The sequence below is a fragment of the Candidatus Buchananbacteria bacterium genome, from assembly GCA_013359225.1.
Classification (GTDB): domain Bacteria; phylum Patescibacteriota; class Patescibacteriia; order Buchananbacterales; family UBA6539; genus JABWCG01.
The window spans coordinates 115343-173013 of sequence record JABWCG010000002.1 but is presented as its reverse complement, the minus strand read 5'-3'; the positions used below and the strand labels follow the sequence as shown (position 1 = coordinate 173013).

General features: G+C 44.5%; 39 protein-coding genes and 4 tRNA genes (2 of these 43 running past the window's edge). 16 read left to right on the top strand and 27 right to left on the bottom strand.

Annotation, left to right across the window (positions count from 1 at the left end; translation table 11 throughout):
- From HUU49_03915 to HUU49_03825, 19 genes are all read right to left on the bottom strand, one after another.
- On the bottom strand, window positions 1-475 hold the 5' portion of the coding sequence (locus tag HUU49_03915) for a hypothetical protein (protein ID NUM25736.1). The gene continues 65 nt to the left of window position 1, outside the view; the window shows 475 of its 540 coding nt (coding positions 1-475); its start codon is at window positions 473-475; its stop codon lies beyond the left edge, outside the window.
- Window positions 476-488: 13 nt separating this feature from the next.
- Window positions 489-920, bottom strand: coding sequence for a DUF4430 domain-containing protein (locus tag HUU49_03910; protein ID NUM25735.1), 432 nt, complete (start codon window positions 918-920; stop codon window positions 489-491).
- A 31-nt stretch (window positions 921-951) separates the two neighbouring features.
- The gene (locus tag HUU49_03905) at window positions 952-1431 is read right to left on the bottom strand and encodes a hypothetical protein (protein NUM25734.1); all 480 of its coding nucleotides are present in this window, start codon (window positions 1429-1431) and stop codon (window positions 952-954) included.
- Between the two features lie 3 nt (window positions 1432-1434).
- Complete coding sequence (locus tag HUU49_03900) at window positions 1435-3231, bottom strand: DUF4430 domain-containing protein (protein NUM25733.1); 1797 nt, start codon at window positions 3229-3231, stop codon at window positions 1435-1437.
- 303 nt (window positions 3232-3534) lie between these two features.
- The gene (cobO, locus tag HUU49_03895; GenBank protein NUM25732.1) at window positions 3535-4056 is read right to left on the bottom strand and encodes a cob(I)yrinic acid a,c-diamide adenosyltransferase; all 522 of its coding nucleotides are present in this window, start codon (window positions 4054-4056) and stop codon (window positions 3535-3537) included.
- A gap of 23 nt (window positions 4057-4079) precedes the next feature.
- Complete coding sequence (locus HUU49_03890; GenBank protein NUM25731.1) at window positions 4080-6458, bottom strand: vitamin B12-dependent ribonucleotide reductase; 2379 nt, start codon at window positions 6456-6458, stop codon at window positions 4080-4082.
- A 160-nt stretch (window positions 6459-6618) separates the two neighbouring features.
- Complete coding sequence (gene ftsZ / locus HUU49_03885) at window positions 6619-7797, bottom strand: cell division protein FtsZ (GenBank protein ID NUM25730.1); 1179 nt, start codon at window positions 7795-7797, stop codon at window positions 6619-6621.
- Between the two features lie 3 nt (window positions 7798-7800).
- A complete protein-coding gene (gene ftsA / locus HUU49_03880) occupies window positions 7801-9054 on the bottom strand; it encodes a cell division protein FtsA (protein ID NUM25729.1) in 1254 nt (417 codons plus the stop codon).
- Window positions 9055-9132: 78 nt separating this feature from the next.
- On the bottom strand, window positions 9133-9564 hold the full coding sequence (ybeY, locus tag HUU49_03875) for an rRNA maturation RNase YbeY (protein NUM25728.1): 432 nt from the start codon (window positions 9562-9564) through the stop codon (window positions 9133-9135).
- A gap of 14 nt (window positions 9565-9578) precedes the next feature.
- Window positions 9579-10565: a hypothetical protein gene (locus tag HUU49_03870; GenBank protein NUM25727.1), complete on the bottom strand. Its 987-nt coding sequence runs from the start codon at window positions 10563-10565 to the stop codon at window positions 9579-9581.
- 31 nt (window positions 10566-10596) lie between these two features.
- Entirely contained in the window at window positions 10597-11301 is a 705-nt protein-coding gene (locus tag HUU49_03865; GenBank protein ID NUM25726.1) for a hypothetical protein, read from the bottom strand.
- A gap of 18 nt (window positions 11302-11319) precedes the next feature.
- Window positions 11320-28590 (bottom strand): VWA domain-containing protein, encoded by a 17271-nt coding sequence (locus tag HUU49_03860; GenBank protein ID NUM25725.1) that lies wholly within the window; start codon window positions 28588-28590, stop codon window positions 11320-11322.
- Between the two features lie 26 nt (window positions 28591-28616).
- Window positions 28617-31493, bottom strand: coding sequence for a TrbC/VirB2 family protein (locus HUU49_03855; GenBank protein NUM25724.1), 2877 nt, complete (start codon window positions 31491-31493; stop codon window positions 28617-28619).
- Between the two features lie 98 nt (window positions 31494-31591).
- Complete coding sequence (locus tag HUU49_03850) at window positions 31592-32047, bottom strand: GatB/YqeY domain-containing protein (GenBank protein NUM25723.1); 456 nt, start codon at window positions 32045-32047, stop codon at window positions 31592-31594.
- Window positions 32048-32052: 5 nt separating this feature from the next.
- Window positions 32053-32295: a 30S ribosomal protein S21 gene (locus tag HUU49_03845; GenBank protein NUM25722.1), complete on the bottom strand. Its 243-nt coding sequence runs from the start codon at window positions 32293-32295 to the stop codon at window positions 32053-32055.
- A gap of 105 nt (window positions 32296-32400) precedes the next feature.
- Complete coding sequence (locus tag HUU49_03840; GenBank protein NUM25721.1) at window positions 32401-33750, bottom strand: histidine--tRNA ligase; 1350 nt, start codon at window positions 33748-33750, stop codon at window positions 32401-32403.
- Between the two features lie 5 nt (window positions 33751-33755).
- Window positions 33756-34370 carry a signal peptidase I gene (gene lepB / locus HUU49_03835; protein NUM25720.1) on the bottom strand — a complete coding sequence of 205 codons (615 nt, stop codon included), beginning with the start codon at window positions 34368-34370 and terminating at the stop codon, window positions 33756-33758.
- Window positions 34367-35092 (bottom strand): glycerophosphodiester phosphodiesterase, encoded by a 726-nt coding sequence (locus tag HUU49_03830; GenBank protein ID NUM25719.1) that lies wholly within the window; start codon window positions 35090-35092, stop codon window positions 34367-34369. The genes lepB and HUU49_03830 overlap by 4 nt, the downstream gene beginning before the upstream one ends.
- Window positions 35093-35109: 17 nt before the next feature.
- Window positions 35110-35186, bottom strand: a tRNA-Val gene (locus tag HUU49_03825).
- 191 nt (window positions 35187-35377) lie between these two features.
- Between HUU49_03825 and HUU49_03820 the strand changes: the two genes are divergently transcribed.
- The 6 genes from HUU49_03820 (at window position 35378) to topA (ending at window position 43902) form a co-directional block, all read left to right on the top strand.
- The gene (locus HUU49_03820; protein ID NUM25718.1) at window positions 35378-36796 is read left to right on the top strand and encodes an LCP family protein; all 1419 of its coding nucleotides are present in this window, start codon (window positions 35378-35380) and stop codon (window positions 36794-36796) included.
- The gene (gene der / locus HUU49_03815; GenBank protein NUM25717.1) at window positions 36793-38193 is read left to right on the top strand and encodes a ribosome biogenesis GTPase Der; all 1401 of its coding nucleotides are present in this window, start codon (window positions 36793-36795) and stop codon (window positions 38191-38193) included. The genes HUU49_03820 and der overlap by 4 nt, the downstream gene beginning before the upstream one ends.
- A gap of 4 nt (window positions 38194-38197) precedes the next feature.
- On the top strand, window positions 38198-38770 hold the full coding sequence (locus tag HUU49_03810; GenBank protein NUM25716.1) for an aminoacyl-tRNA hydrolase: 573 nt from the start codon (window positions 38198-38200) through the stop codon (window positions 38768-38770).
- Between the two features lie 507 nt (window positions 38771-39277).
- Complete coding sequence (gene dprA, locus HUU49_03805; GenBank protein ID NUM25715.1) at window positions 39278-40390, top strand: DNA-protecting protein DprA; 1113 nt, start codon at window positions 39278-39280, stop codon at window positions 40388-40390.
- Window positions 40387-41676: a bifunctional folylpolyglutamate synthase/dihydrofolate synthase gene (locus HUU49_03800; GenBank protein ID NUM25714.1), complete on the top strand. Its 1290-nt coding sequence runs from the start codon at window positions 40387-40389 to the stop codon at window positions 41674-41676. The genes dprA and HUU49_03800 overlap by 4 nt, the downstream gene beginning before the upstream one ends.
- Complete coding sequence (topA, locus tag HUU49_03795; protein NUM25713.1) at window positions 41677-43902, top strand: type I DNA topoisomerase; 2226 nt, start codon at window positions 41677-41679, stop codon at window positions 43900-43902.
- A 65-nt stretch (window positions 43903-43967) separates the two neighbouring features.
- On the opposite strand, the gene HUU49_03790 is transcribed toward topA, so the two are convergent.
- Window positions 43968-44108, bottom strand: coding sequence for a hypothetical protein (locus tag HUU49_03790; GenBank protein ID NUM25712.1), 141 nt, complete (start codon window positions 44106-44108; stop codon window positions 43968-43970).
- Between the two features lie 807 nt (window positions 44109-44915).
- On the opposite strand from HUU49_03790, the gene HUU49_03785 reads away from it, so the two are divergent.
- On the top strand, window positions 44916-45998 hold the full coding sequence (locus HUU49_03785) for a hypothetical protein (GenBank protein ID NUM25711.1): 1083 nt from the start codon (window positions 44916-44918) through the stop codon (window positions 45996-45998).
- A gap of 172 nt (window positions 45999-46170) precedes the next feature.
- Window positions 46171-47082 carry a hypothetical protein gene (locus HUU49_03780; protein NUM25710.1) on the top strand — a complete coding sequence of 304 codons (912 nt, stop codon included), beginning with the start codon at window positions 46171-46173 and terminating at the stop codon, window positions 47080-47082.
- 66 nt (window positions 47083-47148) lie between these two features.
- Here HUU49_03780 and HUU49_03775 read toward each other — a convergent pair whose 3' ends face one another.
- The 3 genes from HUU49_03775 to HUU49_03765 are packed head-to-tail and all read right to left on the bottom strand — an operon-like array spanning window position 47149 to window position 49744.
- Window positions 47149-48024 (bottom strand): hypothetical protein, encoded by an 876-nt coding sequence (locus HUU49_03775; GenBank protein NUM25709.1) that lies wholly within the window; start codon window positions 48022-48024, stop codon window positions 47149-47151.
- Between the two features lie 25 nt (window positions 48025-48049).
- Window positions 48050-48670 (bottom strand): hypothetical protein, encoded by a 621-nt coding sequence (locus tag HUU49_03770; GenBank protein NUM25708.1) that lies wholly within the window; start codon window positions 48668-48670, stop codon window positions 48050-48052.
- Window positions 48671-48685: 15 nt separating this feature from the next.
- The gene (locus tag HUU49_03765; GenBank protein NUM25707.1) at window positions 48686-49744 is read right to left on the bottom strand and encodes an ATP-dependent Clp protease ATP-binding subunit; all 1059 of its coding nucleotides are present in this window, start codon (window positions 49742-49744) and stop codon (window positions 48686-48688) included.
- On the opposite strand from HUU49_03765, the gene HUU49_03760 reads away from it, so the two are divergent.
- On the top strand, window positions 49743-51269 hold the full coding sequence (locus tag HUU49_03760; GenBank protein ID NUM25706.1) for a bifunctional (p)ppGpp synthetase/guanosine-3',5'-bis(diphosphate) 3'-pyrophosphohydrolase: 1527 nt from the start codon (window positions 49743-49745) through the stop codon (window positions 51267-51269). The two genes, HUU49_03765 and HUU49_03760, sit on opposite strands and share 2 nt — an antisense overlap.
- On the opposite strand, the gene HUU49_03755 is transcribed toward HUU49_03760, so the two are convergent.
- Window positions 51266-52132 carry a ParB/RepB/Spo0J family partition protein gene (locus HUU49_03755; protein ID NUM25705.1) on the bottom strand — a complete coding sequence of 289 codons (867 nt, stop codon included), beginning with the start codon at window positions 52130-52132 and terminating at the stop codon, window positions 51266-51268. The genes HUU49_03760 and HUU49_03755 overlap by 4 nt on opposite strands.
- 2 nt (window positions 52133-52134) lie before the next feature.
- Window positions 52135-52908, bottom strand: coding sequence for a ParA family protein (locus HUU49_03750; protein ID NUM25704.1), 774 nt, complete (start codon window positions 52906-52908; stop codon window positions 52135-52137).
- Between the two features lie 75 nt (window positions 52909-52983).
- Between HUU49_03750 and HUU49_03745 the strand changes: the two genes are divergently transcribed.
- From HUU49_03745 to HUU49_03715, 7 genes are all read left to right on the top strand, one after another.
- A tRNA-Leu gene (locus tag HUU49_03745) sits at window positions 52984-53068 on the top strand.
- A gap of 38 nt (window positions 53069-53106) precedes the next feature.
- Window positions 53107-53604 carry an NUDIX domain-containing protein gene (locus HUU49_03740; protein ID NUM25703.1) on the top strand — a complete coding sequence of 166 codons (498 nt, stop codon included), beginning with the start codon at window positions 53107-53109 and terminating at the stop codon, window positions 53602-53604.
- A 258-nt stretch (window positions 53605-53862) separates the two neighbouring features.
- Window positions 53863-54177 carry a septal ring lytic transglycosylase RlpA family protein gene (locus tag HUU49_03735; GenBank protein ID NUM25702.1) on the top strand — a complete coding sequence of 105 codons (315 nt, stop codon included), beginning with the start codon at window positions 53863-53865 and terminating at the stop codon, window positions 54175-54177.
- Window positions 54178-54256: 79 nt separating this feature from the next.
- Window positions 54257-54331, top strand: a tRNA-Met gene (locus HUU49_03730).
- Window positions 54332-54348: 17 nt separating this feature from the next.
- Window positions 54349-54424 (top strand) — tRNA-Met (locus HUU49_03725).
- Window positions 54425-54536: 112 nt separating this feature from the next.
- On the top strand, window positions 54537-55010 hold the full coding sequence (locus HUU49_03720; protein NUM25701.1) for a hypothetical protein: 474 nt from the start codon (window positions 54537-54539) through the stop codon (window positions 55008-55010).
- Window positions 55010-55480, top strand: coding sequence for a hypothetical protein (locus tag HUU49_03715; GenBank protein ID NUM25700.1), 471 nt, complete (start codon window positions 55010-55012; stop codon window positions 55478-55480). Before HUU49_03720 ends, HUU49_03715 begins: the two co-directional genes overlap by 1 nt.
- Before the next feature lie 59 nt (window positions 55481-55539).
- Here HUU49_03715 and HUU49_03710 read toward each other — a convergent pair whose 3' ends face one another.
- Window positions 55540-56808, bottom strand: a complete 1269-nt coding sequence (locus HUU49_03710) for an insulinase family protein (GenBank protein NUM25699.1) — start codon at window positions 56806-56808, stop codon at window positions 55540-55542.
- 1 nt (window position 56809) lies between these two features.
- A protein-coding gene (locus tag HUU49_03705; protein ID NUM25698.1) for a glycine--tRNA ligase crosses the window boundary here: on the bottom strand, window positions 56810-57671 show its 3' portion. It continues 524 nt past the right edge of the window; the window shows 862 of its 1386 coding nt (coding positions 525-1386); its start codon lies off the right edge, out of view; it ends in the stop codon at window positions 56810-56812.

Genomic DNA, 57671 nt, shown 5'->3' with positions numbered 1-57671 from the left:
ACGAGCCAAACAATACCGCCGTATAAAATAAATCACCCAGCAGGGCATTCCTAAAAAACGGCACGGCCAAAACATAAGAGCTAAGTAATCCGTTAACAGACTTTTCGTACCACGGCGAAAATCGCCAGACTGCCCAGTTAGTTACTAAATAAAACAAAACCGACGAACTGATGCTGGCGGCTATAATTGTTTCAACGTTCTTGTATTTTCTAACCATAAAACCAATCATACCGACCACCATAAAACTCAGATACACTGCCAGCATTAATTGCCACTGATAAAACCCAAGAAATAAATCGCTGACGAAAGCGATCACTAACGGCAACACCAAAGCATACCGCCGACCAAAATAAAATCCGGCGAACAAAGCAATGGCAGTTACGGGAACAAAGTTCCACAAATGTGGCAACAAACGACAGGTTACTCCTAAAACAATTAATAGGGCTGCAGTGGCTAATTTAAACTTGGTATTCATAGTATATGAGTTATTAAAATTGATTAGTGACATATTTCCAGGTTATTGAATCACCGGCGTGTATCCGATAGCTGCTTGGCCCAACCTGAGCATAAGAATTGTTAACCCAATACTGCCAAAACCCGTTACTGCTAACGTCATTCTTAACACCGCCGATTGATTCTATCATGACGCCCAGCTCACCGCCAAAATCCTTGTAGCCTAACTCCAGATTGTTTTCATCGGCAATCTTTTTCAATAATTCAAATACCGTTTCATTTTCGGCAATAGAAACTCTTTCATACAGTTTAATCTCTTTGCCGCTATCAATCATGACATTAATCGCTGTTGATTGGTTTTCAGTTTGTTTAACACTGCTGTCAAAAATTGTCTGATATTGATTGCCGACGAAAAATCCCGCAATAAAAATCGCGACAATGATGACGGCCCGAACGATTAACTTCATATGATTATGGCTAAGAATTATTTCTTAAAAATTATTTTTTCTTTTTTAATCTTATCATCAGCAATATTGCCAAGACTAAACAAAAAACCATGATTAAGCCAATCAACGCCATGAGTGAAATTCCACCCACCGTAATGGTAAGCGGAACTTTAACGCCTGAAGCGGCGGCCAGACCGCTGTTCCCAAGCGGTTTAGCGGCAACTGAAATATTGGTTTGAAAAGTTCCTGGACTGACAAACCAAGCTTTAAACTTAACAATTCTGGTTTCCTGAGGCTGCAGCTGAAAATCAGCCGAATCAAATGAAATTATATCACCAAATTGATCCGCTGACACCTGATACAATGCCGGAACTTGATCAACATTCGCCACCAAAAATTCTCCCGCCGCGGCCCGCATCGTTGTTCCCTGCAAAGTAAGCTGCACCGGTTTAACCGCCACGCCAACCGCCGCAGCCGCCGGCCCAACCAGGAAGTGTATCAATAAAAGTAATGCTCCAATTGATCTAAACATAATTTACGGTTGAACAGTTGCCCAAAAAGTTAGCTCTCCCGTTTTGACGCCAGAAGCCAGATAATCACTAGGTACATTTAAAACAACTTTTGTTGATTTACTCTGGCCGGCAACCAGGGTGTCGGCATACTCGGCATGAGCGGCGTCGTTAATCTTTAAACCCTTGGTGAAAACCACGTCACCGCTGACCTGGGTGCCAACACCAAGATTAACTGTTCCCTGATTTGATATGACCACCTCAGCCTCACTGCCGTGTCCCGGAGCCAATGGGCCAAAATCAATATCAGAAGCATCAACCACTAAAGCAATTGCCTCACCGCCGATAACGCCAGCCGTGCCCTGATTAATCTCAACCTGTAAACCAACATTCTGATTAACTGTGTCACCAACCGTCACTGTCACTGTATTACTTCTGACATACCCAGCATGGTCGGCATAAATCCGATAAATACCATTTTCATAAATTTGTAGGGCAAGCGTACCGTTAGTACCCGCTTGCCGGACTTCATCATTCACCTTAATAGTTGCACCGGAAACCGGACGCCAAGAACTGCCATCAAAATATTCAGCCACTACATCAATTGCCTGGCCGGGATCAACTTGAGTTTCACTCACATTCAAGCGCGTCGGCATAACTCCCCACTCACCAAAATACCACAACACTTCATCACCAGACGCTAAATGGTAATCAGCCGCGCCAACGATTGGTGAAGCACTGTTTACAAAGTATAACCACCCATTCAATCCGGAAGCTGTCTCGCCAGCGATTTCTCGCAAATACGGACCAAATGACTCCTGAGTAATCGTATATGAATATCCACATTCCGCCGCGGCATTTTTAACTAAATCAAGCGCTGTAACGCCGGCGACAAACGTATCACAAATAGTATTACTAGCACCTTCAATTCTCAAATGAAATTCACCATCGTTAGCAGCTCCTGATTGATAATACCCAACCGGATAGGTGGCACCGCTTAAAGCGATAACCGCATATGCAGTCATAGCTTTATTGTTCCATTCTGAGGTACCTTCGGTAACCCACCAATAACCGCCATCTTCGTCTTGCAAGGATTCAAGGTGTTGAATCGGACTGATATTGTTCTTCGTCCAGCCACTCGGGTTGACTCCCGCTTTAATTAAGGCTGAAATCGTCCAAGCGTCTGAGCCGGCGTCTGAGCCGTTGCCCGGTTGATAACCAACGCCGCCGTCGCTGTTTTGCGCTGATTTGATATACGCTAACGCCTTAGTAATTACTTCATTATTTGCTCCAACTCCTGCTTCAATTAACGCGATGACTGCAGCAGCGGTATCGTTAGTATCAGAACCAGCTCCCGCTGAATAACTCCAACCGCCGTCGCTGTTTTGTTTTGACAATAAGTAGGTTTTAGTGGCAGTAACTGCCGCTGAAGTTTTTTTGCCAACGCTTGCCAATGCTAATATGCCCCACATGTCATCATTTAACAAATTCACGTCGCCAATTTGTGTGCCGTCAAATGTATCTTCCAACGCAGCGACATAATCAACGTTGCCAAATGTCGAGGGGTCTTTGCCCAGGGCCGCTAAGGCTAAAATCGTTTTAGCATAATCAGTGGCACTTGTTCCGGAAACTTGTTTTAAATGACCGGTTGGGATATTCGTCTGGCCAGAAGCCACGAGTGCCATTGTAATCCAAGGATCATCAACCTGACTTTCCAAATAACTAACAGCGCCCGACAAACTGGCCGAAACAAACACCGGCTGCAGCAGCAGTGAAAAAACAACGATTATTCGAAAAATAGGTAATGCGTTTTTTTTAATCATATCTGTTAGTTATGAATTATTAAATAAAAAAATTCCTCGTAGTTAGAGCAATTTTAAGAGCTGGCTTAAAACCAGCGACACGATGCCTCTCATATCCTCGAAGAGTTACGTGGGTTAATTAAGCTCTTATTTTCTCGACCTGGCTTATTCTTTTTCCACCTAGGGGGTGAAAAAAGACTTCACAGTTGCGGGTCAGCGAAGGAATGTAACCTTACTTCGGAAAATTAAGATGCAACCAAATTTTTAAGTAATTAAATTTTAGAACTACCAGTGAGCCTGTCAAGAATCACGACGGTGGATAACCTAGTTTTCAATGCCTCGTCGGGCCACTACCCCTTTTTTATAAGGGTGTTTTACCTCTTTCATTTCAGTAACATAATCAGCTAAAGCTACTACCGCCGCCGGTGCGCGGCGGCCGGTCAAAATCAACTCAACATTTTTTGGTTTGATTTTAATCAACGAAACTAGATCGGACACTTTCAACATTTTGAAAAAAACCGCCAAAAATATCTCATCCAGAATTACCACGTCAAATTTTTTACTTTTTATCACCCGGCGCGCCCATGCCAACCCCTGCTTTGCCAAAGCGATGTCAGTCGGCTTAGCCTTTTTGATAATAAAACTTTTTTGGCCGAAACGCTTTAAGGTAATTTCTTTAAGCGGTTTTAGACTGGTTAATTCGCTATAGTCTTGGCCTTTTAAAAATTGAACAATATAAACCTGATAGCCAGCACCGATGGCGCGTAAAGCAAGACCAAGCGATGCAGTAGTTTTGCCCTTACCGTCGCCGGTATACACATGAACTTTACCTAAATCACTTTTCATAGCACCCTTCAACATGTTTAGTTTTACCCGCAGCGGGAAAAGCCACAGGATCGACACTTCAAACAACCTTCGGCGATTTCCAAAATATTGCCACAATCAGGACATTCTGGCGCGGTACCAAAATCGGCAATTTCCCGATTACCGTTGCCATTGGAAGGCTTGGCGCTATCTACCGGCAAAGATGAAGCCGGATCATAGGAGGCCGGGGTTTTAGATAACTGTTCTTTGGTCACTTTGCCATTATGAAATTCTAATTCCAGCCGCTGCTGATTTTGACTGAGATGTTTTTCAATAATCTGAGCAATAGCGTCAGGAAGCGACAAAATCATTCCCCCTTCACCCCAAGACGGCATCGGACCACGAATACCTTTAATTTGACTGACTACTTCCTGGGCCGGAATGCCGGCGCGTAACGCCAAGGAAACTAAACGACAAATTGCTTCTGACTTGGCTGAAAAAAATCCGCCAGCCTTACCAATAGTAGCAAACACTTCGAAGGGATTACCCTGTTCGTCGTCATTAATGGTGATATACAAATCACCATACGACGTTTTTACTTTATAAGTTGTGCCGCGCATCATCATCGGGCGCTTGCGCTTATAAAACGGCGCAGCAGGAGTAGTGGTTTCCTTTGGAGCCTCTTCCTTTTTGTGCGATTGACCGGTTGTTAAAACTTGAACATCTCGACTGCCATCCCGATAAATAGTTACTCCTTTGCAATCATTCTCGTACGCCAATAAATACGCTTTGGCGACATCATCACGAGTAGCGGCGTTAGGAAAGTTGATGGTTTTAGAAACGGCATTATCAACATATTTTTGAAAAGCAGTCTGCATTCGAATATGCCATTCCGGCGTAATGTCGTGAGAGGTGACAAATACTCGTTTCACATCGTCTGGCACTTCATCAAGGTGCTGGATCGAGCCAACTTGAGAAATTTTTTCCATTAGTTCTTTGGAATAAAATCCCCGTTCTTTAGCAACTGCTTCAAAATAAGGATTAACCTCTACTAACTCAACCCAGTCATCGCCTTTCTTACCGATGCGCGATTTTCTAACATATGCCAAAGCAAATAGCGGCTCAATCCCGGAAGAACAGTTAGCAATAATACTGATAGTGCCGGTTGGCGCGATAGTGGTTCTGGTGGCATTTCTAATTCCGGTGCTATCTGGCGTGTCATAAATACTGCCTTCAAAATTAGGAAATACTCCTTTTTCTTTAGCTAAAACAACCGACGCCTGATCGGCTGTGTTTTTGATAAATTTCATTACTTTTTCAGCCAAATCAATCGCCTCGTTTGAATTATAGGAAATACCTAAATCAACCAACATGTCAGCCCAACCCATTACCCCTAAACCAATCTTACGATTAGCTCTGGTCATTTGAGAAATCTGCGGGATTGGATACTTATTCATATCAATCACATCATCTAAAAACCTGACTGCTGTTTGTACAACAAAAGCTAAGCGCTGATAATCAATTTCACCTTCTTTAACGAATTTGGCCAAGTTAATTGAACCTAAATTACAAGATTCATAGGGTAACAGCGGCTGTTCTCCACACGGATTGGTGCTTTCAATTTTACCAACATGAGGCGTAGGATTATGTTTGTTGATTTTATCAATAAAAATAACACCAGGGTCCCCGTTTTTCCAGGCGTGATCAATAATTTTGTCCCACACTTCTTTGGCGTTTAACTTACCGATTGCCCTGCCGTCACGGGGGTTGAGCAAATCATATTCTTCACCCTTATCAAGCGCATCCATAAACTTGTCGGTGATTGCCACTGAAATATTAAAATTGTTTAGTCGATTGTTATCTTCCTTAGCGACAATAAATTCCATAATATCCGGATGATCCACCCGCAGAATGCCCATATTAGCTCCACGACGAGTGCCACCCTGTTTCACCGTATCGGTCGCAGCATCAAAAACGGTCATAAAAGAAATTGGACCCGATGCCAAACCGCTAGTGGACTTCACCGGATCTTTGGCCGGCCGAATACGAGAAAATGAAAAACCAGTTCCGCCACCGGATTTGTGGATTAAAGCGGTATTTTTGATCGCTTCAAAAATTTCTTCCATAGAGTCTCCCACCGGCAGCACAAAGCAGGCTGACAACTGCCCTAAAGGCGTACCAGCGCCGGTAAAGGTTGGACTGTTTGGCAAAAATTCAAAATCAACCATCACTTCCAGGAAAGCCTTAGCCAGGTCATCTTTTTCTTCCTGGGTCAAGCCATACTTATCTTCCGCTTTTACAATAAAACCGGCAACGCGCCTAAACATTTCAATCGGCTTTTCAATTACGTTGCCGTCATTATCTTTCAATAAATATCGGCTTTCCAAGACCTTTAAAGCATTCTTGGTAAGCTTTAGTTTTGATTCTCCAACACCAAATATCATATTTTGAGCGATAAAAAATAAGACATTTTTTGCCTTATGTAGTTAAAATTTTAAACCTCCCGAAGCCTGTTTTATTTTGGTTTTAAATTTTTTTGGGGGTACTGTTTATTTTAGTCCTATTTTTTTTTGTTGTCTATGAGGATAACTTGTAAAGACTACTTTACCTCATCTTTTTTCGAATAAATGCGGGGATTTCAAGCTCATCATCTTCAGCAATGATATCCGGTTGGGACGGAATTGTTCTTTTTGTCGGGATTTTGGTTGAAATGCGCCTGACAGCCGAAGCGGTTTTTTCTTCAACCTTATTCTTTGATTCAACAAAAGTGCTTGGCGTGTAATTACTCTCCTTAGAAGCAAACGATTTTTCACTTGCCGCCCTAATCTCACGGTCGGAAAAACCAGTAGCCACAACGGTAACCTTAACCTCATCTTTCATAGAGTCATCAATAACCGCGCCAAAAATGACCTTAGCATTTGGATCGGCTGACTGAGTGATAACTTTAGCGGCTTCATTGACTTCATGCATACCCAAGTCTGGTCCGCCTACCACGGTAAACAATATGCCTTTAGCACCATCAATAGATAGCTCAAGTAATGGGCTAGAAATAGCTGATTTAGCCGCTTCCACGGCCCGATTCTCGCCGGTACCCTGACCAATGCCCATTAATGCTGAACCGGTGTCTTTCATGATGGTTTTGACGTCCGCAAAGTCAACGTTGATTAAACCAGGTATGGTAATTAATTCTGCAATCCCCTGCACGCCCTGCTGCAACACTTCGTCACAAATTTTAAAAGCGTCGAGTAAGGAGGTTTTTTTATCAATAATTTGCAACAGTCGATCGTTAGGAATCGTGACAATAGCGTCAACTTTATTTTTTAGACTGTCGTATCCCTGCTGAGCAATTTGAGCACGCTGAGCGCCTTCAAACGAAAACGGCCTGGTAACAACGGCTACGGTCAATGCACCGGCATCTTTAGCCATGCTGGCAACAACCGGTGCGGCACCGGTTCCGGTACCACCACCCAAACCACAAGTGACAAACACCATATCAGCATCTTTTATCAACTCACGAATATCATTCTGGCTTTCTTCAGCCGCCTTCTCACCAATATCAGGATCCATCCCAGCACCCAGACCGCGGGTGGTTAATTTACCAATATGCAATTTAGTTTTGGCTTGAGAATGATGCAAAGCCTGAACATCGGTATTAATCGCCAAAAAATCGACTCCACGAATTTTAGAGGCGACCATGCGATTGATGGCTGCGCCACCCGAACCGCCAACACCGATAACTTTAATTTTTGCAAATGTTTCAATTTCCGGCTTGATTTCAGCCATACCTTAAGGAATTATTTTTTTAAACCATTTCTTAGCTTGACTGGAAACGCCCTTGAGATTCGGCAAATAATTCATCAACTTACCAAAACCTCCTTGCGAGCGCTGGCTTGCAAGCTGACTGCCCCAAATCACTAAACCGATTGCTGTAGAAAAACTCGGATCATTAACTTTATCAATGGCGCTAGTAATGTTAGTTGGCGTACCAATCACCGCGGGCAAGCGTAAACGTTTTTTTGCCGCTTCAACCAAATCATGAAGCTTGGCACCGCCGCCAGTTATCACGACGCCTGCCGGTAGTTTACCACTTTTATCAATCTTCTTCAACTCAGCGTCAACCTTATCAAAAATTTCTTCAACGCGCGCTTCGGTGATTTCACCAATGTATTTTCGGGAAACAAAATTTGCCTCTTTACCTTCCAATTCACCGATATCAATTTCGTCTCGCTTGCCAATTCCTTCCGACAATGCCGAACCATATTCCAATTTGATCTTTTCTGCCGTATCAATGGAAATTCTTAAACCAATGGCAATGTCAGAGGTAATATGGTCGGAACCAACCGGCAGAATAGTTGTGTGTAAAATGTCGCCTTCTTCAAAAACCGCCAACGACGTAGTAGAACCGCCGATATTAATAACCGCTACTCCCAGCTCTTTTTGTCGATTAGTTAACACCGCTTCAGATGTTGCCAAAATAGAAAGCACCAGGTCCTCAATGTTAACACCGGTGCGATATACCGCCTTTGTTAAATTTTTTATTTGAGCCGTTAAGCCCTGAATGATTTGCGTTTCAACCTCAATTCGAACACCGGTCATACCAAGCGGGTCTTTAATCCCCGACTGGCCGTCAACCGTAAAACTTTTGGGAATGACATGCAAAATTTCATAGTTTGGCGGCGTTGCTACGGTTCGAGCCGCTTCAATTGAACGCTCAATATCATCTTCGGAAATCTCACCATCACTACGCGCAACTGCAACCACACCCTGACTTTCCTGAGAAATAATATGACTGCCAGAAATGCCCACCCAGGCTCTTTGCACCGGCACGCCAATCATGCGTTCCGCCTTTTCTAAACAAGCTGAAATTGAAGAAACAGCGTCTTCAATGCTGGAAATGACTCCTTTGCTAATGCCCTCAGCGGGCACTTCGGCAGAGCCAATAATGTGGATTTGTTCCCCTTTGGCGGAGATTTGACCAATTGCTAAGCGAACTGCACTTGAACCAATATCGAGCCCGGCAATTATTTCTTGTTCAGCCATATTTTTCCCTTTAAATACAATTTTAACAATGAAAAATTATAAAAATATTTTACCATAAAACCCTATTTCCAACAACCTTTAACGCCTAAACCCCAAAATTTTTTCTTCTAAGCCCTCCATCACCTCAGCGTCACTGTCTTTTTCATGGTCATACCCTAACAAGTGCAAAAAACCGTGCGTGAATAAAAGCTGTAATTCCCGATTAAGCGGATGCCCGGCTTTCTTCGCCTGACGCACTGCCTGAGGGTAACAAATAATGATTTCGCCCAGATAGTTTTTATTACCGCCGGCGAGCTGATTGGTTTCGCCAAAACTCAACACATCAGTAACCTTGTCTTTATGACGGTATATCTTATTAAGTTTCTTAATTGCTGCATCCCCGACAATACCAATTGAAATCTCTAACGGTTTTTTGAGCTTCAAAGCCGCCTCAATTGGCTTTAAGTAACTACGCCAGACGCTTGCTGTAATCTTTTTTCCTGCTTGTTGGTTGACTTCAAACCGTACCATAAAAACAACTCCTGTTAATTAAGGCTCTTAACCATCAAATTGAACGTGGTGGCAAAATTAGTCAGCCGGAAATTGCCAACATTATAATTAACCATAAAAATCTTGCTAATGTCGCCGGATTTGGTCAGGAAATAAATCCGATTATCAGGATGGCGGTATCCAGAAAAACTATTTAAGCGGACCGAAACAGCATTGGTAATATCAATATCCGGGTACTGCTTAGCATACCACTCTGCCAAAGGAAGCTTGTCCGGATTTTCCATGATGATAACAGCGACAAATTCGCCCGTACTTGAAATAAACAATGTTTCGCTATTGTCACTTTGCGGCCTCACTTGCCAGCCGGTCGGGTAACTAATTGAATACCCAGCGCCAGTGTGCTTGGTAAAAACTCCTGAGGCCTCAAGCGTCTGGCCGACATGCGTCGGGTCATACCCGTTCAAAAGCTCCGAGCCGTCGGAAAAGCCATCATTGTCAGAATCTAGTAACGACGGGTCGGTGCCGTATAAATTTTCTTCCTCAAGCGTTAGACCATCGTTGTCAGAATCAGGCGCTGAAGGTAAGGGCTTTACTTCTACATCTTTGATATCCGGATCATCAATTGATGTATTGGTATTCACATTAATATTAACTGCCGGATCGGTTGTCGTCGGCACATCAATCGTAGTCGTTGCAGGCATACCAATATTAGCGTTCACGTTGCTATTAATATTCACGTTAGTATTGCCCGTATTTGTAGTAACCGACGCTGAAGTGTTTGTATTACTATTTTGATTGCTGGCCTGATTTTTGCCAAGGCTTAAGTTAAGAAAAATCGCCGCCGCCGCCAGGCCGCCAACCACCAGCACTCCCACAACGATAATAATAACTAGACCGTTATTGCCCTTTTTAGGTGCAACATAAAATTTTCTCGGCATCACATGAACACTTTCAGACCCGCCGGACGTTAACGCCGTATCTGTTTTTGATTCACTGACTTTATTTTTCCCTAACTTAAACATAGCTTGATTATTTTTTCGCTCAAGATATTAATTAATTATTTATTTCCAAGAGTTTGCCGTCCCCTTTCGGGTCGTAGCCGGCGCGAACTTCATTACCGTCCAAGAAGGTGTCCCCATCGCTATCTGGATTATTCGGGTCAGTTTTAAAAACTTTTACCTCATCACGATCAGTTAAACCGTCAAGATCCGTATCAACTCGGTCCGGATTGGTCCCATATAGTTTTTCCTCTTCATCATCAAGACCATCGCTGTCGGAGTCAACTGGCTTTGGATCTACCGGTGTTCCTTCGCCACCGACATTAACATTGCCGGGTTGATTGACGTTTGCAGCGCCGGCATTACCATTCGGCTGATTGGTATTAGCGTTATTCTGATTAGTGGTCGTCGGCTGATTGGTATTGGTTGCAGTTTTATCAGGCCTTAAAAACGTCGTATACGCATACCAGCCACCCCACGCCAAGCCCGCCAACAATAATATGCCGAGAATAACTACAACAAACTTTTTATAATGAAAAGCAAACGGCTCTTTGGTAGTTGCCCTTTCCGCCTTTGGCATTGCTGGTGGCACTGGCATCGCCGGAATAGTCGGCTGAGGCCGGGAAACTGGAGCCGCGGCGGCCGGAGCCTCATCAATAGTATCTAAGATGTCTTCCGGCTCCCGGCTTAATTTTTGGGGAGCAGTCGGCAAATTGGTAGGCGCCATTGGATTTGGCTTGTTTGGTTTATCATCAAACATACGTTTTTACTTGATTAATTATTTAATGAAAGTATAGCGACAGTAAATCTTGCTAGTTGAAGTATAATTACCGCCCGCCCAAACCGCTTTCGGACTGTTGTAGCGCGGACTGGTTACGCTGCTATAGTAGGCTGAACTCCAGAGCCGCTCTTCAATTTCTTGGAACGGATTAGTAATTTGCGCTGAACCGTTTGCGCTATCAGACCAGCCGGATTCGCTAAAACCAACCTTGTTCCAGTTTGTCGGCGCCGGACTAGTAGTATCATTTACCACTAAACATTTCAGCGGCATATCCGGAGTATTCGTACTGCCGGAAACCGGATCGGTCCTTAAAGCCGTGCCGCTTAAACTGGACGCATCACATAAACCACAGCCGGTGGTAGTACAGCTCGGATCAGTCACCTTGGCAAACGCTCCCCTAATCTGACGATATGCCTGAGCGTAATCTGGATATGAACCGCGGGCTTTTTCGACGTAAGCTTCAATTGCAATAACGTTTTCACCGGACGCAATATAATCATCAAGGCTGACAAACACGTTGTCAATCACATCCGCCGGCGGGTTGCCGCTTACATATTGCGGCAAAGATAAATTACCAGTAACCAGTTTACCATTGATATAAATATTTAGGTAGTCTTGAGCGCCAAATACCACCTTGCAGCTATTGATCTCACAGTCGTCCGGCACGCCACCCAAGCCGCCACTGTCCTGATTGCTGCCGCCCTGGCAAGTGTCGCGTAACACATTGGACGCGGCCGCATCACAAATATACCCGTTGGTTAGCGAGCCAAAACGAGACGGGCCACTAAAACAACCAACTGCACACAGACCGTCATTGTCCAAGTCATTATCCGGATCATACGGACAAACATCAATTTCATTACATAAACCGTCATGATCATTATCTTCACAGTTTTGGCAAACGCCGGCAACGCTACATGAGCACGACGTACCGGAGCAGCCAACCGTATCATGACACTGGTTTGCGCCGTCAGTATCTTGATTATTCACCACAGTAACACACGACAATGTTGAGCTGCTACAAGTTGTACAAACTGCCGTACAGGCATTATTGTTTGGTGCACAGCTGAAATTCACGCCGCCACCCTGATCTTGACAGACACCACAATACCCAGCACCGCCACTACAGGCCGAAGCGTTTGATTGGCACTGGAAATTACCAGCTGAAACCTCAACACACAAGCCGCACGCCGTGCCAGTGCCGCCGCAAAAAGCCGCTGGCTGAGCATTACAAATCCAGTCAAACTGTGTCGGTCCGGCGCTAACATTACACGTCGCACCAGCTAAACAGTTGCCGGAACAAACGTTACCCGCCGGACAATCAGTGGTTTCCTGACAGTCAGCAAAACCATCACAATCATTATCTAAATTATCCGTACAAAAACCGACTTCACTGGTTTTCTTTTGGGCCGTACATTCAGTTCGCGGCCAGGCGCCTAAAGCGTTACAGGTAATTGTTGGAGCAGCGCAAACGCCCTTGTAGTTTACTGGATCCAAAGCGCCGCACGAAATTTGTTCTCCCGGAGTGCACTCGTTTATACAACCATTATCAACGATTCCGTTACAATCGTTGTCGACGCTGTCACCGCACACTTCAGTTGAAGGCGGCAAGGGCGTACAAGTATCCGTAATCGTACCGCTCTGGCAAACGAGCTGGCCAGTGGTCTGGCAGGCGCCAACACCACACGTTGGACCGGAAATAACAGCATAATCTTCATCGGTTTGAGCGTCACAGTCATTATTAACACCATTGCAGGCAGTCTCCGGGGCGCCTGGATAGATTTGAGAATTAGAATCATTACAATCAGTGCCTGGTGCGGTCACACAGCCCTGACCGGCCGGCGGACAATTAACAGTGCCCTGCTGGCAGTTAATCGTTACCGAACTGCTGACCGCGCTGTCACCGTCGGTATTACAATAGTAATTTACAAAAACTGGCGGCGGAGCAATACAACGGCCGTTGCTACAGGTATAGCCGGCACCAAGCGTCGTACAGTCAAAAGCTGGCGACGAAGAAACGGCCTGAGTGCCACTGCAAGTCCATTCAGTTAAAGTGGTGCCGCTGGCACATTGATCAGTATGAGTATAGTTTGCACTATCAACTTGTCCGGAAACCGTGCCAATCGTCGTATAGTTAGCGCCGCCGTCAGAGTCGCTGCAGCTATTAACTCCCGCCTGTAAAACACAGGCACCATTGCTACAAATAGTATTTGCAACGCTGGCACAATTATAGGTTGATGAAGTAAAGTTGGCACCGTTACAGCCATATTCCGTTAAAACATTGCCGGAACACGAATCAGTTCTTGGCGCAAATACGGCACCGCCAACGCCGTCACTAACCGTTCCCTGGGTGGTATACACCGTGCTGCCGCCATCCGTATCCTGACATGCGGCGACCGGAGCACAGTCAGTATCATTAGACGCCGTACAACCGGCCGGACAGTACCCGTCCCCATTACTACAAGCCGTAATCGGCGTATGAATACAAGTTGCATTACAAGTCGCCGCACCCTGGCAGACATCAATTGTTGATGCGTTGCTGTCGTTACAATCAATATTAGCATTACAATCCGGAACTTCGCAGCTATACGTCGCCGCGCCACAGCACAACTGTCCCGGCAGACAAGCACATTCATCCGGACAGTTAGAACAGTTCTCCGCTCCGTCGCAAGTGCCATTATCGTTACAAACCGCGCCACAATCAGAATCGGCACTGTCAGTCTGCCCGTCACAATCATTATCCTGACCGTCCGTACAAAGTGATTCAAATCCAGCCTCATATGTTTTGCCGGTTGAGGCGGCATGGTTTACATATGTTTGATAATCACAGCCCGGCCAGACACCCGGCGCCACACAATTTTCCCGCGAACCACTACAAACACCCTGCTGGAATGGGCAAACTTTTGAGGATGGCACCGTACAATCATTGGAAGCGCCCGGATCAACACAACTCATACCAGAACAAACAGTACCAACCGGACATTCAAGCCCGTCGCCATTAGTTCGGGCAACGCAGCTGCCGTTACTACAATATGTACAGGCGCCAGAACACAGACCACCGTTTAATCCGGTATAAGGTACACACCGCTTAGCAGTGGGCGAACAAGTCTGACACGTACCACCACAGTCAAAACTATCAGTACAACAAATGCCGCCATCCGGCGCAGTATGGCCGTCACAATCGTCAACGTCCGCACAATCGGCCAAACCATCACCGTCTTCATCGCCGGCTTGGCTGCAATTTTCAGCTGAAACATTTGGCGAGCAGTATGCTGTTGCCGCCGGACCAGTACAGGCCCAACCGGCCGGACATTCGCGACCGTCACCTGTTTCGCGATTAACACAAGTACCATTGCTACAAAAACTGCAAGTACCTTCGCAATTACTGCCATTAATGGCCGTTACCGCAACACAAACATTGTTAGAACAGGCGTTACATTGCCCCGTGCCGTAAGTTGAACAATCAGTTCCCACCTGGCAACAAGTCACACCGTTAGGGCCGGGCTTTCCGACACATTCAGGATCAGCGCAGTCAGTTCGGGAATCAACATCATTATCAATGCCGTCAGCACAGTTGCCAATTCCTTCTTGGATTGTTCCCCCACCTCCGGGATCAACACACCCGATATCCGCTCCGTCTTTAGTGCCATCACAGTCATTATCAATATTGTCAGTACAGTTACCGGCGGCAATTAACTCCGCAACCGGAATATTAGCGTTCGCCGGATTACAGTCAGCGCCGCCGCAAGACGCGTCCATCACGCCGTCATTATCTTCATCACACGTCGTACAATAATTCACCGCCGCGCCGCTAAAACTGGCTTGAATGCCGCTTGGCAGCCCAACCAATTGCAAGGTGTGTTGGCCAAAATCAGGATAAGACGGATTAACCGTGCCGCTGGTACAAATGTTACTTGGTAAATCAATAGTTTGATTCGGATAGCTACCGCCCGTGGGCGATTGATATGGCAAATCAATCGGAGTTGTCATAACACCATCAACCAGAACGGAAAAACTATACCCCAACTCCTCAACAATCTGATCATAAATTGCACCATAAATATCTTCAAAAGTTAAACCACCTTCACCAAAACAATACCCACTATTACAGAAATTCGAACTGCATGAACCACCAAGACAGTTAGAAGAAGTTAAATTCACTTCTGTGGGGTTAGCGGTCTGAGTGCCTCCCGTAAAAGCCGCGCCATAAATAACAATATTATAAGGTGCGCCCTTGGCAATATCAGAATCATTTGTAAAACTAGATGAGCTCGCAATACAGCCAGTACAAACACTTGCGGCTGAACAGGTAAATTCATACGCTACACTACCGGGACAATCAGGACAGCAGGTTCCCGAACGATTTGTCCAAGTAGTACAGGCTCCCCAAATATTTGTCGCTGTGCACTCCTGGCAAGCAGAGCCATTACAAGTATACGCACACGTATGTTCACAGACTGGCACTACGTGACAGTTACTACCGTGATCAAGGCTGCCATAACAGACTGGTTCACCTGGACCATAATTACCATAAGTATAATGAGAATCACCGTCCGTCATAAAAATCATAATACGATTACCGGTAAAACTGCCTAACATTGTAGTTGCTTCCTGAACTGCTTTATCCGGTTCAGTACCGCCAACGGCATCATATGCGTTGACTTTAGCGATCAAGTTTTGGACATTAGTGGGGTTATCAACCTTCACCAATGGTGAATCAAGGCTTTTATCAGTGGAATAGCTCACCAAACCAATATGAATTTTACCGGCAAAGGCGGTAGCAGCAAAATCATTAATAGTATTAATTATTGCTGCCTTGGCGTCAGTAATTCGGGTGCCGGCCATACTGCCGGAAACATCTGTTACAAAAACAATACCCGTATCCGGCAATGAGCCGGTAATATCAATATCAAAACTAACCTCTGTGCTGTTAGTGATACTACATTCCGGAATATAAAAGTAAACCGGAGTGGTATTTAAGAAATTATGAGAAGTTTGGCCGGTGGGCGAATTAAAATGAATAACTTCCGAATCATACCCATTGGCGTCACAATATTCCGCCGGCTCAAAATTTTGGCAGGAATTATCACAACCAGCGTTGCCACGTTCACAGTTTTCCTGAGGCGCCTGAACGATATCATCACCACAATATCCCGCCTCTTCATTCTTTACTTCCTGACAGCGGTAACACCAATTACAATTATTCAAACCATTGCCAACATTGGAATCATATCCGGGATTGCAGGGTTGGTCGTTAATCGTACTGCAGACAATCGGGCTTGAGGGATCGGAAGTTAGGGCATACTTACCACAGTCACACGCTTCCCCGCCTCCCGGGTCGGTAATACCGTCGCCACAATTAACCAGTCCAACACGAAATTCATCACAAATGTCACCAATACCATCTAGGTTAAAATCTTTTTGTCCGGTGTGGCTTGTGCCATTCAGGTCTTCCCAAGCCGTGCCGCTGGGGTTATAACAAGAAACTTCAATGCCGAACTCATCTGTACATTCAGCACCAAACGGTCCGCCCGGACAGTTGTCAATGTCATTAATATTTCCCGGGTTGCCCGGCCAAGCCGTGCCGGAAGTACAACTACTAAAATGTTGCTGCTGGTTAGGAGTTAAGGTTGTCACGAACATTGAACTGGTATAAAACGGATAATCACCATGACTATCGCCGTCAAAATCAATACAAAAATCACAAATATATCCCACGCCGTCTCCGTCATAATCTTCCTGGTACGGATTATAAGTAGCCAGACTACCAGTCTGTTGGACACAACTACCGGCTCCAGCGCCCGCACAAATGGTATTGCCGGCCGCGCCCGGACTACACTGAATAGATAAATCACCACTGCAATAACCAAAACGATCATTTGAAACGGTCAGACCTACCGCACAGTTGTCGGCCAAACAGGTGTTGGCGGGAGTATTTTTGTCCCAAAAACCATCACGGTCTAAATCAGTACACGGGTCACACGCGTCGCCGATGTTGTCCAGGTCATAATCACACTGACCATTGGTTCGATTGCTATGGCCATCCAGACAGCTGGCATTGGCCGGATTATACACGTTGCGGCAAGTATCCGAACTGTCGCAAACACCATCAGAGTCGGTGTCGGCACCGCACGTCGCGTCGCAAACGTCTCCTTTTCCGGGGATACCTCCGCTATCGCGCTGATCAGGATTATAACAATCACGAGGGTTAGCTTTACAATCCAGGAACGGATTACAGTTATCGGTTCCGACATCCACATCACAAATGCCATCATAATCAGCGTCGCCCGTACAATACGTACCAGGACCGGAATCCGGACATTCAGTTACCTCTCCGCTATTACACTCATCGTTTTCCGGATCATTAGTACCGCCATAACAGCGTCGGGCAGCGCACTCAGCCGGACTCACTCCCCCGCTAATTGTTGCCGCATCCAAAGTAAAGTTTAATTCACGACACTCAACATCAGTTGATGTTAATGGCAATTCATATAAATCCGCTTCCGCTGAAGCCAAACAGGCACCGCTGGTACAGTCGGCATTCACCGTACAGCGGATTGTTTCCTGATCGATTTGAATTGAACCGTTATTATTGGTATCACAGAAATACCCCGGCAAACTGCGCCAGCTGCCAATTTGATCATATTCAAAAGAAGTATAAAGCGCGTAGTCACCACCGCCGTTAATGGCGTTATAGGCATACGAGAACATTTGAGCCGGGCAGCTGAACTGCTTGGTAATTTCATCCCAGCAAGTTACTTCCTGATCTGGATCAATCGCCAGACAAAGGTACGGCCGGCTGCTGCAAGCATCAACATCACCAACCAAACAGAATGTTCGTTCACCCGAGTCAATAGTACCGCTTTCATTATCATCGCAATAATGATCTGAACAACCGACAAAACGATTAATCGGATCAACATATAGCCGCCCGCCCAAGTCCGCTCCAAGCGTCTGCTGCCAGCTTGGCCATTGCGAGAACGTCGTGTTTGGAACGTAGGTACCGCCGCCCAGGGTCGGATAACCACCCTTAGTCTGGCCGTATCGATTTAAGGCCAGCTGCAAATCACGCAAGTCACCATACCGCTCGGCATCGCGAACAATTTTTTCCTTATTGGCATTACAACTTAAGTTCGGACATTCAAAATCATTTTCACAATAAATTGCTTCACACATCTTACCCAGACAAACTTCAAACTGGCTATCCCAATAACAGCCATACGTAACGGCGTCATTATTACAGGCGGCGGGGGTTCCTAGTGTTGAACAATAATCAAAATTGGACGTGCCAATACCACTACAGATGTTAGTCGTGTCTTCAAAGTAGCCATAAATATCACAAACCCGATGGTTTGAAACGTTTGCATTAAAGCTCCAACGGCCAGTCAGCTGTTCCGGATCAAGCAACCGATTGAAAATTTCAATGGTATTATTTGACGCACCCTGGCTATAGGACATCAAGTAAATATCCGACCATAACGCATTGGCCCGACGATTAGTGGCACCAACATACACGCTACGGCCTTCAGCGACCGACTGATAATTATCAGTAATAGTTTGCTGCGGGTTACCTCTGGCCGGCACATTGAAAACGCACTCCAAAACATTTGGCTTCATCAGTCCGGCAATTTCCGAAGCGCTTAGCGCCCGATTGTAAATTTTGACATCATCAATTCGGCCAATCCAGTTACCCTGATAATCATTATCAGCTCGGTGACCAATTCGTAGCGGTGTATCAGCGCTATAAACAATAGACGAAATATTTGTCGCCGTACTCGATTTTTCTTCACCATTAATATAGAGTTTTACATACTGCCCAGGCTTAAACACACCAGTTACTAATACCCACTGGTCTAGATAGTTTTGAGCAAAATTATTAGCATAGGCACGAACTACCGAGCCGCCCGAACCAAAAACCGAAAAGTAAATTTGATCGGCGGGTGGACAAGGACTGCCGGCGGCATTGCTGCATCCCCAGTCATCTCCTAAAGTCCAGCCGGTTTCAGTGCCACCGCCGCTATTCCAATCATATTCGGAAGCAATAATGCCAAGACCTCGTTCATCAGGGTTGGCGCCGCTTAGTCCTTCATTAAGATTAACCCAGGCGCTTACCGTTAACTCTCCAGAGACCTGCAACTTGCTGTTACTGGCAACCTCAATCCACTCATCAGCACTTGAGAAATTCGCCGCCTGACCAAACTTGCCTGGCAGGTACGGAGCGTTTGTGTTTTTCAAACCATCCAACTCATTTCCGGAGTAATCAGCCTCCACCCCATCAAGCGGATAATACGCAATCAACCCGTTGTCATTTGGCACCAAACAATCAGCATCGCTGAAACACAGGCTGTCAAATTCGGCCACCCCGCCGCACAAACCGGAACTGTACCACGTTGTTGGCGACAAGTGGAGCGGATTTTCCAAAACTCGAATACCAATTGCATCGTTGGAAGTGTTCTCCGAAATAACCTGCCAACCCAAGAAATGGAAATTGGCGTCACACTGATCATCAAGCGTACCGCCAGAGGCCAGACACTCTGGATTACATTTACACCAATCATTAGTCCAGCGAAATTCCATGCAGTAGGTTTCACCCGCCGTTAACTGGCCTAGCGACACCGAACCGGTTTGGGGGTTAGTTTCATCATACGGCAGTAACACAGCAGTACCGGATTTTTGAGCCGGCGACGCCGAACAGGTGCCGGTCCGCAAATACACATCAATATTAAAACCATTATAATTTACATTTGAATCAAACAATGCCGGATTTGGCTGAACGCGACTCGACAAGTCGGCACTGTTTCCCCAGCCCGGGGTCGGATAGTTGTAGCCGTCAATTTTTACGGCGTAATTCCCGGTTTGAGCAACGGTAAACTGATAATTACTGCCCACCCCGCCGGTCCAGGTTTTATTGCTTGGCGTCCGGTCATTAACAGTTCGGTTAACACCGGTTGAAGCAAAGGTGAAAATAAAATCTTTAATCGCGGGCGACGCCGGATTATTTCCCAATACCAACGGATCTTCATACAGGGGCGGCAAATCGTCATGGACTCCCTCTTGCCCCTGGTCACGACAATACAGCATGGTGAAATTAGTGTCATAACAATTATTAGCGTCATCACAATTAGTATCAGAATCTTCAAACACTTCTACACCGGGCCAAGGGTTATTACACATGAAGTTGGTAACCCGGACCGTCTGGTTAACTGCCTTATCGCCGCCACAGTCGCCACAAGCGCCGGCGCTTTGTGGATCACAGAAATTTGGCCCGTCACCGCAATGGTATTCATAAGCGGTAATAAAGACATCAGAATCACCATTCTTATTGTTCGGCGTGACAAACGAAGCATCGTTAATAAAGTCCGTTGCGTCTGAATCGGTGAGATAAATTAAATCGTCATTCGGGAATACCGCCCACTCAAACCGTAACCCAGTCGGCAAAAGCGGAATTCGGCCACCCTCGTTATTATGAATGTCATAACAGACGGTATCATATAAATGCTGGTTACCGGCCAAATTTTGCTCAGTAGCCGGATTGCCGTTTGCGGCGTCGTCGTCAAACGGCGAGACGGTCCCAGAACCGCAGTCATCACCGGCACAAGTAAACAAATCTTTAACGGTTTCCGAGCCACCAGTTGTCGGGTTGATGGAAACGCTGACATATTCACATTCACAAAAATCAGTGCCGGAACTAAAGCCCCACTCACACGAAGTCTGGCCGTTACAGGTATTTGCTTCGGCTAGCGTCATGCCGTTAATATCTTGCAAATTGTTTTGATCAACTCTTACTTCGTAATCCTGGTTTGGGTCAAGAAAGCCCGTGTCAGTATTAAGGCTTCGAACGATCAGCTGGCCGCCAACACAATCAAAATCGTTATGACAAACGCCAAAGCTATCAACATCTGACAGGTGTTCTGGGAAATGACAGAAACTGTCATCGCCACATTCACCCTGAACAATGCGGTATGAATAATTTTTCACCAAGCTACAATCGCCTCCCTGACACAATCTGATGCTGTCGGCGCTAAGCGTTTCCGTATTCAATGGCCGTGAGAACAAGGCCCAAATACCAACGTTCAAACATTGGTTAGTGGCACCAATTGCCGGCTGATGACCAATAACCGCAAAATCAACCTGTGAACCGGGTACCACATGCAGCAACCCAACGCCAACGGCATTTGGCTGAATCGTCGCAAACGCTTTAATTTCTTCATTTACCTCAGCCAAAACAGTCGGCACGGAAAGGGTGTTAACCACCTGGTACGGGTCAATCAAAGTGTCTTGTAATAAGGAATCTTCAATCGCACCGGCATTTAAACACTCCGCGCTACACCCGGTAGAAAAACAGGTTCCGCCACTACCGCAAGCTGAGCCAATGACTGTACAGGTTGTACCGTCTGAAGTACAAATCCCAAGCGCCAATTCACAGACGGCTGTTTTAGGATTTGCACAATTAGAAAGATCGGTTGGAATACAGCGGCGACCATTATCGCTACACCGGCCACCCAAATCACACTCTTCACCTTCTTCAATCACCCGGTTACCACAAATTGGAGTTTCAAAATTATTATTACCACTCACCGAAGTTAGGTTATACGGATCATAACCATCTTCACATGCGGCCGGACTCTGATTAAAATCAAACTCGCCCGCACGGTCAGAACGGCAAATCGCAACGTTTCTATTTTCCACTAAACACGGCCTGGTTTTACAGGTACTACCAGTCCAATAACAGGTGTTAGCTGCCGGAAATGCCGTACAAGCTGTTCGATCCAGTCCAGTACAAGCAGCGATTGGATCAGTGCCACTACAACCATCGCCGGAAGCAACCGGAGAACCGTTTGAAAAATCGGCGTCATCACATTCTTCGCCAAGGCCAATCTGGCCGTCGCCACAAATCGACAGCGCTGCCGGCACTGAACCGGTATACCGGCAGTAATCCGTACAACCGTCTGCCTCATTGCCGTTTGGCTCTGTTCCCTCGTCACACTCCTCACCTGGCTCAACCACGCCATTACCACATACATCATCAAGTCGATAACCGCCCAAAGCAATCGGCGTATAATTATCATTACCAATCAGCAAACAGTTGGCACCACAATATCCGGTACTTGGCGGCTCACACTCTTCTCCCCGATCAATTTTGTTATTACCACAAGTCGGCGCGGTCGTTCCTTCGTTCAGACAAACGCTCGAGCAACCGTCGCCATTATCTAAATTACCATCATCACAATCCTCGCCAAATTGCAGCAACGCATTGCCGCAACCGTCGCGTAATGGCAACGCAAACTCAGCCGAGTTCAAGAAGGTCGGTGGCGGTGTCGGATTTCCAGTCACCTCTTCATCATCCCAATTCCAATCGTAGTAAAACGGATTTAACCGCTGGCCGTAACGCGGATCACATACGTCAGGCTCACTGCGTGGCTCCGAGCTATACCTCACACTGGCATCTGATTCCGAGTAATAATCATCCGGATTAACATTTACGCTGTCCAGACTGCAAATCTCGCTGGTGTCTTGTGTTCTAAAGACCCAAGAATGAGAATCAAGACGGCTGCCAGTGTCGGGATTTTGGTAATCGTAATAAGGATCGTCAAAATTTAAGCCAGTCAAAGCCAAGCCTTCGGCGCTGGTTACCGTATTACGAACCACGACACGATAATTAGTATTCGGCAACAAGGCGTTCACCATTGGCGTGGACGGATTGTTGTCATGATCAATCAAATTATAGAAAAGCGGCAGGTTGATACGAAAAGCATCATTAACATATTCTTCAATATAGGAATCAACACTCACCTCAATCGGTTCAAGGCTATCAATTGCACAACTATAGTCTAAGCCACATTCGTAGAGGAAAATTCGGTCAGCACCTAAATCAATTGCCTGCAAATCATTAACCGTATTCGGATCTGCCGACTTACTGAAGCGTCCGCCAATGTCGGCGTTCAAACATGCACTACCGCAATCAGGCCAGCGTTCAACGATCACAAACTGATTACCGCCGCCATTACCAACCAACAAATGCCCCTCGCCCATCGGCCCAGTATCCACCGGCGAATAGCCACCAATCCATGACTGGATATATGTTTCACCGTCTTTGGTGGCTGCAGCAATCTGATATGGACTGATATTGTCAGAATAAAATCCGCTCGGATAACCGGCATTTAAACACTCAACAGTACAAGTATTGGCAATACACACACCGCTAGTGCCGCACGCCGAACCAGGCGTCGGACAAGTTTGACCATCGGTCGCGTTGCCTGGGTCAAAACAATACGTATCACGCGGCTCGCAGGTCGCTGTCGCCGAATTCGCGCAATTAGAAAGATTACTAACTGTACAAGGTTTATTATTATCACTACACCGGCCGCCAAGATCACACTGTTCACCAAGCTCGGTAATCCGGTTGCCGCAAACCGAACCAACATTACTGTTGCCAGTAGCAGTATTAAGTGGCACCGCTACATATCCAGTGTTACAGCTGCCACCGTTTTGTGTAAAATCAAACTTGTTAGTGGCAACTGAGCGACAGACGCCAATACCACGATTTTCAATCAAACAAGTCGGGCCACAACTGATACCGTCGCCGTTATAATCACCGCTTGACGGAGCATCACCATTCAACCGCTCGGCTTCATCACACTCTTCTCCCCGATCAATTACGCCGTTGCCACAAATCGCTGCCCCAGTAGTACCGCTCAACAAGCAGGTTGCCCCACACCCAGGAGTGTTTGGATATTCACACATTTCAGAAAGCTCAACAATGCCATTGCCACACACTTCCAAATCATAATCAGTATTACCAACCCACAAACAGTCCGCACCACAATAATTTGATCCGGGAGTTTCACACTCCTCACCGGCGCCAATTTTGCCATCGCCGCAGGTCGGCGTCACTGTCCCTTCATGCAAACAAGAATTCGAACAGCCATCACCATTAACCAGATTACCATCGTCACACGATTCGCCAATTTCAATTACATTATTGCCGCATGACTGGCGCAAGCTACCCGGCAAGCGCTCAGTACAATAATTTTGCGGCGCGGTACTCAAAAGGTTTGCTACTTCGTAACCACTACAAAACGGATTATCAAACTGGCGAGAGACTAAATTAGTATCATAATCCCAGCTCCAAATATACGGATTTAACCGCTGGCCGAATTCCGGATCGCAGGCATCGCCGGCAGTGCGGGGACGCGAGGCATAATTAATAGTAGTATCAACCGGTGTTACTTCGTCTTGTGGGAAAACATCAATACGATCCGGCAGACAAAGACCGGCATCAGCCTGGGTCTTGAAAATCCAAGAATACGAATCAAGGTCGCCGGTACCACCAAGCGTCGGATCGTCAAAATTCAACCCTGCCAACGGCTTATTGTCATTGGCGCTGACTGCCGTATTGTTGATAACTACGCGGTAATACGTATCGGGCAGCAAACAATAATCATATTTTCCATCATCATTAACGTCAAAGCACGGCATGTCACCAACAAAAGTGTTTGGTGCTTCATCCGGCGCTGGAGCAGTTGGCTTACTAAAGCTCGTAACTTCATTGGCGGGACCAATCTCACAATTTGGATTGTTATAGCAGATATACAAAGTCATTGCGTCAGTCACACTCACCGCATCCATCGCCCGACTGAACGTCGCACCAATTCTGGCATTCAAACACGCCGTACCACAATCAGGAAACTTATCAATAACATATGGCGAGGTTAAATCAATTGTCAGCTTACCTTCACCATCTTTCTGGCCGTCACTAAAGGTACAGCTCGCGATCACGTCAACCGGCGGATCAGGCAGTGTTTCTGCCAAGGCTTGTGTTGTTGCTTCATTGCCGTTTTGGTCAATCACCGTGGCCCGACCGTCGGAAGTTGTCCAATCCCAAGTGCATGATCGATCCGGATTCATCAAAACACACACAAAATCTTCCGGTGACACATAGGCATTCCAGTCATGTTCAGCTCCTAAGTTGTATGCTGTTTGATATGTCGGTTCAACATAAACACAGGCAACGCGGCTAAGTTCATCACTGTCACGCGTCTTAAAGACCCAGCGGTAATTATTATCAATACTGTTACCAATTAAATTGACACCATTGGTGCCAAAAATTTGACTCGTATTTAACGTGACCTGGTACCAATAATTCTTAGTTAGCAAGGCCGAAGGTTCAAAATCAAAACACGTTACCGCCTCACCAAGATAATCACAGCCATGAACGTCTATGCCGTTATCGTCAATAATTTGCTGGGCACCACAACTAGTCGGATTAAACGGCTGACTCGCCTCATTACATCGCAAGACGATTACCGATGTTTCGTTGATGGAATTTTCAACCATCTCGGTAGTAAACATTGCCGTAATAATCGAATCAACCGGAATCGCACCGTCGTCAGGTCGAGCACCACTCACCGTATAACCACCCGCTCTGGTGCCGGAAACATTATATGGTGACGGACTGGAATAGCTGTCAATGTCACAAGTGTTTGATCGGTTACAACTCTCAACTACCCGCGGACCAAACGATGTCGTATTGAAAAACCATGTATACGTCGAACTGTCTGAAACCTTTACCTGAGCCTCACAAAAACAGCTGTTTGGATTACATTCATAATCGGTTGGACAAAAATCGTTATCCGGATCACAAACCGGCGTGCTAATATCTCCGTCGCACAAAATGCCCGGATAACAATAACAATCTAATTTTTTCGCATCATACCCCGGGTCACCGACCGAAGCGCTGTAACAGAAATAACTCTGTGGACAGGCACTGGGTTCGCAACTGGGACTGTTTGGATCGGCATCACAAGGAACCAGAGTTTCACACTGACAAGTTTGATTACAAAAAGTTCCCGTTTCACACAAATCAGGATCGGGGCTACAAACGTTAGGGTCACTACTACAAGCAAATTGAGTGGTTGGTTCACAATTACAAGTCGTTGGATTGCATGTCTCGCCGTTATTACATAACGCGCTATTTGGATCACAAATACCCGCTTCATTGCTACACGATCCCGGCTTAATCCCCGACTGGAAAAACCAGCCGTAAGCTGAATCGTCACCAATCGAACTGACAGGCTGGCAAGTACAATTACTATTAGGGTCACAGGTATAATTATCCGGACATGCTCCATCATTAGGGTGACAGGCCGGATTTTGAACATCAGCGGCTAAGGTCGGATCGTCACAAAACTGGGCTTGATAGCAGTGACAAGCAAGCTTGTTTGGATCTGGCTGATGGGTTCCATCGGGCAACGGGTTATAACAAAACCACCCAGGATCACACAAACCCTGACTCGGTTCACAACTGGGTGTGCCGGTGTTAGTATCACAGGTCTGACGCGGTTCGCAGTTACAAGAACTATTACAGAATTTGTCCGGCGTACATTTTGACTGATCCGGACTACACGTCAACTGATCGCTGCTGCACTGAAATTGGCCGGGAGCGTTGGCGTCGCCAACCGAAAAAGTTTTAGGGTTACTAAACTGGGTTTGATTTTTAACCCGCAGACCAACCTGAGCCGGATCCAGATTCGGCACCGTGGCGCCAGTTACCATTAAACCATCAGCAACCGGGGTACCGCCGGCTAACACCGAACTGAAATATACTTCACTGCCAGCATCAAGGCGCAGACCATGAATCACAACCGCATCACCGGGCTCGCCACTGGATGGCACAACCGTACAAATACCGGGGCGCTCAACATCGTTACGATCAAAATCGGCAATCGTATTGCCCGGCAACTCATTAGTGGTGTCAACCGTACCATTGTTCGCCCGGACCATAATTGGTCCGTCCTGAGCATCAGGAACAACAGTGACAATTTCCGTATCGGTCCAATAGTTACTGCACTGAGGGTTAATTGAAGCCGGATTGAGTCCATCCTGATTATCGGCACCACCGTCATTTGGTGCGCCCAAAAAAGTCACTGTTCCGGGGATATCGCCAAAATGACGGCCATGAACCGTTATCAAGTTACCCTGTTCGCCGTTTAACGGCGACACCCACTCAATAACCGGATTACACGCTTCACAATCATTACCACCACAATTCAAGCCGGTTTCATCGCCATCTTGCACCGCGTTACAGCAATGACCGGCGCGAATGGTAAATTGCAACTGATCAGTCGCAACATGACTATCATAATCAGACGCTCGCGCCTCCACGGTCACAAACTCATTGATTGCGTATGTTGAAGTGTCCCAATTACCAGTAGCAAAACCTTCCGGTGGTACGCTGACATTAGTATCAGTACTAATCAAAACACCGTATGTTGTATCAAAAAATTGAACGTTATCAATACCATAATCGTCATTGACCAACGCCCGCAATTCGTTAGTTGTGCCCTGACAAATCTGGCGATCAACCAGCTCAACCGTCGGACCGGCGATGTCTACAAAATCCCCTGTGGTAAAACTGCCCTGACAGGGGTCCGGAAAACCACCACACACCAAGTTCTGACCGCCGCACTGAATTGATCCGGAATTCATGGCAATGTTAAAGGTGGTGTTTGCCGGAAAACAATTCAAAGCATCTTGTGGCGCGGCGCAAAAAGCGGTGGGTCTAATCTCAACCACGTTGCCAACAACCGTTCGGTTAACGGCCACCGGATTTCCGGTCGTCGTATCAATAACCTGGATTTCATCAACCCCGGTAATTGTGGGCAGATTAAACCGAACTCGCACCACCGCGTTCATCGGCTGATTTGGTGGCGACGATGGTGTAATGCTTACCACGCCGCATTGCGCAGGACCCGGACAACAACCGTTAATGCTGCAATCAACCTGCCAACCGTAGTTACTGCCAAAATCGGTACAAACATAACAGCCATTCACTGCACCAACATCCGAAGGTTCATCACAACTACCCGGAGTAATACCACCACCGCCAGCACCAGTCGCATTAATCAGCTGATTAATGACAAAACTAGTGATGGCAAACGAAGTAAAGATAATGACTAACCCAATTACAGCGTTGGTTAAAATCTTTTTAGCCGTTGCAATCCGGTCCGCATTACCACCAGCGGTCATCCAAATAAAGCCGCCGTAGAAAATAATCACGATGGCTAACACTCCCAAAAATCCAAGTATCGCTCGAACGACATTCATGACCGATACCCGCAGATCCTGGGTGCCCAAACCGGAGAATGTGCCGTATCCAAGACCGGTTTCTAACGCCAAAACTGAACTACCAACTAAAAAGCTGCCAAGAACCAAACCAAATACGATTGGTAAGATTAATTTTTTTATTTTTGATTTTTTCGGGATCATTCCCTTAACGTAAAATCAAATTAGTTCTAATACCCAGTAAAACACGACGTGTTTTCCCAATCAGCCTGACTATAGGCCACACCATTACAACAGTACGGCAAGTTAACTGTTACCGGACAATCAGAGTTTGGTAGCGGACCAACATCCGGTCCACCGCCCGGGAAGTAACAGTTCTGATAGATATCTTTAACCCCCGAACCAAATTCCGCACCGTAATTCGTGATTTCATTAAAGATAGTGTGTCGGATCGAACCCCTAGTCTGGTCACCATAACCATCGCGCGGCGTACCGGTATCCAAATCTTCTTTCGTAGTCCACCAACCAACTTTCGGTGTGGCACGATCAATTAAAGTAACGTACTTCTTATTGTCACAACGATTAGTTTCACACTCATTATCCTGTTCACAGAAAGTCTGGGCATCATCATTGGCATTAACACATTTGTTGCGCATCGTATCACACGTTTCTCCAGCGGTTTGATTGCATTCTGAATCGTTTTGACAGTAGCAAAAACCATCACGGTAGTTATTGCCCGGCTTCAAGCTGCTGCTGCTAACCAATTTATCAAAAGTCACATTTGGCGCTTCGGTCAGACTAATGGCGCTCTGGTTGATGGTTGGCCCCATTGTTGACACTTTTGGCGGAACCAAATTAAGTGTCTTATTAATATAGAAATACCAAACTAAATCGTCACCAAGATTAGCGGTAACACCATCGTTAAGGTTATACTCGGCCTGGCCGCTTTGTTCAGCCGGACCGTCAGCCTTGCCATACGACCGGCCGTTTAAGACGTACTCATCTTTATTACCGTTGAATGAATTGTTGGCGGCATCCGTAATGCCATTGGCGTTAAGATCCCGCGTTTCTGGGTAAAACGCTTCAACTGCATCAAAGGTTCCCTGACAGGCCTGACCCGAACCGGTTGCAACACACGTGTTGAAGTTGGGGTCTGAACAGTCGGAATTACTAGCACATTCTTTTAATAGCCCGGCCTTAACAATTACCCGATAATGAGTTGCCTGGTACGGATCGGGATCGGGCGAAACGGTTGGTAGACAAAAGATGCCTTCGCCGCAGGAATTAATCACTGGATTGCCAAAAACGTCGGTACAGGCATTCTCCGACAAAAATTCAACAGTCTTATACTGGTTGCTAAACAAATACACTCCATTAACCGTCTGCCAATTGCCGGGTGTAGCCTCGTATTGGACAATCATCGTTGCATTACTAACTTTTGAAACATCAATTGGTTCATTAAAATCAATACTGATAATACTATTTTTTGGTTGGTCAGGAGCATCGTTAGTCGTCGGAGTTAAAACCTGATTTGCACCACGCGCCAAATTATTCTGGTTCGCATTACACACCAGCGGACTGCCACTACAGATATCAGACCAGGTGCCGCGGGTCTGGACCACAATACTGTTGCCCTGACTACCGGCCAACTTGGCGGTGACGGTAATAGACGGACCGGTATTTGAGGCCTCAACATCAAGATTGTCCGCCAGCGCCGAGACAATGTTGCCGGCAGTAACGGTCAAGGTATTACCAATTTGGATTTGATTGGTCGCCGCGGTGCCGGATACAAATGTATAAAGCCGGGAACCGATTCGTAACGTATCAGCCGGCCGCGCAGCCGTAACAGTGATTGTCCACTGATTGCCGGCAGCATACCCGTCGCTCAAAGTTAACAGTAAACCACTGCCTAAACCAATCGTATTATTATTAATTGCTGCCGCCGAGTTGTTGTCTGCACTACCGGTTTCCCAAAAAACTTCAGCAGTGTTTGAACCGGGATTAATCGTTACCCGCACATTGCCGTTAAATGATCCATTATAGGTGCCACTAACCGAGGCAGCGGTGGTACCGGCAGTAACGACCGGCGTATCAACGTCAGCCACCACTTCCGCAATCGGATTTGAAAGCACTGTCAATGTCGCAAAGGCGGCCTGCGGACTGGTTTGATCATAGTCGTCACTGGCGTCATCAGGGGCCGGAAAAACGTTTAACACTTCAACCGGATCAAGGTCCAAGAAAGTGCCAACTTCAAACTGCCACAAGAAGAAATCGTCAACTCCCGGAAAAGCCAGCTGGCCATTATCTTTCAAGATATCATTATCCAATTTGACCGAATACCACGTTTTATTAGCCGAGTCACCTAAATAATCAATAACATCCATAATAAACGTTTTACCGTCGGTGCTAGTAACCACCACTTCGTCTGCAGCCAGCTTATCATCGTCTTCATCCTCATCCGCTTTAAAAATCTTAACGTTATCAGCAACTAATTCACCCTGGCAGGGGCTGCTCACTGAACAGCTGGCTGGAGCGCCGTCAATAATGGTATTTGGCTGCATCGGCACTTTAAAAGTAACTTGAATATTGGTATTACGAGGAACATCGCGCTGGAATGGTGTCGGATAAACGCTTTCAATGATGCCGCCGCCCAAGTGGCCGCAGTTAACACAGCCGGTATCCGGCGGCTGGCCGCCCGGCAAACCCGGCTGAGTCAGCGCGCCTTCAAGCGCTCCGATAATAAAGCTGACAATGGCAAACGCAGAAAAAATAATCACCAAACCAATGACGGCATTGCGTAGAGTCCGCTTGGCGGTATCAATCTTATCGGCATTGCCGCCGGACGTCATCCAAATAAACCCGGCATAAAGCGTAATCAAAATGGCAATAATCCCGACAAATCCCAAAATAATCCGGATAATCTTCATAATACTTACCCGCAAATCCTGGGTACCAAGCCCGGATGCTGTACCATACTGCAGACCGGTTTCTAAGGCAAACGCCGCCGGCGCAAAAACAAAAACAAAAACTACCACGGCGCAAACCACCATGGTAGCTTTAGTTTCAAAAATCTTTAGGAAGTTATTAAACAGTCTTTTACTATTCATAATATGATAATTTTATTTTTCAAAAAATATTTAAAATTATGTACTTCCCTAAAAATAAGCAAGTGTTTAGATAAAGATTAACCCCCTTTGCCAGAAATCTAACTTTTTTTGTTTAATTTTTGTTTGATCAATTCACTCACTACGCTCCCGTCGGCCGCACCACCCAAAGAGGCCATAACGGCGCCAATCACTTTGCCCATATCCTGGACTGAACTGGCGCCTGTTTTGGCAATCACCTCATCAATTTTTTGATTGATCTGATCTTCACTCAACGCCGCGGGTAAATAGCGGCTGATAATTTCAATTTCTTGTTCTTCTTTGCGAGCTAATTCGGCACGGCCACCCTGCTGGTACAATCCGGCGGCATCGCGACGTTTTTTTACTTCACTGCGAAGTAGTTTAATTAAGCCAGCTTCATCAAGCTTCGCTCGATTATTGGCAATTTCGGCGTTAGCAATTGAGGTTTTCAGCTGCCGTAAAACCAAAACCGCCAGTTCATCTTTCTTCTTGAATGCCTGGACGTAATCTTGTTCTAGCTGCGAAACAATATCCATTGAATTTAACGATAAGAACTAGGTGTTTTTTCGTCTTTTAATTTACCGATTTTCTTTAAGTATTCTCGCTTTTCAGTAATTTCTTTCCGACGGAGAGCTTCCGCTCGGACCTTGGTCTTGTTCTTTGGTTTTTCGTGAAAACGAATCTTTCGAGACTGGATTAAGCGACCGCTCTGCTGCAATTTCTTATGAAACCGCCGAAGCAAGCTTTCAAAAGTCTCACTTTTCTTTCTTTTTACTTCTGCCACCTACAATTCACCTCCTTTATGAGGAATAATTAATAAATTTTTAATCAAATTTTTATGGTTCGACTGACTAAACAATACCACTTTTAACACTATAAGTCAACAAAATTATTCTTTGATCCGGCCGTTTAACAATTTCTTTTTAACTTCACCGACTGTCTTCTTAAAATCAATTACTTCCTGGACCCCGCTTTCCATATCGCGAACCAAAATCGTACCGTCCATCACTTCTTTTTGCCCTAAAATAAGCGCATATTTCACTTTATGCTTATTAGCCAACTCCAACTGAGCCTTAAGACTGTCTTTAGAAAAGTTTTCGGCCACTTCAATATTTTCTTTTCGTAACTGTTCAAACAGCTGTAACGCCTTAACTTTTGCCTGATCGCCAATCTGTGCCAAAAACACTTCCGGCGTTTTACCCACAGCAATTTCCACTTCATTATGACGCAACTGGCTAATAACGCGCTCAACCCCAATTGAAACACCGACTGCCGGCGTTGGTCGACCGCCGAGGAGTTCAACCAAACCATCATAACGACCGCCACCACACAACGCACTCTGAGCGCCTTCTTTAATTTCTTTTGGCCAGACTTCAAACACGGTTCGGGTATAATAATCAAGTCCGCGTACTAAATACGGATTCAAAATGTAAGAAATATTTAGCTCGTCCAAATATTCCACCACTTTCATGAAATGCTGTTTGCAACCGTCGTCTAGCCAATCAATAATCTGCGGCGCTTCATTTTTAACAAACTGACACGATGGTTTTTTACAATCGAGCAAGCGTAGCGGATTTTTGGTCAAACGTTTTTTACAATCTTCACACAGCAATTTTCGCTTAGAACGATAGTAAGTCACTAATTCTTTAACATACGTCGCCCGGCAATCAGGACAACCGATACTGTTAACCTGAATACTTACCTGCCCCAGACCAATTTCCTGGAAAAAGTTGTTAGTAATGGCAATAATCTGAGCATCAATGACCGGATTTTCATCCCCGATAATTTCAAATCCAAACTGATGGAATTGGCGCTGTCGGCCGGACTGTGGTCGTTCACGACGAAACATCGGCCCAAAATAAAACAGCTTAACCGGTTGTGGCAGGTTAACCATGCCATGATTTAAGTATGCCCGTACCACCGAAGCGGTTGCTTCCGGACGCATCACGACCATCCCCTGCCCCTGGTCAACAAAGCTAAACATTTCTTTTTCAACGATGTCAGTGCCCTTGCCGATTGACCGGACAAACAAGGTAGCCTCTTCTAAAATTGGCAAATCAATTCTGGAAAAACCATACCCTTTATAAAAGCTCTCCGTGGTTTTACGGATAAATTCCCAATACGGCTGTTCAGCGGGCAAAATATCCTTAAACCCCCGCAACAGCTGAGCGGTCTTTAATGCCCCCTTCTTGCTGGGCTTCTTTGGCTCTAAATCTTTTTCTGGTTTCTTAGTATTCATAAGTGTTATAAATTATATTCTAAATTATTGGTTATAAGGCCCGCTCGACTGATTGGCCAACCACGGAAAAGCGTTTTACCGACAATAAAATCTTCTTTAACCGGCCCAAAAACCCGAGAGTCCAGACTAGCCAAACGATTATCGCCAAGCAAATAATATTCATCGGGCCCGAGCGTTACTTCAATATCGCCGATTGTTTTTGCAGTACTGTCAAGATACCGCTCATCCAGCGTCACCCCCTGCGGATTAGCACTATTGATAATGGTAACTTCACCGTCGGCAATTTTAACCGTTTCTCCCGGCAAACCGATAACTCGTTTGATAAAATACTGAGTCGGGTCCATCGGATATTTAAAAACGACTGCATCGCCGCGGACCGGGCTACCAAGATGGTAGCTTAGTTCATTAATAATCAGATATTCATGATCATAGAATGTCGGCTCCATTGATGCCCCTTTGACATAAAACGGCTTAATCAGGTAGTAACGAACCGGAATAATGATCGCCAACGAAATGACAACCACTTTAAAAATTTCCCAAACAAAAATTGCAGCTTGTTTGCCGACGGATAAATCATCCTCCAAATAGGCCGGATAATGATTTTTTTTAAAAATTTTCATAGGCGATCTGGATAATTAGTTATAATGCCGTCAATTCCTATTTTTTTAAGATATTCAATTTTGCGCTTGCTGTTGACGGTCCAGGCGCAAATTTTTATTCCTTGTTTTTTAAACATTTTGACCTTTTTTTCATTCAGCAAACGATGATTGATGTTCAAGTAGTTGGCGTTTGCATTACGAACCAACCAAGAAATGTAATATTTAGTAACCGGCAAGAACAAGACGGCCAAAAAATCCATTACCAACCAAAAGTTTGATGCGTTGTTTGACCGAAAGATAAGTGCTGTGGTAATATCGGGCTCTAATTGTTCAACTAAGCGCAGTTCAGACGGATGCACCGACGAAATCATGACATTATCAAAATCAATTTTATAATCCCGCAGAGTCTGCACTACAATTTGGGCCGCACCCTTAACCTTCAAATCAATTAAAATGCCAACCTTATTGTCAATGACACTGAGCACCTCACCAAGCGTCGGTACCTGCTCTGTTTCTTTGACGCGCAACTTCTTAATCTGAGATAAAGTCAGATGATTAACGCGCATAAATTCCTTCGTCAGGCGGCGCAACCGGTTATCGTGAATAACCACCGGATGTTTGTCTTTAGTAATCCGAACGTCAAATTCAACCATGTCAACGCCAAGGTCAAGCGCTTTCTTAAAAGAAGCAATAGTGTTTTCCGGAGCGTAGGCTTTCGCACCCCGATGTCCGATTTTGAGCATTTTTGTTCTAAAAAGTCTGGTGGACAATGCTGGGCTCGAACCAGCGACCTCTGCGATGTGAACGCAGCGCTCTAACCAACTGAGCTAATTGTCCTTCTTAATTACAGGTATAAAAAAGAAGCGCCTTTGGGTTCACGGTACACCTGTTGCACGCTCAAGCGGTGTATGCCCAACTACTATTTATTACGCAATCAAATATAACACAAAAGCTTTGACTTGTAAACCGAAACAAAAACAATTGTCAACAGCGGATTTTTGTGGCAAAATTATAACACTACAATCACTATGACCAGAACGGAACCAAACTTTCTAAGCGAAGAAGGAAAAATCGTCGAGCAACCTAAGCGAAAGAAAAGAACTATCAGTAAAATAATAATCTATTTACTGATAATTTTTGTAATTCTGGGCATATTTTTTGGCATCGGGGTGATTACTTCCGGCGAAAACCTTGCCAAAACACTTGGTAACACCAGCCTATGGGGCCAGCTCAAATTCCTTATCGGTAGCGACGACAAAAAATTGTTGGGTGAGGATGAGGATCGGATCAATATTCTACTGCTGGGCATGGGCGGCCTGGACCACGATGGACCATTTTTAACCGATACCATTATCGTTGCCAGTTATAAACCGTCGACTGATCAGGTCGCGATGCTATCCGTGCCGCGCGATTTACTCGTGCAAATCCCCAACTATGGCTGGCGCAAAATCAATCACGCCAATGCCTTTGGTGAACTTGATAACCCCGGCCAAGGCGCGGAGCTGACTAAAAAAGTCATTAGCCAAGTTTTTAACATTCCAATCCACTATTATGTCCGAATTGACTTTGCCGGCTTCAAACAAGTGATTGACGACTTGGGCGGTGTTACCGTTGAAGTAGAAAACACTGTTGACGATCCGCAATACCCGATTAAAGGAAAAGAAACGGCCACAACATCTGAACGGTACGAACATCTCTATATTGAGCCGGGCCGGGTCAAAATGGATGGAGATTTAGCCTTAAAATTTGTTCGTAGTCGCCATGCCAAAGGTATTGAAGGCTCGGACTTTGCCAGAAGTAAACGCCAGCAAAAGGTGTTGCTTGCTGCCAAAGAAAAAGCCCTGTCCTTTGGTACTCTGGCTAACCCCTATAAAATTGGCAGGCTTATGGATACGCTTAGCCAACACCTAGCAACCGACTTAAAGGCCTGGGAGATTATCAGATTGTTTAACTTAGGTAAAGACGTTGATGAAGAAAAAATCACCCGAAGAATTTTTGACGACGGTCCGGACGGTGTTTTATACTCATCGGTTACTGCCGACGGTGCATTTGTACTTCAACCAAAGGCTGGAAATTTTTCGGAAATGCAATTGATTGCCCAAAACATCTTTGAGCCGGAAAAATTGGTGGCCATGAAACCAAAACTGATCGAAATCCAAAACGGCACCAAAATTGGTGGCTTAGCCTATGAAATTTCACAGTATTTGGAAAGCCTCGGTTACCAAGTCATTAAAATCGGCAATGCCCCAACCCAGGATTATCAAAAAACCGTGGTCTATAACCGGATTACTGAGGCCGAAGACACAACCGCTCAAAGCATTGCACAACTCTTAACGGCCGAGCTCGCACCAACGCTGCCCGATTGGGTAAAATCAACCACTACTCCCAAAGTTAATGTACAAACTGACATCTTAATTATTTTAGGGCAAGATCGCAAAAACCCATGATCAAACTACCCTCCGTCGTTATTGTTGGACGCACTAACGTCGGCAAGTCGTCATTATTTAACCGGCTCACCGAAAGCAGCAAAGCGCTGATTTCCCAACAAGCCGGCACAACCCGCGACTACAACTTAGGAACCGTTGCCTGGCGAAAAAAAACCTTCCAGCTAATCGATACTGGCGGCGTTAATATTGATATTCTCAAAAACAGCATTCAGGCACTGCTGCCAAATAATAAAGAAAGTCAAAAAATTTTACGGCAAACCACTACGATTGAAAAAGAAATTATTCTGCAGACCAAGGAAGCACTTGGCAAAGCAGACGTTGTCATGATGGTCGTTGACGGCCAATCCGGCCTGTTGCCCGAAGACCGCGAGCTCGCGTTAGTAATTAAAAAATTAAATATTCCAACTTTTTTAGTCTGCAATAAAATTGACAACCCTAAATACCGCCACCAAATTAACGATTTTTTTGCGCTTGGTCTGGGTCAGCCCTATCCGGTTTCGGCCGCAAACGGTAGCGGTGTTGGCGACTTTCTGGATGAATTGATAAAAAAAATTAAGGGTCGGTCCGGACGACCAGCTAAAGAAGTAATACAAACCAAAGGTATTCGCGTCGCGCTAATTGGCAAGCCAAATGCCGGAAAGTCGTCTTTGGTTAATCAAATCTTAGGCGAAAAGCGCGTGATTGTTTCTGAAACGCCACAAACCACCCGCGAACCACAGGATACCGAAATTATCTACAAAGGTAAAAAAGTAATTTTGATTGATACGGCCGGCATCAAAAAAAAGGCTCGAGTTGAACCCGGGATTGAAAAAACGGCTACCAGGAAAAGTCTTAATACCATCAAAAATGCCGACGTTATCATGTTTATGACGGACGTTAGCCAGGGCCTAACTAAGCAAGATTCAGCAATCTCGGGCATGATTCGCGACGAGGGCAAGGGTTTAATCATCATCGCCAACAAGTGGGACTTGGTTGAAGGCAAAACCACCGCCAGCGACCAGGAATTTCGTAACTATTATCAAAAAAATCTGCCTCACCTGTCTTTTGCACCATTAGTTTTTACTTCTGCTCTAACCGGTAAAAATGTTGATAAACTGCTTGACTTGGTCTTAGAAATTTATGAAGAACTAAATAAAGAAATCTCCGATGAGGTACTACAAACTGTCTTAGAAGAAATTCTGAAAAAACACCGCCCAACCCAGGCCAAAGGTCCCAAGCGACCAAAAATACGTTCCCTAAGTCAACTGCGAACTAACCCACAAATATTTATCGTCACCGTCGGCGCGCAAGAATCAGTTCACTTCTCATATTTACGGTTTATTGAAAACCGCCTGCGGGAACGTTTTAACTTTCTTGGGGTACCTGTTACAATACGGGTAGCTTCAGGCAGAGAATAAATATATGAAATTAATTGTCGGTTTAGGCAATCCGGGAAGTGAATATCAAAACACCTGGCACAATCTGGGTTTTATTGTCGTTGATCAGGTTAAACAAAAATATGCCCAGTCAGACCTCGGCTTTAAAGTGCAAAAAAAGTTTAAGGCTGAAGTCTGCGAAGTTGCCAACGCTGATGAAAAAATCATTTTGGCAAAACCAACAACTTTTATGAACAACTCCGGCGCGGCCGTTAAAGCATTAGCAACATTCTATAAAATCAACCCGGCCGACATTTGGATTATCCACGATGAAATTGATTTACCACTTGGTAAAATCAGAATTTCCCACAACGCTTCCGCTGGCGGTCATAAAGGAGTGCAGTCTATTATTGATGAAATCGGCAGCCAGGCTTTTGTCCGCTTCCGGGTTGGCATTCGGCCAAACGAACCGACAAAAATTCCCACCGAAAAATATGTCTTGCAAAAAATTGACCAAACCAGTAAATTAACCTTGGAAGAAAATCTGCAAACCGTTTTATCCGCCATTGAAGTCGGTCTGGCAACGGGCATTGCCGAAGCTATGAACGAATTCAATTAAGATCCGCTCCAACAAAAATCAACAAAGCGCCCAAGAGGCGCTTTTTTAATTAAAAAGTAGCTTTCACTATCCTGCTTACCAGCGCAAGGAACCTAATCGAATAAACGATAGATCCCTCGGACTTGTGGCTACTCATTAGACTAGGAGGGTTAGTCTGAATTTTTGCCGCTGGTACGCAGGACACTAAAAGCTACCATATATATCTTTATTATCTTTAAAGATATTACGGCAACTTAACACATTTTTTTAAAAAAGTCAAGGGGAATAATTTATATTAAAAATAGTAAAGAGGAGGGGCGCCGAAGCGCTTCCTCCTCGGAATGATGCGACGAATACCAGGTTTCGTCACAGTTTGGGCAGTTGTCCGGGCGAATCGTGACCGGGTCGACATACCCACAATGACAGCAAGCTGGACGTCCTTTTTTCATGAACCAGTCTCCTGTTCCTTTTTTTGGCTAATGAACCACCAAAAACTACAACATTTTATTATATCATAAAAAGTTAATTATGTCAAGCAAAGTACCAAAATCTGAACTTAAATATTGGATTGGTTTTAACCAGCTACCAATCATCGGCCCGGTGCGTTTGCAAAAATTGCTTAACTATTTTGGCGACCTGAAAGCCGCCTGGCACGCCGGCCAAAAAGGGTTGTTAGCGGCCGGCATTGAGGAAAAAATTTCAAGCCAGATTATCAATTTAAAATCAACCATCAACCCCGAGGCCGAAGCAGACAAGGTTGAAAAAGCTAACGTCAAAACCGTAACTATCAAAGACGATACATACCCACACCTACTAAAAGAAATTTATGCCCCACCTCCCCTGCTGTATTATTTAGGTGAATTAAACAATCTGCGACCAAAAAATCTGGCAGTAGTCGGCAGCCGGAAAATTTCCGAGTATGGCCGGCTCGTCACCGCTAAAATGGTTAGTGATCTCGTCCGACAAGGTTTTGTTATCACCTCCGGCCTAGCCTTTGGCATTGATGCCTGCGCGCACACTACGACGCTTGAAAATCACGGCACCACCGTTGCCGTTTTGGGTTGCGGGCTACAACAAATCTATCCGGCTAGCCATCGCAACCTGGCGAAAAAAATTACCCTGGAGGGCGGACTTATTTTTTCGGAATTTCCAATCACCATGCCGCCGCTAAAACACAATTTTCCAATTCGTAACCGGCTGATTTCCGGTTTATCGCTTGGCACCTTAGTTATTGAAGCTCACGAAAAATCCGGTGCGCTCATTACGGCCGCTTATGCCCTGGAACAAGGCCGGGAAGTTTTTGCCGTTCCAGGTAATATCTTTCACATCGGTAGCGCTGGACCACACCGCCTGATTACTAGCGGCGCCAGATTAGTTAATAGCATTACTGACATCATTGAAACGCTGAACGTTGAAACACTAAAAGAAAAACAAACCGCTGCACCAACACCATCAGTTACCCCAACTGAAAAAAAGATAATTGAAATACTTCTTGACGGACCGCTTCACGTTGACAAAATAGTGCAATACGTTAGACTTGATATCAGTGTTGTTAATGCAAACTTAAGCGTCATGGAAATTAAGGGGCTGATTAAACATATCGGCTCAAACGTTTATTCAACCACTGCGCAACTATCATGAAAAACAACTTTGAAAAATACTTTTCCGCCGTTCAATATCTTGAGTCCATCACCAATATCTCCCAAGATGACTATTTTGTAAAAAAAGGTGGCCGGAGCATTTTTTTAAAACGAACTAAATACCTCCTTAATGTTCTGGGTAATCCCCAGAAAGGACTAAAATACATCCACGTTGGTGGCACCTCCGGCAAAGGTTCTGTATCCAACATGATTCAATCAATTTTGGTTGCTGCCGGAAACACGACCGGCCTTTTTACTTCCCCGTTTCCGACCACTTCAATTGAAAAAATTAAAGTTAATAACCGCCTCATTAGCCCTGATGAGTTTGCCGCACTAGTTGAAAAAATAAAACCAGCTATTGATCAAACCTATCTTAAGTCGCGCTACGGTCGACCTTCATATTTTGAGATATTCACCGCTATTGGCTTTTTATATTTTAAAGAAAAAAAATGTGAGTATGTCGTCCTAGAGGTTGGTTTGGGCGGCCGGCATGACGCCACCAATATTATTGATTCACCTGCTGTTACCGTAATTAATAAAATTGGTTTTGATCATACCGAAATTTTAGGCAACGATATTAAGAGCATTACCCGGGAAAAAGCAGCAATAATCAAACCAAAAACGAAACTGTTTACTGTTGCCTACAATGCACCTGAAGCGCTAAAAATTATAAGCCAAGCCTGTAAAAAACAAAAGGCATATTTTAACCTGGTTGACGCGCCCGCGAAGCGCTACCCGCTTAAATTATTAGGACAACATCAACAGTATAATGCCGAATTGGCCGCACAAGTTGCCCGTACCCTTGGCATTTCAGACCGGCACATCAGTACCGGTTTGAAAAACGTAACCATGTCTTGCCGAACCGAAATCATCCAAAAAAATCCGCTAGTTATTTTGGACGGCGCCCACAATGAATCAAAAATTAAAACGACACTTGAAATTATCAAACATTTGACATATAAAAAGCTTTATCTTATTATTGCCTTAACTAAAGAGCGAAATCCTAAAGAAGTATTCGGCGAGATCAGTAAACACGCTCATAAAATATTTATCACCAGACAATTATCGCTGCATCGAAAGGCCTACCCACCAAAAAAATTAGGCGACGCGCTCAAGTGTCCGAAAAAAATAAAGGTATTTTTAGATCCGCAAATGGCGCTTGAATCAGCCCTGAGTCAGGCAACAAAAAATGATTTAGTCTTAGTTACCGGTTCGTTTTACCTCGCCGGCCAGTTAAGAAAAAATTGGCGTAGCGAACAACAAATTTTAAAAGAAAGGAAAATCTAAATGGCTATCAAAAATTTGGTGATTGTCGAATCGCCAACCAAAGCAAAAACAATTTCAAAATTTTTGGGATCCGATTATAAAATCGAATCCTCTTTTGGTCATATTCGAGATTTACCAAAAAGCAAGCTTGGCGTTGATATTGAAAATAATTTTGACCCGCAGTACGTCATTCCGGTTAAATCAAAAAAACGAGCCACTGAATTAAAAAAGTTAGCCGACAAAGCCCAAAATATTTACTTCGCCACCGACGAAGACCGCGAAGGTGAAGCGATCTCTTGGCACCTGGTCAATATTTTTAAAACCCCAAAAAATAAAATTAAACGAATCGTTTTTCATGAAATCACCGAAGACGCAATCAAAGAGGCGCTAAAAAATCCGCGCGAGCTTGATCTGCACCTGGTTGACGCCCAACAAGCCCGGCGCGTTTTGGACCGACTGGTCGGCTATCAACTTTCCCCATTTTTATGGAAAAAAGTTGCTCGCGGATTGTCAGCCGGCCGAGTTCAGTCAGTCGCGGTCCGGCTCATCGTCGAACGGGAACGAGAAATTCAGGCTTTCAACGCCCAAGAATACTGGAGCATTGAAAGCATTTTTAATGCCAATAATCAAAACTTTGAATCAAAACTTAATAAGATTGACGACAAGGTTATTGATAAATTAGAAATCAGTAATGAGGAGCAAGCCAATAAGATCCTAAAAGATTTAGAACAGGCCACCTATGTCATTGAAAAGGTTGAAAAAAAGCAAACCAAGAAAAAAGCGCTGCCACCGTTTACTACCTCTACCTTACAACAGGCTGCCAACTCACGGCTGGGTTTTTCCGCCAAACAGACTATGATGCTAGCGCAACAGCTCTATGAAGGTATTGAACTTGGATCAGAAGGCTCAGTTGGTTTGATTACCTACATGAGAACCGACTCACTGAATCTAGCAACGAAATTTTTAGACGAAGCTGCTGAATATATTACTACTCAGCTTGGCAAGCAGTACCACGCCGGAATTAAGAAATATTCTGCAAAATCAAAATTAGCCCAGGAAGCTCACGAAGCCATTAGACCGACTTTGGCTAAAAATGATCCAGCGTCCGTTCGACCATATCTCAATGACCGCCAATTTAAACTTTACCAACTTATCTGGCAACGCGCGATTAGTAGTCAGATGGCCGAGGCCGTTATGGACAACACTACTGTCGACATCAAAGCCCAAAAAACTCCCTACACCTTTCGTTCAACCGGTTCAATTATCAAGTTCGACGGCTTTCTAAAAATTTATCCAACCAGTACCAAAGAAAACATCTTGCCTGATATCTCCGAAAATCAAACAGTGAACCTTGTTGAACTAAAGCCGTTACAACATTTTACCCAACCACCTGCGCGCTATACGGAAGCAGCCTTGGTTAAGGCATTGGAAGAATACGGCATTGGCCGACCGTCAACATACGCTCCAACTATTTCAACTGTGCAAGAGCGCGGCTATGTTGAAAAGGAAGAAAAAAAATTAAAGCCGACTGAAATGGCATTTCTGGTTAATGACTTACTCGTCGAACACTTCCCTAAAATTGTTGACTACCAGTTTACCGCCCACATGGAAGATGATTTGGACGAAGTGGCGGAAGGTAAAAAAGAATGGCAGCCGGTTATTAAAAATTTCTGGGAACCGTTCAAAGAAAACCTAGACAAAAAAGACAGCGAGCTGACCAAAAAAGAACTCACCGAACAAGCATCCGACGAGGTATGTGATAAGTGTGGCAAACCAATGGTTATTAAAGTCGGCCGCTACGGAAAATTTTTAGCCTGCACCGGATATCCGGAATGTAAAAATACCAAGCCGCTTGATGGTGAAACCGGCGAACCGCAAGGACCAGTTGAAACCGGCGAAAAATGTCCGGAATGTGAACATCCGTTAGTAAAGCGAAAAGGAAGATACGGCGAATTTGTCGGCTGTTCAAACTATCCAAAATGTAAATACATCAAAAAAGAAGCGGCCCAAACGTTCGGCACTTGTCCTGCTTGCGGCAAAGGTAAAATTGTCGGTAAACGGTCGCGTCGCGGATTCTTCTACGCCTGTGATCAGTACCCTGATTGTAAAAACGCGCTCTGGGGCAAACCTTATATTGAAGAAGGACAAAGTGAGCCAGAAAAATGCCCAGACTGCGGTTCAATTCTAGTCCATGGACCAAAAGATTCAATCAAGTGTAGCAGTCGCGAATGTAAATACAAACGATAAAAACAAACGCAAAAAATCCCGCTAACAAACGCGGGATTTTTTGCATCCTAAACAAAATTATTATGTCATAAGATTGCGGCCATAGAATATGAGACGACCGACAGGGCCAAATAGACTGGCAAGATCAGCGTCGCCGACAGCACCGCGAACGTACGGGTGATGTCAAAATCCATATCCTGTGCCTGAGACAGTTCTTGAGCATTCATATTTTTGTTTTTATTTTTTAGTTTTTTAAAAACTATTTAATTTTTTAAGGTACAAAAAAATCCGACTGATAACGACCGAGTTAAAAACAGTGCTTGCATCAAACGCAGCCAAAGTCGGAAATTTACTTGTTTTTGTTTTTATTTTCTCGCCCGCGGTTTATCTTGGGGCTAATTTAAAAAGATAGGTGCTTTGCTTAGAAACCTATCTTATCTATCTAAATACAGTATAGCATGCCTAAATAATTTTGTCAATCCCCCGCTTCAATAAAAAGTAAAAACAAAAGCGGCTGAAAGAAAGTTAAACCCCGAAACTTTGTTGATGCTAGGGTGCTTCTTTCAAGCCGCAAACAAATCATAACAAAATGGAATGAATCTGGCAACCGATAATAAATAGTGGCGGCAACGTTAACCGAATTTGAGCCAGTTAATGCTGCCGCCGATGGGCCGATTTTCTTCCGAGCGGGTTGCCCGTCCGCATGAGTGATGTGGAAGTTTCGACGACCTGAAAATCCCGGTCGCTTACGTTGACTTCCGCACGCCCAGTGGGGCAAATGCGTATCCGCAAATCCTCCCGGCCAAGGATTGCTCCAAAGACCAGGAAGAAAGATACAAGTAGTATTTAGCTTAAAAAAAGAAAATTGTCAAAAAATTATCACAAAAAGAAAAATACCTTGAGCAAAGCCACAAGGTATTTTTCCAAGTTTGCAGGGTTTCCCCAGCATCAACAAAGACACCTTAGCATACTTTTTTAAATTTGTCAAGATTATGATATACTTAAAACAGTATTAACAAATTAAGGAAATATGTATGATTTCCAAAAAACCAAAACTAAAGGTAACTTCAACAACTAAAGTTAATAATAGGGTTGTTATTACCTCAGTAATAATCATAATCATTGCCGCCGCTTCTCTGGTGACTGCTTCTCTTTTAACTCCCGGAGGAGTTGGTAATTTTTACGCCGGCAGCGGCAACATTAATCTCAGTAATATCCCAATCCCCGTTTCTGGTTGGTGCGTTACGGGGTTAGGATTATTTGGCGATAATGGCGATCATACTACCAGAGACAATTGCAAAGCTCGAGCAACTGACAACGATCCTAACACTAATTGGTATGCATTTTGCCCAGACATTGCCGGACAAGGCGAACGAGATGAAAGCTCTTGCGATTGTAATGCCACTGATATTGAAAAAAGCTCCGCCTTAAGTGATGTCATTAGTCTACGCGCCGGATTGATTGATGCGCTAAACGACGGCAACATCAGCCAAACTGATATGGAAAAACAATTTAAGTTCATGATTGCAGTCCACATTGATTGCGCCTGCCCTGTTTACAGCGCCGGAAATTATGACGGCGCAGCAACCGATAACAATGCCAACACTTCTGCTGATCCAGCGCGAAAGCTTTACACGGTTGGTATCGGCGGTAAAGATGTTACCGGCGTTCACACCTTCTTAAGAAAGGTTGCAAAAATGTACAGCAAAATGTACGGCGCACCACCCAAGTGCGAATCACTGCCAGCTAGCTGCGTACTCAACAGCAGTTACCGCGGTGATGAAGACGATAAATTTGTCCCCTTCAGCGATTGGAACAATGAAAACAAAAGCGCGCACGACACCGGACAAGCTGCAGATATCGCTTGTGCCGGCGCTGCCACTTCAGCCGGTAGCGGCTGCACTGGCGACGCTGCTACCGCCGAAACAAAAATTAGGGGTGCCGCTTCCGGCCTAAATGTCTTACGCGAATGCAATGTCACCGAAAAAAATATTTGTGGCCAAGCCGGCTCAACCCAGTTAGTTCACGTTGATGAAAAAACTCGCGGCACCAACAATCCGGACAACAAGGCCTGCTATTACATTAATTGTAATTTTTCTAGTTGCGGCGATTTATAATAATATAATCAACAATAAATTTTAGTCGTTTAAAAACACTTGCTATAACTAGCAGGTGTTTTTAATTATATTGTCTTACTATTGACAAAAAAATGAATATATAGTATAATATATACTATAGAAAATGTACCCTACAACGGTCTTGAAAACCATTATTCACCTGTTGTGAATTATGGTTACAAGCCACTTTCCATGGGGAAGGATATTTAAGATGAAGACGTTAGTTCTTGCAGGTTTCACCTGCACGCTATGCTTGGCAAGCTTTGCTGCCGAGCGCCCAACCAACATCTCCGACGAAATGTTCGTCAAACAGTTAACAGCCGCTGTCACAAAGGCTGAAACCAAAAACCCGCAAGCCGTTGAACTGCTTGGCTGGGGTACCGCACTCCTGCTGGACTCGCACCGTGAATCCAAGATCCGTTGCGGTCGCGGCAACCCGAATCCGAAACCCGGGGAATGCTCGGACGCATATCCGATTTACCCGGAACCTAAGCCGTTGGCAGTTGTCATCGCCAACGAACAAGAGAAAGTCAAAGCTTCGACAACGGAAACGGTCTGGGTGGCCTGGTGCGACCTTAACGGCATGAACATCGCGTTCAACTCGCCGAAACTTGGCGACTACGAGCTGTCAACGGTTACTGAAGTCAATCAGGATGGGCGCTGGACGGCAGTTCGTTGCTACTACACCTCCGTCAAGTACGGAGAGAAGCAATGGGAAAACGGCCCCGAAATTTCTGGTGCCGGGTTCACCTGGCTGACAGTCGGCAACACCGCCGACATCATCAAGCGCCTCCAAGCGCTCCAAGACATCGGCGTCAGCACCAATATCATCAGCAACCAAGCTTCTCAGTACTACAAAGTCTGGGAATCAATTCCCAACGATTTGACCCCGCCACAACAAGAAGCACTCACTCAGTTCAACCAGCAAGCCTGGACCCAGGAGAACCTCGATGAGCTTGGAATAAAGTTCGTCAACTTGTTTCCCTGGATCAACCTTCAGGAACTAAGCATTCGCGACAAGGTCTTTCTTGTCCAAACTGCCAAAGAGCTTGCAGGGCCTGTCAAATGGGCTTTGCTTAAATAACCCCCCCCGAAAACCAAAGAGCCCGCTAAGCACTATGCTTTAGCGGGCTCTATTTCTAAAACAAATTTAATTTGTCTTACATTGCGGATATCCATTAGGCATTACAAAACAAGTACGGACCGGACAACAACGTTTTCTTTCGGCATACTCACCCCTTCCCTGACAATACTCTTGATCATCATTATTACCAGGGACATTATCAACCCCATCGGTATCACAAGATGAAGGATCTTTTGGCTGACAAACTGGAGGTGTGCCAGTTTTGGTCACACAAATTTCATTATCAGTACAACAGATATCACCACAGTTTGGATCAGTGCAGCCTGTGGGCTTACAGTATGCAATACCAATGCCGCTCGTGCCGCAGCTATCGGTACTTGCACAACAAGCATTATTGGTGCTACCGGTGCACAATTTTGGCCTCGCCGGATCGGGACACGTTTTTGGTTTACAAAAATAAATTGTATCCCCCACAACCGGTGGCCATTTTTTAGATTCACAAGTTTCATTAGCACTACAACAGACAGCACCAGCGTCTTTGCCACAAATGGAATAATTCGCCGGACACGTAGGAGCTTCCTCCAAGCAACACACCTGATCATTGTCTGTATTGCCACTTGAATCTAAACAGCGATACAACTCAACACCATTAGCATCTTCTAATCTTTTATCACACGTATGTCGAGCAGCCGTACCGTCCTCTTCACAAATATAAACATACTTTCCATTCTCCGCATAACCTCCCACCGGACAAGCCGGCTTTGGCGGCGGGAGTTTGATATCACCGCTGCCGGCATAAAAATTTCCGGTACCGGCCGGAGTTACCAGACTGGCAGTAACCAGCGAAACACCAACCAGCGTGGCAATGGCAATACCCGCCAGGACCACTTTGCTGCTTACCCGAGATTTTACTTTAGTTTGCAAATCGTTTTGTTGGTTCATAAAATTTATTAGTTATTTTCCAAACCTATTTTTTATTATAGTTAATTTTTTTAGTTAAATAAAGTACCATGAAATTTAAAAACCAGGTAATTAAAATCATCCCTAGAATTATTGCAAACCAACGAATTGGATAAAGCGCGTCGGACGGAACTGAAGGAAAGCACGACTCAAAAACACAGTTAACGTTTTGGACAGCGTCGGTGAATAATCTGACCATAAAATATATGACTGCCACCTCAATAATACTAATGACCCACGCCCCCTTAGCTTTTGCTCCCAAAGCCCAAAATGCCACATACCCCAAGGGCAAAAGGAAAAAATGTTCCAGCGAGATAATCCGGGCCGGTAATAATAATTCTTCAAAGAAATAATCTGTGGTTCCAAACCAATGGTGTCCGGTAAAAACGCGCGAAAAAAAATCAGTCAGCCAAATTAATAGTGGAATAGTTAAAATATATAATTGACTGATAATTACCATTGAATTCCGCAATAATATTGCCGCACCCATAATTACCAAGCCGATATAACAAATCCAAAAAACCCACGACCAATGATCACGATATACCGAATAATCAATAGCATAAACGCCATAAAATAAAAAGAACAAGCCGAGGGTGTTTAATAGTGCCGATTTAGTCTTAGACATTAAAATAGTAACAATTTATAAAAATTTATTTTCCTGCCACTCCTGCATTACCTCCTGCACCTCCGCTACGCCAACCTGCGGCCATGATTTTTTATCCGCCAGCCTCTTTTGGGACGTTGTTTTTTTAGCAGTTGATTCATCAGTAACATTTTCAATGCTGACCTTCGACGCCGCTTCATCCATTAAATCAATTGCTTTATCTGGAAATGATTTATTCTTAATATGCTGTTCAGCCAAATGAACCGCCGCTAAGATTGCTTCTTTGGTAATGTTCACTTTATGAAACTGCTCATACTTGCGCTTAATTCCCTCTAAAATTTTAACGGTTTCTTCCTTGGTCGGCTCATCAACTAAAATTGGATGCAACCGTCGATCAAGGGTCACATCTTTTTTAATAAATTTTTTGTATTCTTCAGCAGTGGTTGCGCCAATTACCTGCAGATCACCACGCGCTAAGGCCGGCTTTAAGATGTCATCGGCGTCAATTGCTCCCTCAGCCCCACCGGCTTCCGCCAAAGTATGAATCTCATCAATAAATAAAATGATGCTGCGCTTCGCAGCGGTAATCTCGTCGGCAATCTGTTTAATCCGTTTTTCAAATTCTCCCCGATACTTTGTGCCGGCGATAATACCGGTCAGATCTAGGGCGAGCACTTTCTTATTTTCTAAAATTTTTGGCACTTTCTTTCCGGCAATCATTTGTGCCAAACCTTCAGCGATGGCGGTTTTGCCGACGCCGGACTTTCCGACTAAGACAGGATTATTTTTAGTCCGGCGGCTCAACACTTGAATCACGCGTTCAATTTCTTCATTGCGACCAATCACCGGATCAAGCTTTCCGTCGGCGGCCATTTTGGTTAAATCTTTAGCATACTGATTTAAAGTTGGAGTTGCATTACCACTAGCATTATATGGGCCACTTGCTCCACCCTTACGCCACATAAAAAAAATAATGGCTACCAAGACCACTAATAACACCAACGGTAATGTTGAATAACTAAAAAAAGGTAAACTCATAGAAAAATTGATTTTTATATCTAATTCCTTTACAATTATTATACTAAAAAATGCCATGACTAGCAACAAATTACCAATTGAAGAACTATTTCGAATTCTTAAAGAAAACCATAAAGTCACTAGCCGAGTGCCTATTTTCCCTTATCTCAAACGAGCGCCCGCCAATTATGATTTTGACTTGATTAAACTCGCTTATGAATTTGCCGAAGAAGCTCATAAGACACAAAATAGAAAGTCGGGAGAGCCCTATATTAATCATCCTCTGCGAACTGCCATAACCGTTGCTAAACTGGGCCTTGACCAAGACACTGTCATTGCCGCTCTGCTCCATGACGTTCCGGAAGACACAACATACAGCTTGGTTGAAGTGGAAAAAAACTTCGGCGAAGATATTGCCAAACTAGTCGGCGGCATTAGTAAGCTTGGTATCATTAAATACCGCGGAATGGAAAAATATGCCGAGAATCTACGAAAGATGTTTATTTCAATGGCCCAAGATATTCGTATTATTCTCATTAAAATGGCCGATCGCCTAGATAACTTGCGTAGCTTGGAAGCACTGCCCAAAGAAAAACAAAAAAGAATTGCCCAGGAAAGCCTAGAAATATATGCACCAATCGCCAATCGTCTCGGTATGGGACAAATTAAAGGTGAACTTGAAGATTTATCTTTTCCTTATGTTTACCCACAAAAATATGAATGGATGAAAAAAGATATCTTGCCAAAAATTGAACTGAAAATGGCATACATTAACCGGGTGATTAAAATCGTTGAAAAAGAATTAGCGGCTCAAAAAATAAAAACCACTTCCATCCATGGGCGGCAGAAACGGCTTTACAGTCTCTATCTTAAACTACAAAAACCTCATTACAATGGGGACGTTTCAAAAATTTACGACCTAGTAGCACTGCGAATCATTGTACCAACAGTTGAGGACTGCTACCAAGCACTTGGAGTTATCCATAAATTATGGAAACCATTGCCGGGCCGGATTAAAGATTATATTGCTCAACCAAAACCAAATGGCTATCAATCACTACATTCCACTGTCTTTTGTACTGAAGGAAAAATTGTAGAGTTTCAAATTCGTACTCCGGCAATGCACGACCAGGCAGAAAACGGTATCGCCGCCCACTGGCAATACAAAGAAAAAGAAAGTCGCCAGACAAATAAAAAAATCGGCGACCCTGGCTACACGTTGCCAAAAAAATTAACCTGGATTGAAGATTTAGTTAAATGGCAAAAAGAAATCCAAGACAATGAAGTGTACCTACAATCTTTAACGATTGATTTTTTCCAAAACCGGATTTTTGTTTTTACACCCAAGGGTGACGTTATCGATCTGCCCGAAGGCGCGACACCGGTTGATTTTGCGTACCACGTTCATAGCTGGATCGGCGACCACTGCGCCGGTGCTAGAATTAATAATCAAATTGCCAGTCTGGACTCTAAATTAAAAAACGGTGATGTCGTTGATATCATCACCGATAAAAATCGCAGGGGCCCCAGCCGAGACTGGCTCCAATTTGTTAAAACCGGAGCCGCTAAAGGAAGAATTAAGTCTGCTAGCCAAAACTACTAATCACCAAATTTTTCAATAAGTCCTTCTAGCTCTTCTGGGGAATAATAGTCAATAATAATCTGGCCGCCATCGCCTGATTTTTTAATTGTTACTTTCGTCCCTAACAATGATTCAATCCGCTCTTCAAGGGTAGCGATATTAGGATCTTTAGTTTTATGCGCCTGACGTTTCACGGTGACTTGACGCGCCTGATTTTCAACAGCCCGGACCGTCAAATCCTGCTGCAATACCTTCTGAAAAAATTTCAAGCGCTCCTGAGGCGGCAAACCAACAATAACCCTGGCTGTGCTGTAATTTATTTTATTGTTAATCAAGGCTTTCTGAATTTCTGACGGCAGTGTTAACAGTCGCAATGCGTTCGTAATGACTGAACGGCTTTTACCAACCCGCTTGCCAACTTCTTCTTGAGTTAAACTAAACTCATCAATCAGGCGTTGATATGCCACCGCCTCTTCAATCGGGTTTAAATCCCGACGCTGTAGATTTTCAACCAACGCCAGCTCCAGCTTCTGTTGTTCCTTAATATCACGGACAATTGATGGAACAGTTTTAAGCCCCAAAATTTGTGAAGCGCGCAAACGACGCTCACCGGCAATTACCTGGTAGGTACCATTATCGCCGTGCGTCAAAATTAGCGGTTGCAAAATACCGTGTTCTCGGATTGAATTAGTTAGGTCTTCTAGGCCCTCATGGTCAAAATTACTCCGCGGCTGCATTGGGTTAGCTTTAACTTTTTCAATCGGCATCTGAACAACAGTTTCTTCGCCCGGCAACACTTCCGAACCTGACGGCATGATGGTTCGATCAATTTTGGGAGGAATAAGCGAACTTAATCCTTTGCCTAATCCTTGAGTTTTATTCATAGCTAATAAAGATAATTTTCTTGTTCAATAATTTCCCGCGCCAGATCTTCGTAGGCTTTAGCACCACTTGACCGGCTGTCATATGATAAAATTGTCTGTCCAAAACTGGGCGATTCAGTCAGGCGGACATTACGCGGAACGATGGTATTAAAAAGCTTAAAAGGAAAGTGCTCTTTTAGTTCATTAACCACCTGGGCCGAAAGCTTATTTCGTTTGTCATACATTGTTACTACTGCGCCCAAAACATTAAGCTCGGGCTTAAGATTATTTTTAACCAAATCAACCGTGCCAAGCAGTTGCCCTAAACCTTCCAAAGCAAGATATTCAGCCTGAACTGGGATTACAACTTCATCAGCCGCTACCAAACCGTTAATGGTCAGTAAATCAAGCGAAGGCGGACAATCAATGATGATATAATCATAATCATGTTTTACTTCAAGCATGGTCTGGCGAAGCCGAAATTCCCGTTCATCCATATTAACTAATTCAACGCGCGCCCCAGCCAGGTCAGCCGTTGCCGGCGCAATCTTGTAGCCCGGATGCGACGTGCCTTTAATAATCTCCCGAAATGAAATTGGTTCAATCAGCGTGTTATAAACACCCTGGGTTAATTTACTTAAATCAAGTCCCAGGCCGGATGTGGCATTAGCCTGCGGGTCAAGGTCAACCAATAAAACAAACTTACCCAGCCAGGCCAGATAAGCTCCCAAATTGATAGCGGTAGTAGTCTTGCCGACTCCGCCCTTCTGATTAACAATAGCAATGGTGCGCGACATGACTATATTATAGTAGAAAAAACCTCCTTTGACAATTTTAAAATAGTGCATTATAATTGACTTTGTTGTAATTACGCCCGAGTGGTGAAATTGGTATACACGCACGACTCAAAATCGTGTGCCGAAAGGCATGAGAGTTCGAGTCTCTCCTCGGGCACCAGTCTCGCCTTGCCATCAAGCAAGGTGGGTGAAAAAATTATGGAACAAGTTCCAGTAGAAAACCGAGTAGTAACCCAACCCTTCATCGCCGGTGGTTGTCTGATCAAAAAAGACGACCGTTTTTTGTTAGTCCAAGAAAATGTGGCTGAAAAAGGCAGTTGGAATCATCCGGCAGGCTGGATTGACCTTTACGAAAATATCATTGATGGCGCTAAACGAGAAGCAGAAGAAGAAACAGGCCTAAAAATAAAAATTGTCGGTTTTCTTGGAGTCTATTCCCTTATTAAAAAAAGTGCCCGGACCGGCCGGACAGTCCATGCCGTTAAATTCATCTTTGCCGCCGAACCAGTTACAGAAAATATCCAGCTTGATCCAGAAGAGATTATGGATGCCCGCTGGTTTACTCTTGAAGAAATTAAAAAGCTTAAAGCCGACGGCGTCCTGCGAGATCACGATATTATTGATGCAGTTTCCCACTATTTAGATGGAAAAATATTTGATCCAACACCAATTGGTTACTACCGAGAGCAACTCTAAAACAATAAAAAATAAACAAAGAAGAAGAGTTTTTTAAAAAACTCTTCTTCTTTTATTAAAAACTCTTGACAGACTGAAATAAAAGTGTATAATAAAAACTTAGCTCTTTAGGAAACTGCAGCTTTGAATAAAAGAACGGCTCTAAAGACAAGGGTGGGCCTTGTCGCGCTATTCATCTACTTAAAGCTCAAATGAGAGGGAAAGAAAGTGAACTGTGCTATTTTTGTCGTGGCAGTAAGTCTGATCGTCGGCCCCCAAATGACGCCATTGTCGGAAAAACCGACTCTCACCGTTAGCTGGTATAACCTACCTGGCAACAAGATGGCAAACGGTGACGTCTTCAACAGTCGAGATAAGCACCTGGCTGCCCACAAAGATCTCCCATTCGGAACACCGGTCAAACTGACCAATCCGGATAACGGTAAAACCTTAACCGTCACTATCACCGACCGCGGTCCTTTTGTTAAAGGCCGAGACCTCGACGTCTCCAAAGCGGCAGCGGAATTTTTAGGTTTTACCCGCAAGGGGGTAACACAGCTGCAGTACGAAGTACTGCCACAGGCGACCAGCTGACCAGCTTGTCGCTTTTTTATATGTTTAAACGTTGACAGTAGAGACAATTTACTATATAGTAACCAGGTAATCAAACCGACGCGGGGTAGAGCAGTAGCAGCTCGCCAGGCCCATAACCTGGAGGTCGCGGGTGCAAATCCCGCCCCCGCAACCAAAGTGTCTTATACATACGGCGAGGTAGCTCAGTTGGTAGAGCAAAGGAATCATAACCCTTAGGTCGTGGGTTCGATCCCCACCCTCGCTACCAGATAGATTAAAAAATCCTTTCTTGTTTAAAGGGTTTTTTGTTTGTCTTTTCAAGTCAATTTTTTTTTGTTAAAATTAATTCAAAGACAAATAAAGGACTAATAAAATAAACTATGTACTTGTCAATCCATGCTGCCGCCGGGGTTTTAATTGGCAGCACCATTAATCACTCACTGATTTCATTCATTGTCGGCTTCATTTCCCACTTTTTCCTGGACATGATGCCACATGCCGACGCCAATATCGATTCTAAAGGCCACAACGCCAAAACATTACGAAGAAAATACTTTAACAAAATCGTCGCCCTAGTCTACTTTGAAATCTGTGTTGCCGTCATTATTGTCGCGGCACTTTTAACTAACAATATTCACCTTATTACCGGACCGATTATCTGGGGGGTAATTGGATCAATCCTACCTGACATTCTCCAGGCATCAAGTTTCTTATTCCCCAAAAACCGTTTTCTTAAAAAATTCAACGACTTTCATCATCTTGTCCACTACTCGCCGGAAAAAAATATCTCTTTTATTCTGGGGCACCTCACCCAGCTTATTGCTTTGATTGTCATCATTAAACCGCTGATCTAATGTTTCTTACTGTTCACTCGGCCGCCGGAGTTTTAATCGCCGAACAAACTAATAATATCGGCCTTGCTTTTGTGCTGGGATTTTTTTCTCATTTCCTGCTTGATATGATCCCCCATGGAGACACCACTCTGGTAAAAGAAAAATTCAAGTTTTCGGCGCATGAGGTTTTACTGCTAAAAAAGTTAACCGCCATTGACGTTATTGTAATGACTATCAGCCTCACCAGCCTATACTTAACCGGGCAGATTCAAAACTTTTGGGTGGCGCTTTTCGCAGTTGCCGGAACAATTATGCCGGACTTTCTCCAGGGCATTTATGTTCTCACCAAGACTAAATTGCTTGAAAAATATTTTTCGATCCACTGGAACCTGCACTACGCCTTAAAAGGTCTGACAGTGCCTTTTAAAGCCGGCATGACAATTCAGGCAATATTTCTTTTAACTTTTTTGGCGCTGATTATTTTTACCTGACAGTCCAATCAAAAAGACCCTTTGGTTTTCACGAAGGGTCTTTTTGATATAGCAACAGGTTAAAGTTTCAACAGTTTTTTAAACTCAGCTGAATTCTTAAACGGACCAATCATTGCCAAATTAAAATGTTTTGATTGAAAAATCTCTTTTGCCACTGTGGCAACATCGAAAAGACTTACCGCTGAAATCTTTTTCAGCCTCTCAGCCGGCGTATATGTTTTACCTAAAAGTAAAACTTGTTTGCCATACCAATCAGCAATATTTTCAGAATCTTCTAGATCTAAAATCAGCTTACCCTTTAAAAAATCTTTTGCGGCGCGCAATTCTTTCGGAGTTACACCGTTAGCCTTAATATCTTGAAGTTCAGCAATAATTAGGACAAGAGCTTCTTTAATCCGCTTGCGGTCAAGTCCGGCCTGGACCAAAAAGTTTCCCGTATCGTGATAAGTGCTTAAATCAGTTCTGATATAATACGCCAAACCGTGTTTCTCGCGAACATTGATAAACAACCTGGAACTCATATTGCCGCCCAAAATAACCGCCAAAACATATAAAGCAAAAATTTTGGGGTTTGCCGTCTCAAATGCCGGAAAACCAAGCCCCAACTGAACCTGCTGCGTATCCTTATACAATATATTCACCCGCGGTTGAGATTGTCTAATCTGAATTTTTTTGAAACTTTTTTTGTTTTTTGTTTTTGATGCGAGTCCAAAATATTGATTAGCCAGCCTCTTGACGGTGTTAGTCTTAAAATTACCCGCCACTGTCAATACAATATTATGCGGCTGATAATGTTGTTGTTTGTAAGCCACAATCTGCTGGCGCGAAACGGTTTTTATCACCTGCTTAGGGCCGGAAATCAACCAACCCAGCGGATGATTGCCAAAAATCGTTTGTTCGAAAAGTCCACCCAAATGAATCAGCGGATTGTCGTTATACATATTGATTTCTTCAATAATCACTCCCCGCTCTTTGTCTATTTCCGCCTGGTCAAAAGTGGAATTAAACAACATGTCGGATAAAATATCAAACGCTAATTCAATGCGTTCAGCCGCAACCTTGATGTAATAACCAGTATGATCTTTGCCGGTAAAAGCATTATACTCGGCGCCCACAGCATCAAGCTCTTTGGTAATGTCTAGGCTAGTCGGCCGCTTCGCCGTACCCTTAAACAATAGATGTTCAACAAAATGCGAAACGCCATTAATTTTTTTGGTCTCATAGCGAGAACCAACCGGCAGCAATACTAAAACTGTCACCGCCTTTGTTTCCGTAAGCGGTGCCAGTATTAATCGCAAACCATTTTTCAATTTACTGCTTTGGTGCACGTTATAATTCTAATTTATTCTTTAAATATTCTGCCAGTTGAGCAATCTTAATTCGATCCTGCTTCATTGAATCACGATCACGGACTGTCACTGATTGATCAGTCAAACTGTCAAAATCAACCGTAATACAATACGGGGTACCAATTTCATCTTGGCGGCGGTAGCGGCGGCCGATACTTTGTGTTTCGTCGTAATTAACCGAAAAATATTTTCGTAATGTTTTGGAAATTTCCTTAGATAATTTCGATAATTCCTCTTTCTTAGACAACGGCAATACCGCAATCTGATATGGTGCCAAATCTTTTGGAAATTTCATCACCACCCGAGTTTCGGTTTTACCATCGGCAGTTGGCGCTTTTTCTTCATGATAGGCGGCGACCAACACTGCCAACAATGTTCGATCCACGCCCCAAGTCGGTTCAATCACATGTGGCACAAATTTTTCAGAAGTTTTTGGGTCAGTGTAGGATAAATCCTGGCCGCTGGAGTTGGTGTGATTCTTTAAATCAAAATCGGTTCGATAGGCCAAGCCATACAGCTCATCTTGTCCAAACGGAAATTTAAAATCAATATCAATTGTCCGCTTTGAATAGTGTGCCAGTTCATCTTTAGGAATTTCCCGATACACTACGTCTTTTTGTGAAATACCCAACGCCTCAATCCAGGCTTTCATTTCATCCAACCAATGTTCAAAATATTTTTGCCAGTCTTTTTCCTGAATAAAATATTCAATTTCCATTTGTTCAAATTCTCGAGTACGAAATATAAAATTTCCGGGAGTAATTTCATTGCGAAATGCCCGACCAACCTGGGCGATCCCAAACGGAAAACCAACGCGAGTCGTATCGACAACATTTTTAAAA

Excerpts from the sequence above, each read along its gene's own strand:
- HUU49_03900 (NUM25733.1), bottom strand. The coding sequence starts at position 3,231 with ATGATTAAAAAAAACGCATTACCTATTTTTCGAATAATCGTTGTTTTT.
- HUU49_03735 (NUM25702.1), top strand. The coding sequence starts at position 53,863 with ATGACGCCATTGTCGGAAAAACCGACTCTCACCGTTAGCTGGTATAAC.
- HUU49_03840 (NUM25721.1), bottom strand. The coding sequence starts at position 33,750 with ATGAATACTAAGAAACCAGAAAAAGATTTAGAGCCAAAGAAGCCCAGC.
- HUU49_03800 (NUM25714.1), top strand. The coding sequence starts at position 40,387 with ATGAAAAACAACTTTGAAAAATACTTTTCCGCCGTTCAATATCTTGAG.
- HUU49_03780 (NUM25710.1), top strand. The coding sequence starts at position 46,171 with ATGGTTACAAGCCACTTTCCATGGGGAAGGATATTTAAGATGAAGACG.
- HUU49_03910 (NUM25735.1), bottom strand. The coding sequence starts at position 920 with ATGAAGTTAATCGTTCGGGCCGTCATCATTGTCGCGATTTTTATTGCG.
- ftsZ (NUM25730.1), bottom strand. The coding sequence starts at position 7,797 with ATGGCTGAAATCAAGCCGGAAATTGAAACATTTGCAAAAATTAAAGTT.
- HUU49_03830 (NUM25719.1), bottom strand. The coding sequence starts at position 35,092 with ATGCTCAAAATCGGACATCGGGGTGCGAAAGCCTACGCTCCGGAAAAC.
- HUU49_03720 (NUM25701.1), top strand. The coding sequence starts at position 54,537 with ATGTACTTGTCAATCCATGCTGCCGCCGGGGTTTTAATTGGCAGCACC.
- HUU49_03785 (NUM25711.1), top strand. The coding sequence starts at position 44,916 with ATGATTTCCAAAAAACCAAAACTAAAGGTAACTTCAACAACTAAAGTT.
- HUU49_03740 (NUM25703.1), top strand. The coding sequence starts at position 53,107 with ATGGAACAAGTTCCAGTAGAAAACCGAGTAGTAACCCAACCCTTCATC.
- HUU49_03775 (NUM25709.1), bottom strand. The coding sequence starts at position 48,024 with ATGAACCAACAAAACGATTTGCAAACTAAAGTAAAATCTCGGGTAAGC.
- HUU49_03770 (NUM25708.1), bottom strand. The coding sequence starts at position 48,670 with ATGTCTAAGACTAAATCGGCACTATTAAACACCCTCGGCTTGTTCTTT.
- HUU49_03750 (NUM25704.1), bottom strand. The coding sequence starts at position 52,908 with ATGTCGCGCACCATTGCTATTGTTAATCAGAAGGGCGGAGTCGGCAAG.
- HUU49_03820 (NUM25718.1), top strand. The coding sequence starts at position 35,378 with ATGACCAGAACGGAACCAAACTTTCTAAGCGAAGAAGGAAAAATCGTC.
- HUU49_03715 (NUM25700.1), top strand. The coding sequence starts at position 55,010 with ATGTTTCTTACTGTTCACTCGGCCGCCGGAGTTTTAATCGCCGAACAA.
- HUU49_03855 (NUM25724.1), bottom strand. The coding sequence starts at position 31,493 with ATGAATAGTAAAAGACTGTTTAATAACTTCCTAAAGATTTTTGAAACT.
- HUU49_03755 (NUM25705.1), bottom strand. The coding sequence starts at position 52,132 with ATGAATAAAACTCAAGGATTAGGCAAAGGATTAAGTTCGCTTATTCCT.
- HUU49_03790 (NUM25712.1), bottom strand. The coding sequence starts at position 44,108 with ATGAATGCTCAAGAACTGTCTCAGGCACAGGATATGGATTTTGACATC.
- lepB (NUM25720.1), bottom strand. The coding sequence starts at position 34,370 with ATGAAAATTTTTAAAAAAAATCATTATCCGGCCTATTTGGAGGATGAT.
- HUU49_03870 (NUM25727.1), bottom strand. The coding sequence starts at position 10,565 with ATGTTTAAGTTAGGGAAAAATAAAGTCAGTGAATCAAAAACAGATACG.
- HUU49_03810 (NUM25716.1), top strand. The coding sequence starts at position 38,198 with ATGAAATTAATTGTCGGTTTAGGCAATCCGGGAAGTGAATATCAAAAC.
- HUU49_03850 (NUM25723.1), bottom strand. The coding sequence starts at position 32,047 with ATGGATATTGTTTCGCAGCTAGAACAAGATTACGTCCAGGCATTCAAG.
- HUU49_03765 (NUM25707.1), bottom strand. The coding sequence starts at position 49,744 with ATGGCATTTTTTAGTATAATAATTGTAAAGGAATTAGATATAAAAATC.
- HUU49_03905 (NUM25734.1), bottom strand. The coding sequence starts at position 1,431 with ATGTTTAGATCAATTGGAGCATTACTTTTATTGATACACTTCCTGGTT.
- HUU49_03760 (NUM25706.1), top strand. The coding sequence starts at position 49,743 with ATGACTAGCAACAAATTACCAATTGAAGAACTATTTCGAATTCTTAAA.
- HUU49_03860 (NUM25725.1), bottom strand. The coding sequence starts at position 28,590 with ATGATCCCGAAAAAATCAAAAATAAAAAAATTAATCTTACCAATCGTA.
- ybeY (NUM25728.1), bottom strand. The coding sequence starts at position 9,564 with ATGGTACGGTTTGAAGTCAACCAACAAGCAGGAAAAAAGATTACAGCA.
- topA (NUM25713.1), top strand. The coding sequence starts at position 41,677 with ATGGCTATCAAAAATTTGGTGATTGTCGAATCGCCAACCAAAGCAAAA.
- HUU49_03865 (NUM25726.1), bottom strand. The coding sequence starts at position 11,301 with ATGTTTGATGATAAACCAAACAAGCCAAATCCAATGGCGCCTACCAAT.
- HUU49_03890 (NUM25731.1), bottom strand. The coding sequence starts at position 6,458 with ATGATATTTGGTGTTGGAGAATCAAAACTAAAGCTTACCAAGAATGCT.
- ftsA (NUM25729.1), bottom strand. The coding sequence starts at position 9,054 with ATGGCTGAACAAGAAATAATTGCCGGGCTCGATATTGGTTCAAGTGCA.
- dprA (NUM25715.1), top strand. The coding sequence starts at position 39,278 with ATGTCAAGCAAAGTACCAAAATCTGAACTTAAATATTGGATTGGTTTT.
- der (NUM25717.1), top strand. The coding sequence starts at position 36,793 with ATGATCAAACTACCCTCCGTCGTTATTGTTGGACGCACTAACGTCGGC.
- cobO (NUM25732.1), bottom strand. The coding sequence starts at position 4,056 with ATGAAAAGTGATTTAGGTAAAGTTCATGTGTATACCGGCGACGGTAAG.